Source organism: Prevotella sp. P2-180, from assembly GCF_002251435.1.
Taxonomy (GTDB): Bacteria; Bacteroidota; Bacteroidia; order Bacteroidales; family Bacteroidaceae; genus Prevotella.
Genome location: NZ_NPJI01000037.1, coordinates 1 through 57,671, shown reverse-complemented (window position 1 = coordinate 57,671; position 57,671 = coordinate 1). Strand labels below are relative to the sequence as shown.

Sequence of the window (57,671 nt, the reverse complement as noted above, 5' to 3'; positions counted from 1 at the left end):
AATACCCATCTTATAAGTAATCCTTCAATGAAGTCAGGGGAGTGTCCTACAAGCAGCTTGTTTTTCATCATTTCCTTATGTATGAGACACCATCCTCTATCCTCCTTGCTCTCGTCTTTTTTGATAGCCTTTCGTTCTTGCTGTAGTATCGCATAGAGCTTCATTTTACTTTTGCCGACAATATACATCCTTTCAAGCAAAGATGTCTCCATACTCCATGCCGCAGTAATGGTGGCCTCGTAGAACATGTAGGCGCACTGCGACTTTACGTTGTCGTACATATACTTGAATTTTTTCTCTACTGCCTCTTGATTGTTAAAAGGTATGGCTCGCGGGAATGCACCCTTGAGCACTTGTCCCATACCATTAAGATCGTAGGCGAAATTCTCTTCAAGCACGCCCCATTCCAATAGCTTGGCCTTTAGGATAGAGGCGGTAGAATAAGGGTCTCGCCTACATACGAATACGTCAACTACATGCCAACCAATCCAAAACCACGTTACGCAGTTGTCGCCACCATCGCCGGCTACGTCACATGTAGCCCGTCTAACCTTATCTCCAAGCATCTGGGCGTTTTGGAAAATCTTATCAAAATGTTGGCTCTTGATAAGGTCGTCGCTAATTTTTATAACGTCCCAGTTTCCGTCAAACTCCCTCATCCTTACATCAAGAGGCTGGTTGAGAAGGTTTGCTATGTACGCAGGGTCTTCTCTAAGCAAAGCCCTGTTGTCATATAATGCGGCCTTGACAAATGTAACAGACTTTATGGCAAACGTTTTTTTGTCATATCCAAATTCTTCAAGAGAGTCGTCCCAAGCAGCGTCGATTGTTTCTCGGCACTGGTCGTAGACTTCCTCTGGGGTATCACCCCATACAATATCGTCTACCGATTCTGTCGGCATATAACAGTATCGTATCACACCATCTCTTTCGGGGATAATATATCCTTTTAGTTCGGGGTGTTTAAGTCCGTCAGAGTAAATGGTATCTTCTTTGCCTATCCACCAGTCCAAGAATTTGCGCAACCAGCTCAGCGGGTCTGGATTACAAGTACCAAGTATCTGCGAACGAACTCCGATAGTGTTTCGGCTACACGTCATGATAAACTTGAAAAACTCGAAAGGCATCTGCGGCAACTCGTCGATACCTATATAGGCAAATTGTTGGCCTCGGTACTTAACGTCGAAATCAGGATATGTCATATCGTAAGTACTGAGTTTTAATTTTGCCCCAGACTTAAAATTCCATGTCATATCATCTTTTGACTTGTTGTATTTTCCGAGTTTGTCAAACCACCTTATACTTTCATTTTCAATATTTGCGAAGTCATCCTTGTTTTTTCGAAAGATAATTCCATTAAAATGTTTTTTGTCAATATCATATATCGGCTTCATCAACATCGTAACGGTGTTGTGGTTAACAACGTAATCCTTAGTCATATATAGATGATCCCTCCCTGTAACCTCAATACATCTACAGTCATTAACGTTTAACGTCTTGGTGATATACAATAATTTCTTGGTGAGGATGTTGGCAGATTGGGGTGATTTGGGAATGATTGCGTTTTCGTTAGCTTTTTCCTTTATCTTTTCGTTGGCAAAGAATTTCCTGTCATCGGGCATTATTATAGCTAACTGCCACCACCCGATTTTTTCAGGGTCGTCAGTTACCTCGGTCATCTTTACCCAGCCTCCAAGTGAACGAAGCATCTCAGCAATTTGCTGGATATACTTCTTGTTTGGGAGGGCAATATAGGGGTGTCTGTTTTTCATCTTTCCAGACACTCTCCATACACCTTGAAGGTAGCACCATCGAGACTGTACGGACGAGTACATGTACATATCCGGAATAAAGGAATCTTGCTCTACACGTCTTAGGGTAATTTTCCTTCTGTTTTCACAAGTAAGGCCGCGAAGGTAGTAAAAACCATTATCCCTATTGTATTTTGCGCGATAACCCAAGGCACCAAGACATCCGATGTCCCATTTTGACCTTGTTAGCAGAAGCCCTTTGTTTGAAAACCACATTCGTCCCGAACCGCTTGCGAGGCCAAGAATGTAAGGGTGCAAGGGAAGTTCTATGGGATCTATTGCTTCGTTGAAAATTACTTCTCCACAAAGAGGAATTTCCACAAAACCTACTGCCTTTTTCCTCAGCGAAAAAGGAGGCTTGGCATCGATTTTGTAGTTTTGCATTATTTCCCTCGCATTCATAACTTGGAATTTCCCATAGTCTCCAATCCTTGCGAGGAATCTATGGTTATCCATGCACGATACAGACGTACCATCATCAAAATAAAACATGTACGTCCTGTTGTAACCTTGATCGTATATACCCGACACCTTTTGTATTCCATCATAGGGGGTACATACCTCATCACCTATTTCAAGATCGCCAAGTTTTTTAAATCCGTTAGGTACAGCCACCGGCGTATACTTTGGATTTGCCTTACCACCTCCACGGTTTCCTCCCGTAACGAGAATGTCAACATTTGTATGGAGGTCTGTTTCTTGTGCGCCTTTCTGAGCAATGAAGCAATTTGACTTTTTCTTCCCTTCATTTTCGGCACGTAGTTTCTCGACGTATTCCGCAGTCAGGATAGGTTGTCTTGCTTCAGTAAACAAACCTGAGAATTTTTCCATAAATTTTTAAATTAATTCGCACAAAAGTAGCCTTAAAATGCTTATAATAAGTTTTTTGCATATAAAACTTGCATTTTTTACATAGCAAATATTTTTCACTTTTCTCATTTTGATACTTTTGCGATAGTAAACATCGGTGGTAGAAGCCGAAAATTTATTAACGCTTAAATTTTTTCATAATGGACAAAGAAATTGTCATTCAAAAACTTCGCACAAAACTTGGAGACGACAAGTCAAGTGCAATCAGCGACCAAACTTTCAGTGCTTTTGTGGATATGTTTCTTCCGGCCTTTGCTGACGACAGCAAGATAACGGATGACACGTGGACGCAACCAGTCAACATCCTTTCAACGTTTGCTGGACAGAAACGTCACGATGACAAAATCTTCACAGAGAAGTATGCGGCAGAGTTTAATGCCAAGCACGAGGCTGAAGTACAGAAACAAATCGAGGAGGCTAAGAAGAAGGCTATCGAGGATTATCTGAAAACTAATCCGGCACCAAAGCCTGAGCCAAAGCCCGACGAGACAAAAACTGTCGACGAGAAAATCGCCAACGCTGTGGCTGAAGCTCTTGCGGGGCTTACAAAAGAAGATGGAGTCATAGGCAAGCTAACAGCATCCGTTAACTCGTTCATCGAGAAAAGCAAGCAAGACCAACGCGAGCAAGAACTCAAAAGCGTCAAGTCTATTCTGTCCGAATACCTCAAAGGCAAAGGAGCGTTTAGCGTACCGACTATCGAAGATGCCCTCAAGGACATTACCTATGGCGAAACGCTGGACGTAGAGTCGCTTAAAAAAGAAGCCGAAAGGGCTTACGAGGAACGCTACAAGCGTTATTTCGGTGATGGTGTCAAACCCCTTGCAGGTAAGCCAACTCCAGGTAACAACAATGAGGTTTCCGCTGAAATAGCGGCATACATCAAGCAGCAACAGGAGAACGCCAAACAGCAAGCTACCTACCAAGAAGACTTGATGAAATCATTCATGTAATTTTAAATTTGATTTGTTATGAGATCTGGAACAATGAACAATCAGACCAAATGGTCGAAAAGTTGGGGTGGAGTGGTTCGATGCTTCGAATCGAAGCCCACATTGCTTCCCGGCGGTTTCACTTTCAACCTCAAGGAACTTCCTTTGAGCGGAAATGTGCTCCCTGCCGGTACTCCAGTCTACTGCGATGAGTCTGCTGAAAAGCGCACCATCACTCCCCTCTACCTCTTTGAGGTTAAGGCAGTAGACAACGAGAACAGTAAGGTTTCAGTAGCCAAAGGTTTTGAAGGCACTCGCGCAAAGGTGGGCATGGAGCTGATTATCCTCGGCTCTGACCTTTCCGTAGCTGCTTCTGACTCAGCCAAGGTGACTGAAATCGATTCGAGTGCATCAGACGTTGATGTATTGAAACTTAGCACGATGCCTTCCGGCATATCGGTAGGCAAGGTTCTATCTGAGGCAACCGCAGAAAAGAAGGTTAAGGTCGTTCCTAATGCCCTTACTCCTTATGACACCTGCGTTGACGAAGATTCTTTTGCGTGCGATGGTGAAGGTGCATTTGCTGTTTACAGCACTCCAGTATTGGAACGTCGCATTCCTATTCTCCCTGATGTCATCAAGAAGGCTCTCCGTGAGAATGATTGCTTCTTCCGTTTCTCTAAACGTAAGTAAAAGAAGGAGGTAAACAATGGCAAGATCAAACACTCTTTATCAGATTGGTAGTCTCCGCAACTACCTTAACGCAGAAAGTTTCGGTGTCATTCTCGACACTGCCAACGAAAAGTACAACACTGCAATCTGGCGTCGTTACGCACAGTGGGGTCGCCCGACTGATGACCGCGAGTGGAAGCAGGGTAACAAGAAGATACCTATCCTTGTTCGTGCTTCTATACTTGGTACTCACTCGCCTAAGCCGATGCGTAATACCGTAGGTTGGAATGCATACGGAGGCTCTATCCCAAAGATAGGCCATGGTTTTACTATCGATCAAGACGATATGCTTGAACTCCGCAAGGTAGCTCGCCTCACTGGAGATGCGTTCGGCCTCAGTCTCGTTGACTGCTTCGTTCAGAATGCCTCTAACATGCTTGGTGGTATTCATAACCAGCTTTCTCACATGACCTTGCAGGCTCTTTCGACCGGAGGCATCAAGGAAGTATCTATCGATGGAACATCTTACGATTTCCGTTTCCCAATCGAGGATAGCCATTTCGTTTCCCCAGACGACGGCAAGGATTGGTTCGTTAAGAGCGGTTCCAAGATTGTTGCAAACGATACTGCTGACCCTATCAAAGACATAAAGGATTGGCAGGAGTATCTGACCGACACTCTTAATCTGACCGTTGACCACTGGAAGATGTCTAAGAAGCTTCTCGAAATGCTCTTGAGCCATCCAGTAGTAGTGGCTAACTTTGTGGCATCTAAGAACTACTACAACCCAGACAATGTGAAGGTGAACAAGCAGGACGTGCTCAACTGGATGCACAACGACATGTATATCTGGCCTTTCGATGTAATCGACTTCAAGTCTCAGCACGAAGAGGATGGTAAGGCAGTCAATGATGCACCGGCGTTCGACCAGCACAACATGGTGGCATGCTCAAGCCGTATTGTTCCTTTCGAGATGAAGTGTATGAACTCCATCTACAAGGATCGTATGGAGCAGGGCGGCATGAACGCAAGCAACCTCTACTCACTTGTTGAGCAGCGTATCGCTATCCTCAACACTTGGGAGGAACGTCCTATCCAGAATATCGTTGACTGCGAACTCTACGCAGCCCCAGTGTTCACTAACATTCGTGAAATCGGTATTGCTACTTGCTATACCGCAACTCTCTAAAGTAGCGTAGTGTCATGGAAGAGAACAAGGAAATAGAAGCAATTGAAGACGTAAAGGCGTACACAATAGAAGATTACGTGCAAAGCCAAGTGCCTAACTCGAAAATCTCCGATAAGGTTATGAGAGGTATTCTTGCAGATTCGAACGTCGAGGAGAGAACACCCCTTGCAGAGGTTGACGAGAGAGGCAAGGACTTGACCGTTGCGTATCTCTATAAGCGCATAGCCATGAATCCAATTTCATCTCAGAAGGTAACTGATAGAGATGCAGACTGGGAGCATTCCGAAGGAAATGAGATATGGTCTCGTCAGCAGTTGCAACAGTTCCTTGTTCTCGCCCGTAAACTCCTATCAAAATGGGGTATTTCCGACGAGGCTCTTGAATCAATAGCTCCAAAATGGGGTTTTGTTGGTCGAGGGCATAGGAACGTAAGAACATTCAAAAGACGATGAACCAAACAGATGTCATAAACCCAAGGTTTCCTCACACGTGCAAAATCGTTCGCGCCGTGAACTCAGCTCCTATGGAAGATGTTGGATTGAATAACGATCCAATGGCTGACAATATCGGTACTGAGGAAGGTAATGCGCAAAGCGAAAAAATCATTTACAAGGGAATATGCCGGTCTTATAACCGAGAAACTGTGTCGGGCAATGGAGATGTGATTACCTCTTACAGAGGTCTCGCATTGCCTATAAAACAGGACGAGTGGACGGAAGAGACCGCCCCTGCCGAAGGGGATATGATAACCGTGTGGCGCAAAGGCTATATTGAAACTGGCAATGTTCTTGACAAGACCCCAGGTAACTTTGGAACTCATATAGTCTGGAAGTATGTCAGAAATTAGGCAGCAAGCCAACGCTTTGACAAAAGCCTTAGAGAAGGAGATATTCAAGAGGACGGAAATCCTGCTGATGCAATGGTGTGATGCCATCATCAATACTGCCATTAATGAACGTATGAAAGCTAATGGCTCACACAACTTCACGGGAAACCTCCTTAACTCAATCGTCGTAGGCTTGTATATGTACGGACAACCAAGGCAGGTTTTTTACGCTGGTATGTCTCCGAACTCCGCGATAACGAGGGTAAGGGTAGCCAAATTCCGCAAGATGTCGTACAGAGCGAAGAGGCATTACGTTTTTCGCAATGACTATAGCGGAACACCAAGTGTTTACAAACCTGAAATTGAGACGAACAAAGGATGGGGTTTAGACGATGCCATCAATTTCTATGCGAGTTACAAACCCAAGAGTAGGTCTCTGTTTCACATAGTTATTTGTTATCCTGTAGAATATGCCAGTTTTGTTGAGAACGAGAGGCAGACGACGGGTATACTTGCAACAAGAAATTGGGTAGAACGGACAGCAGTTGAATTTATTAAAGTAAATTAGCTATGAGCGACAAACCGTTGATAAATCTGATATATGCAGACGCAGTGCAAGCGTTTAATGGAATAGCCGAGGCGGTATATTTAGGCCGCCCTAAGACTACTACCACTTCGCTTAACTCGTTTGTGTCTATTGAGTTTAAGAACGAGATATACGACCTCGCAGCTGGTAATTCGGATTTCTCGCTTACTACTTATGGGTATGTAGACCTTTACGTAAAGGCGAAACCCGATGGCACGATGAATATTAACTTGCAGACGAAACTTGCAGACGAAATTCGCAAGAAGCTACCCTATAAAGGCAAAGTGTCTGTATTCACAAGACCCGTTGTAAGCATGATGGGTAGCGATAATTACGGATTCAATGTGACACGTGTTACTTTTAATGTTCGAACGATAATCAACATCAATAACAATTAAATATCAACGCTATGACAATGAAAAAAAAGCAAGACTATCAGAGCGATGTTTTCAGCGGAATATCTTCCGTATTCATTGCAAAGGGTGGTATCAAAACTACCGGCGGAACTGGAACTATTTCCGAGGACAGCCTTCAGGAGTTCCCTGTTTCCGATGACGGTGGATTCAGTTGGGACACTGGTTCACCAAGTGTAAACCGCTTCAAGATCAAGGGTCTTAACGCTGCTTGGACTTGTACCTTCACTCCTGGAGATGGAGAGATTAAGCTCGAAATTCCTTGCCATGAGACAAGTATTCTTCAGACCGTGTACGGCACTGAGGGAGTTGACGTTAACCTCACGCTTCCTTCCGGCTTCACTGTTGGAGGTAAGAATGCCGTTAAGGGCAAGGCGTTCGCTTCAACTCAGAAGGCCGTTTACCTTGGAATGCTTGTTCTCAACGAGACCGAAGACAAGCTCCTTTATATCAAGAAGTGCAAGTTTATGGCACAGACCATGTTCGATGCAAGTCAGAAGCCTCTCTGTGTAGTTCTCACTGGTGACATGGTTGCTGGTGCAGACTCAGATGCATTCGGAATTTTGGAGCCTGCTGCTGAGTAACGGCGCTTCTTCATTCTAAAATATCCGTTTGGGGCGGTGGGAATAGAAGCCCACTGCCCTTTATTGTTTAACCTAAGAAATAATTTGTATGAAAAAGGATGAAGAGCAGATATTAGAACAACCCACTGATGACGAGCAGAGGGAGTATTTAAGCCTCATGGATAATGACGCTACCGTTGTAAAGGTTAGGAATCGTAAGTTCAAGATTCGTTGGCTTCATGGAGTTCAGATGGAGAAAGTCTCTCGTATATTGCTGAGCAAGAAGTATGTGGACGAGTCTCCTGATAACGACACCCTTGACGCTATATGCGAAGATTCTCGCCTTGCATGTAAGATAGCCGCGGTGTATGTCCTTAACAACTGGCTTAAGCTCAAGTTGTTTTATTGGTTCTTGTGGCGTTGGTTCTATTTTGTTAAGAATTACTCGTTTACGGAGTTGCAGCCGTTGTTGCTTTTGGGTAAAAAAAAAATACCGCAGATGCAGTTCTATCAAGCTACCACGTTGTTGATAGGGGCAAAGGCTACTCTGATGACAATGAGAGCGAAGGAAGTAGAAGCTTTCCTTCACGCACAAGATATGGCGCAGCGTTCGGAACAGCAGCAGAGCGATGGCCGTGGCTTGTAGCTCCAAGGTATTTTCTCTTTGGGCTTATAAGAATCCCGATGTTTGAATATCGTTGTGGGCATACGATTGCGCAAATAGAGCTGTTGGCATACGACCAGCCTTTCACTGCCTATAAGAAGAGGGACAAGAATGAAGGTAAGAAACCAGGAGATGAAGGCTACGAGCCTGACCCAGAAAAGTTGATAGCCACTGTGGAGAAATGGAAGAAGCGCAAGGCGGCTCGTGAGAAGCGAGGTTGGAGTCTTAGCAAATTCCTTTCCACTGGCGAGAAAGTTCCTCTCTCCGAGGATTTAAAATAAACAATATAGTGGAGGTGGATTTTCCGCTCTTCACTATTTTTTTTAGTTGTAACAGCTTAGTTTTGTGTACTATACGATATATCGTATCTTATTATTGCTATTTTTGCGAAACAATTAAATAATAAATAAAAGTACTTATGAGTAATTTTGATCCATTAAAATTCGCCGTCCAAATAAAGGACGAGGCTTCGGGAAGGCTCGATGAAATCAAGCGAAAGCTTTACGAGCTAAAAGACGTAAAGGTTAAGGTCACTCTTGACGGGTTTCCTGACATTCAAAGAATGCTGAAGTCGAGTTTTGAAGGCTTTAACCTTCAACTGCCCGATTTTGCAAAAATAATAGAAGGGGCTAAGCAGTCGGCAAGCCAAGTAAGGGATATGACAAATGAGTTAAAGGCAGTCAAGAATGCTGAAGATGCCCTTCTTAACACTACCAGGTTGCGCAAGGAAGCACAGGCAGAACTCAACAATCTTATAGCTCAACAGTCCAATTCTTCCATGGCGAATAAGGTGCTGGACTTTGTTTCCTTGCCCAAAGAAACCAAGGATCGTATTAATAAATTAAAAAGCATGCTTTCATCCCCTGAAGGTTCTCTTTCAGATACCGTCATTGGGAGTATAAAGAGCCGTCTTGAAGAAGAGAGAGGCTTCCTTAAAGAATTGGGCCAGATACCGGCGGCAGAAATTGAAAAATACCGCTCAAATTACCGTTCTTTCGCTGCAAAAATATTAGAAGAAAGGCAAAAGGAGTTGTCTGTCCTTGACAAAGGTGCATCTGACTATGCGGATAAGGTGTGGACGATAAAGCAGAAGTATCGCGCGGCTATGGAAAGTTTTGTGGAGGCTAACGTGCCGTTGTCTTCTCCGAGTTCTATTCCGTATAGTGCTATCGGTTCTATCTCTAAAACCATTGGGAAGTATGAGGCTGAATACAATGCAGCTATGGCTAAGCGTGTAGCCGCAGAGCAAGAACTACAGAGTCTTCAGTCGGGCGGTACTTCTGAGGCTATGAGTCGTGCTGCGGCAGAGAAAGCCGTGGCCGATGCCACCAATGCGCACGCAGAGGCGGTTAAGAGACTTAACTCTTTGATAGCAGAGCAGCAAAATCAGCAGCAGGTAAAGACTAATTATTTTAACCTTAGAAACGAAGAGGACAACCTTAATGCTTTCTTTGCTAAATATACTGATAAGTTCAAGAGAATGAACTATGAAGTGAAAAGTCAATTTATGCTTGGTAGCGGAGCCTCTGGGCATTCACCGTTGCTGGACTTATTCAAAGGTCAGGAGGTTCATCGTTCGTATGTTGATGGATTTGGCATATTCGACAAACAAATCATAGCTATTGGGAAAAGCGCAGAAGCCCTTGGTGATGTCTTTGGTAGAACAAGAGACCAGGCAAAGGAAATGTTCAGGACTACGAGTTCGTCTGAGTTTGAGCACATGCTCGAAATGGCTAAGGCATATCGTCGTGAATATGGCAGACAAAATATCACTGATGGTGATTCAGACAAGTACTGGAGATACATCGTCAACCTTCTTGAAAAAGCGGTTGAATTAAGGAAGCAGTTCGAGAAAGAAAATCCTAATTATGCGCTGCCATCGTTAAAGAAACCAGACGTATGGGCTGCTTACGATGCCGACAAAAGAATTGGAGAACTAAAAGAGTCCATATCAAAGGCTACAGAGGTTGAAGTTAACGCAGCCTCAGAACTTGCCGTAGCCAAAGAAAGACTTGCTAAGATACAGGCAAACGAAGCCGCCAGCGCAAAGGAAATCGAAGCTGCCCGCCTAAAGGTGAAGGAAAGCGAGGAAGCCGAAAAGAAAGCCACTGAGGAACTTACAAAGGCGAAGGAGGCTCTTGCTAAGGCAAATAAAGAAAATACGTCTGTAGGCTCTAATAAATGGTCCGACGTAGAATCTTTGAACAATCTCATTACCAGACTGAAGTACATGAAGCAACTGACCGAAGGATTGAGTAGCGAGCATCTTATTAATAACACAGGCAAAATGACTTCGTATTACAAGCAGGTAATGGAACTCGGCAATGCCTTTAATTCTGCGATGGCTGATTTACCTAAGGTCGGCGTAGAGAGTACTAAAGAGTATATATCACAGATTAAGACTCTTTGGGATCAATTCTCGCAGTCTATGAGTCAAAAAAAAGTTGGCAAAAATGATTTTGCAAAAAGCCTTTACGAGCAGTTGGATATAGTTCAGAACTCGTACAAATCCCTTGTTCATATGGGAGGTGAACAAAATTTCCTTACCGAAGTCCAGAATCAGATGAATATGGTATCTGCTGTTATCAGCAACAGCATACGAAACCTTATTGTTCAGATAGACAAGATGAAGGAGACTATCAGTGATGATAATTTCACTGCATACAAGAAGCGTATCGAAGATACCGCAGCTGCCATGAATAAGCTTTCTGAGGCTTTTGTCAAGTTTCAGGGTACTGTCGGCAAGGACGAGGGCATGAAGAATTTTATGACTGGACTTGGCGAGGTAATCAGCAAGATACGCTTCCAGCTCAATAGTATTAGTGAAGGGGCAAGTAATATGTCAGGCGACCAAATGCTTAAAAACTACCGTCGCAACCTTGACAAGGTGGAAGAGGCTATGTATCGTCTGCAAGAAGCCCGCGGTAGGATGATTGAAGCAATATCCATAGGCAAGAGCAGTGGCATGGACGTGTCGGGAATGGAGAATTTCTTGACATTCTTGCAGAAGTACGAGAACCGCTTGCTAAAGCTAAAAAATGACGAGGCTGCGTTGGCGGCTAATGACCTTGGTGGTGTGTTCGGGAGAAACTACAAAGCCCTTTTGTCTAACACGAGCGACTTTGTTAAGCAAGCCAATGACTATCAAGCCGCAGCTACAAAGGTTATGAACGCGTCAATCGACATGGAAAGTGCTATGTCACGTCTGACAGGTGCTATACAGAGCGGTAACGGAAGGTTAGACGTTAAGCCATTGCGTGACTTGTATTACGAGATTAATACTCTGTACAAGAAAGTCAACGCACAGCCTAACGCAACGCTTGCGGCAGGACTACTTGGCAGTGACTTTGCCCAAAAGATAGGCGAGGCTAACAGGCTCATAGCCGTGCAAGCCGATGCAGAGCGCAATCTCCGCAGATATACCGCGATGATGGAGGATATTATCAAGATGGAGGGAAGGATTGATATGGCAAAGGCTATATCAGTTGGGCTTAATCTTCCGACCGACCAACTTGACGCAGCCAAGAAGCGCATATCTGGCATGTTCGATGAGATAAACAAGATTGTTACTGACAAGACAAGGCTTGGAGATACCCAACTTTTTGGCGCAAAGCAATTCGAGTATAAGCGAATGACCGCAGACACAAAGGAATTGACCGTCGCCCAAGAGAAGTTGAACAAGGAGACTCAGAAAGCCATTGACAAAAGCAATGCCGAGGCGAATAAGAAAGCGGCTGCGGCGGCTAAGGAAGCGGCAGTCGAAACAAAAAGAGGGCAGAAAGCCAACGACAGGCTGCGATACAAGCCGATGCCTTAACTCGTAAGGTAGATAAGTGGTCACAAATTGCCGACAGAGGTGCAAAACTCGGAGTTGATACATCTGAACTGCAAAATGCTATTAAAATAATGAATATATATGTTCAGTTACTCAACCAAATGTCTAATGATGTACGGTGGTCAAAAACGACAAGCGAGATTGTGTCTACCCCAGGCTTTATCATAGGAAGCAGAGACGCAGAAGCCGCAGCCAAGGCAGTTACTCAGCAGAGCAATGAGCTGGAACGTAATGCTAATAGCAAGAACAAAGCGGCAAAAGCATCTAATGAGCTTACCCTACAAGAACAACGGCTTGCAGCGGAAATGGAGAAGGTTTCCCAAAGCGCAAAGGGGCAGTCGCAAGTGCTTTCAGATCTGAAGTCTATGGCGCAGCAGTACTTGTCGTTGTACGGAACGCAGCAATTCCTCAACAACATCATAGAGATTGGTGGTCAGTTGGAGAATCAGCGTATGTCAATCGCATCCATCCTTGGCGATGCCGCACAAGCCAACACGTTGTTCGAGCAGATACAGTCACTTGCAGTAAAATCTCCGTTCGGCGTAGTTGAACTCGATCAATACACCAAACAATTGTCTGCCTTTGGCTTCCAGTACAACGAGTTGTATGATATGACAAAGCGACTTGCAGATATTTCCGCTGGCGCAGGAACAGACGTCGGTCGTTTGGCTTTGGCTCTCGGTCATGTCCGTGCAGAAGGTGCACTGACAGGTTACACTCTCCGTCAGTTCGCAATGAACAACATACCTATGCTACAGAAGCTCTCGGACATGCTCAGTGCGAGAGAAGGTCGCCTTGTATCTACTCAGGACATCCGTAAGCGAGTATCGAACAAGCAGATAGGCTACGAGGACGTTATCTCCGTCATAAAAGGTTTGACGGACGAAGGCGGTATGTTCTACAATATGCAGGAGGCTATCTCTCAGTCAACCAAGTCAAAGTGGAAGAACTTGAAGGATGCAATGGATATTATGTACGGTAAGATGGCCGAGAGTGATCTTGTCGGTGGTGGATTGAAAGACCTTGCTTCCTTTTTGACCGATTTGACAAAAAAATGGGAGCGTATTGGCGCTGTCTTGATAACAACTGGCAGTGCTTGGGGGATAGCTAAAATTGCAGCCATAGCATATAACTCCGCATTGGGGACTAATGCGGTACAAACGTTAAAGGCGATGAAGGCGGCTCAAAGAATGGACGCAGCCACCTTGAATATTGCTAAGTCGTATAGAATTGCTACGGCCGCTGAGAATGCAAATACCACAGCAAGACATTCGGCAATCATCACGACTACTCAACTCGCAATCAGCAACAAGAAATTGTCTGCTGAAGAGTTGTCTCGTGCCGTTGCCTTGGGTAAGTTGACAAAACAACAAGCATTCTGTGCAATTGCCCAGTCCAACCTTACTATAACACAGAAACGTTACTACGCTGAAATGATAAGAGGCACGATGGTGCTCTCTGCATGGCAAGCAGGAATACTAAGGCTAAAAATAGCCATGGCAGGACTGAAAGCTTCTTTCCTCGCCTTAGCCGCTAACCCGATGACTTGGCTATTGACTTTTGTGTCGGCGGCTACATATCTTTGGTCTAAGCATAATGAACAAATGGAAAGGGCCAAAGAACTCCAGGAAAGCATTAACACAGTTGGTCGCGAGGGCGTGAAGAACATTAAAGGTTTTGTAAATTCAAACAACGGCACTCGTATTGTCGGAACTGTAGAAGATACAGACGATAAGGGTAAGAAAATAAAATACGAAGCAGACCTTACTGATAATTACGAGAAATATAAAAATACTCGCCTGTATTTGCCCGCATTTGATACCCTTGACGAAGCAAGTATAAAGTCTGTGATGGATAATGCCGAGCAATTCATCAAGGAATATTCAGCAACCCCTAACACAATGCTCAATGATGCTTTTGCCGATCATGGAGGTGTAGTTAATAATTTGAGGGCGCAATACGACTCCCTTGAAGAGAGTCTTAACACTCTTCATAAGGCTTATGCAATTATTAACAACGATATGAAAGAAGTCATGGATTACTCGCTTGAAAGCACGGGCGGGTGGTTTAATGATGACCTTATCGAGAATATCAATGATTATTCAAAGGCGTATAAGGAATACAAGGACAGCATCACTGATTTTATTTCAGACAACGAGAAAGCGGCTCAAGAGGGATTGAAAGCTGCCTTGTCGGTAAAATCGTTTGGCGACGCAGTAGCTGCCGCTAACAAAAAGTTGAAAGAAAAGGGAAGTCCGGCAATGACTAATATGCAAATGCTTCAAATGCTCCTTGATGATGCAAAAAAATTCCAAGACGCTCAAATTGCCATGAGGAATCAAATGGGTGTTGGCACGCAATTAGGATTAAATAAAGTCATGATGAAAGGCGGCTCAGCAAGACTTGCCTATAAGGACATGGAGCAAGATCTTGACAATGCCATAAAATCTATGAAGGACAAATTGTCAGGTCTTGGCTGGGACTTCAAAAAACTTACAGATGCCCAAAGACAAGCCGTTGCCATTGCTCTTGCTGAGATGGTGGGCAAGGCTACTGATTCTACCGACGAAGTACGTGACAGGATAGTCGCGCTCGCTAAAGAAAAGTTCGGTATTAAACTTGATGTTGAGCAAGCTGAAGCCGTAGCTAAAATCAACGAGGTAAAAAAGCAGTTGGAGGCGATCTGTAACAAGACGTGGATGATTGAAGTAGGTATCACAGGAGACATAGGAACTGATTTACCAAAGGTAGATCCTAAGTATAAGAAATCTCTCGAAGATATTGAAAGATACGGAAACGCGTTGAAAAGAGCTGGTATAATAGGTAAAGTAGGTGAGAGAGCACCAGAAATTGTCATTGACAAGGAGAATAATCTTCTTTCGACTAAATGGAATCCCCAGCACAAACCTATATCAAACACGAGTCCGTTCTCGCCAACTGATACCAATCTTATAAAGGCCTATAACAAAGCCCTTAATGACAAGGCTGATTCGCTGAAATGGTATGAAACTTATCACATGACTCCACCCGAAGATTCGAAGAGTAAAAAGAATGGAGGAGGTAGCAAGGCTTGGAAGGATGAGTTCGCTAAGCGTTGGGACGAGCGCATACGCATCATGAAAGAAGCCTATGACTGGTACGAGAAGTGGCGTAAGGAGTACGGCAAGGACACTGCATTTGACAAGGTGAATAGCCGTTACCAAGATATATTCAAGGAGTGGAAAACCGACAAACTGCTGCCAATGGACTTCGACGTAAAGCAAGTTGCCGACTATGCTAAGTACGTGCGACAGATAAAAGACGATGCCCTAAAGCGTTATCAAGCACAGAAGAACGACAAGTCCAAGAATAACGGACAGGAGGCTTTGCGAGTATTCCGTCAGGCAGTGTCATTGCTAACTGATTTCGATTGGGACGAGATGCAAAGGAAGAGCGAGGAATATGCTTCCTCTATGAAGCAAAACATCAGCGATATGTCTGAAAAGTGGGCTAATTTCAAATCCTTGCTTGAATCAACCGGAAATAGAGAGTTGTCGGCTCGTTTATCCGGTTTGACGATGCAGGACGCAAATAACAGATTCCAGGCCGAGCAACTTAAAAGACAAATACAGAGTGTAATGCCTAACATTGACTTTTCTAAGGTTTACGATATGGACAGTAAAGCTATTCAGAATTATCTTAGTGAAAAACTGTCCCCTAAACCTATAGATGGTGAGAGTGACGCGGCGTACATGCAAAGGCTTGCAGATTACAATACAAAGATAAAAGGCATAGTCGAAAGCCTTGAGGAACTGAAAAAGCTTAATAAAGATGTTGAAAGATCTGGTATAGAAGCATATAAATCCGTCATGGAGAAAGCTATGGATTATGCGTCTCAACTACAGAGAATAGTCAATAAACTTGAAGAAGTTAAGGCTAATATATTAAATAATCCCAAACTTTCTCTTGAGGAAAAGTACACGGCTATTGACCGCGCTACCGCCTCTGCTAATTTGGAAGCTCTAAAAGCATCTAGCGGATATAGTAGATTCTTCAACAACATGATGTCTGCTCCAATCTCTGAGATTAGAAGTATGGCTAATGAAATTAAGTATAGACTTAATGAAGCTATGAAAACAGGTGCAATTTCTGCATCTGATTATGCAAAACAGATAGCCGAAGTCAACAACATAATGTCAGACATGGAGACCAAAGACCCAACCAAGTGGTACAACAAAGGATTGCTTGGTGGTTCAATGGATGATCGTATGCAGCGAAAGATAAACCAAGGCAATGATATGATTAACCAAGGTGCTTATGATTACCAGAAAGCGAAGGCGGCAGGGGATTCAGAAGGCATGAAAGCTGCGACAGAAAAGATAGATAGCGGCAAGTCAATGGTAGCAAGTGCCAAGAATTTCAATATGACGATGACTATAATCGAAAAAGTCATTAATGCTGTTGATGATTCTATTCAAGGCACAGTCAAAGGCTTTGGTTATCTACAGGAAATGCTTGGTTCATTTGGTGTTGAAAGTGATACGATGTCAACAGTAGGAGATTACCTTGGCGCAATCGGTAACATGTCCTCTCACGTGAAATCATCGTTTGCAGCATATAAGAACGGAGATTTCATAACTGCGGGGGCGGAAGGTATAGGAGCGGTAACTTCATTGATAAGTGGCTTCAACCAAGCTCATGACAATAGGCTTGAAAGACAGATAGTCAAACTGCGTGAAGAGGTTACAAGGATTGCAGATAACACCGCTTTGATAGTTTCGCTCAGAGAAAGAGAACTTGGTTACGACAGCGGAGATATAAGACGTTCCATGGCTTCTTTGTATTCCCCGAAAGGAAGGGTACTTAAAGGTTTCCTTTCAGGTACATGGTTCGGGCAAGGTTTTAGCAGTAAGGCTCAGAAAGATATGTTTGAGTATTATACTCGGAACAATCAAGGAAGCGGTTACAGTCAAGAGCTTGCGAACCTCAAAGCTGAGAGGGATAACTATATGGAGCAGCTGAACAAGCAAGAAACTAAGAAGAAAAAGTCTCAGTCCGACATTGAGGAAACCAAGAAGAAGATTGCCGAACTTGACGAGCAGATATATTACTTCACGCAGGATCTCGCGAAAGAGCTATGGAGTATAGACATCAAGAGTTGGGCGCAACAGATAAGCGATGCGCTTGCCACCGCCTTTGAGAACGGCACATCTATGGCCGAAGCTTATCGAGATACCGTTAAGACGATACTTCAGCAGCTATCAAACAAAATGTTGCAGTTGAAGTTTATCGAACCGATGTTTACTGCCCTTGAGGAATCCTTGTTCGGGAAAAAGAACTCTGATGGCACTACTACTGGTGGAGTTATTGACCCTAACAATCCCGTCGTAAGTGCTCAGAGAGTTTCTGCGATAGTTGCTGATTTCTTTGGTACTGGAGGTGAGGGAGAAAAGACAATGATAGCTGCCAAGCAGTTTATGAACACCATGGAGAAAGTTTGGAACGATGCCGGCTTATCTATGTTCAATGACAATAACTCATCTACTCTCGGCAATGGTATACAGGGAACGGCTGAGGAAACAAGTAATTTGCTTGCAGGTTATGTGAACGCGTTAAGGCAAGACGTTTCTATAATGCGAATAATACAGGAGCAGTTTGTATCCGACTACTGGAACAACTACATTCAACAAGTCAGTGGCATACAAGGACACCTTAGTAGCATTGACAGAAATGTTGCCCTTATTTATTCACTGATAAACGAGAGCGGTGCTTTATATTCCCTGATAGAGGGTATGAATACCAGACTTGAACGATTCTCTAATGGCATGGAGAGTGTAAAGATAAGGTGATAAAAAAAAAGAGACCTATTCTCGCGAACAAGTCTCATAGAGGTAAAATATGATTGAAAATTCTTAGCATCTTAAATAATCTAATTCTTCAAGCTCGGTTACGAATCCATTTTTTTTCACTTCGCTTTTCACCCAATGATGTATAATTTTTATCGTTGCCGAATCGGAGGCTTTGCATTCGATATTCGTTTTTCCAAACGAGTGTACTATGACAAACGATCTGTTGTTGGCTAATATTTTAACGGAAACACCTTCCATCACATAAACTCTTCCGCTAACACGTCCATTATAACGAATAGTGCATTCAGAGTTACCTATTAATGCCGCGTAAACTGGATTTATCAACGACCATTTGTCATCCACTAATACGTTATTCTGTCTAAGTGTGTCCACGGAGAATTTCTCTTTGATAAACTTTGCGCTCGGCCATCTGTTAGAGATGCAGAAATCAATTCCTTCGAAGAACAAGTTGATGAGTTCCTGCTCTGAGAAGTTTTTATTCCACATATCCGTCCATTGTTTGCACAAGCCCAAGTTTATAGCTTCTTCTTTAAGGGTTTTGTTCAATTCGTTCATATCCGAAATTTTCTGCAAAGGTACATAAAAATAGGTAATAACAAAGCCCTTGAACGTAAAATACATCCCAAAACCTTTAAGTTTTATATCATGTAAAGTTATGCACAAAAGCAAATAGATATATTTGTCCCCAAAATAAAATATTATGAGTATCAAAGGGACGTATATACAGCAACTAAAATTTGACGGAAAAACGTATGAGAAAGGCAGCATGATAGAAACCGTAAGGGATTTTAATATCTTGTGCTACAATTTCCCATTCAAAATTCTGCCCGAAGCAAAGGAACTTCCGACACGGGATTGGCCTGGAAATGATGGGCGGGATGTATACATCCCTACAAAGATACCGATGGCTCATTACGAGATGGAGGTAGAGTTTATATACAAAGGCGAGGATGATAGCATGCGTGAGAAAATCAATAACTTTATAAAATTCCTCTATGGAAGAAATGAAGGGGCTATCGGTGCGAGACTCGCTATATTTGACGAATACACGGGTATTGGGCGCAAGGACGTGCATGTTCAATCCATCAACGATGAACTATTCTATGATGTTGACTATGATGACGAGAAATGTTTTAAGTTCAAAGTCAAGTTTGTCGTAGAAGATCCATCCACAGAAGTAACCCCATCTGTTGTCTCAGACGTAATTGTAGGACTTAATTTCGCCGAACCATGAGAGCAAGTACTTTAGTTATAAAATATCTCGAAAAAGACGTTGAGAAAGTGAGATGTGAAGTGTCTAAATGGCAGTTCATGTCAAAGCTGATGGGTGAGCAGTATATAACGTTCACTTGTCAGAGCGAAAACCCCATTCCTTTTAAGGTTGGGGACTTCTGCGTCTACAGAGGGCAAACATACACGCTAAATTACATACCCTCCGCAAAGCAAAAGGCAAGACCAGGTGAAATAGGAGATGCCTTCGTTTATGACTCTGTGAAAATGGACTCAGTACGAGATGAGCTTGGACGTGTCATAATGCTTGACATTACGCCAACGACAGGAGATTATGTGGCGGCACTCGGAACTAATTATACTGGCAGCGCAGTGTTTTCTCTTTACTGCGGAGAATCGACCGCTTTAGGTAAGACTCTTACGCCAGTCTGTGCGTTAGCGGCAAAAATGCAAGCCAATCTTGACAGAGCCTATCCGAAAAGCGGATGGAAGGTTCTTGTAGACACAGAAAGCAAGCACGAGGAAGGTGGCACTATGGTATTAAATACCCACACTGACGAGAAAGTGCTTAGTTTTGACAATACAACCGTAGCTTCGGCACTCTCAGAGGTAAAAAACACCTTTGACCTTAACTTTTGTGTAGTAGGTAGAACGATATATATCGGATATACTTTCGGGTCAATCAACGGAGATGCGGACGGCAACTATTTTTATTACGGTTACGGCAAGGGGCATCCATCTGACGAACAGCAAGGAACAGCACTGTTCCAGATAAAGCGCACCTCAAACGCAAACCAACAGATTGTAACCAGGTTGCGAGCGATGGGTTCGACTAAGAATATGCCATACAGGTATTACAACAAGAAGTACAACTTGTCTCAGTCGATGTTTCCGACCAACCTTCAATTACCTGATACGTTTGAGACACCCGCGGTGAAAGAGAAAAGAAATGCAGAACGAAAGGCCATATATCCGTTCTTGCGTTCAGTTCTTGGAGACACCAATGACGCTTTTATAGAAAAGAACGATGATTGCATGTCTACCGTAGAGGGTCTTAGGGAGGAAAGTGCTCGATGGGATGGTTCTAACTCCGAACTGGAAGAGATTTATCCGTCTATCTATGAGGCTACTTACGGCGAGCTTAGGGCGGCTAATTGCGAAGATATGGATGGCGCAACCGGGTCATCTGCTTTTCCAAACTATCTTGACGATGAACGTATAGACGAGATTCTCATCGTTGACGATAACGCCAATATCGGTGACGGAATTATCTCGGAAAGTAACATTAGCAACGAAACAAAAAACGTTACCGATGTAAGTGTTTCTTACACTGAAGAACAAAACTCTCTCTCGTACAAAGGCGATGGCTACAGCTCTTCCGAAAGAGTTATAATGAAGGTGAGCAGCCAATATGCAGGAAAGTATATACTTACCTATGCGAATCTGTGGTTTGGTGTGTCTTATTCGCTAGGTCGGCATCAGTCGGAGAATATAACAAAAACATGCAAAGTATCATATATAATAAAGGTATATGCAACCGACGTTGTTAGCGGTAACAAGACACTGGTTACTCAATACAAGTCAAAGGCATTGTCGGTTTCTAACAGAGATACCAAAAATAAGGAGGTTGAGTTTGTCGCATTACCAGATGTGAATGAAGATCCACAACAAGTTAGTGAGATAAGGCTCACCTCATTGTCTGACGTTGAGATAGTCGCGCAGATATTAGTCACAGAATTAGATTACACTTACGACCAATATAGCATCAATTGGTATCTTGACAAGTCGAAGTACGAGACAGCAGATACAACCGTTGATTTTGAGCCATCTCTTATCTGGGACAGAGAGGATAGTGCCGCTACTTTTATGAACTCGCCTTTCCATATCGTTGTAAAGGATATGGGCTTTGACTTTGTTGCGGCATTTGGAACAAGTGAAACGCCTCGATTGTCAATGAAGTCAGGTTATTGCGTGGCGCGAGAGTTTGAGATAATGGACAACCCCGAAAAAGTCTCAATCGAGAAAGACGGAAAGACGTATAAGGGTTGGAAACTCATGCTTAAACGATGCCCCGACAATTCTGTTGGCGTATATTACCCAAGTCTAAATACGCCAATAAAGCCCGGCGACAACTATGTGCTCTTAAATATCGAGATGCCTGACATGTATGTCAAGGCTGCCGAAGTCAAGTTGCTTGTAGAAGCAACTAAATATCTCGCGAAGAATTGTGAGACGAAGTATCAGTATGAACCGTCAATTGACGATATATATCTCCAAAGAGACTACGATTTATGTGAAAAGGAAGGTAGAGTTGAGGATAGCGTTTATTGGAAACTGTACGACGGAATGACATTCCCCTTTTACAGTATACCCGATAGTGCTGACGATGAACTACCGCTCGTCAATATGGTTATTGAAAGCGTAACCATAAAGGAAGGAGAAGGACTTACGCCGAAAGTAGAGATAAGGCTTAATGATGACTCAGAGCAATCTGTTTTACAGAAAATAACTCAAAGCATCTCTTCTTCGACATCGGGCAGTATCTTCAACGCGGCAAGTGGAACAGGCGGTGGAGGTTTAGATACATCTTCTGTACGCTCCCTTATCAATACCTACGGACGAAAGCTCTTCCTCTCAAAGACCTCCAACGACACTGCAGCCGGCATAATCACCTTTCTCAAAGGTCTCGTGTCTGAAGGCATCATATCGGCCAAGCAGGGTGTGGAGATTGGGGAGTTCGTGACGGGGTTGTATACTGGTACTGGAGCGGCGATAGACGAAAAGGGCAATGCGGAGGTTGAGTCTCTGAGGGTAAGGTCTTACCTCGAAGTCATGGAGCTTATCATCAACAGACTGTCTGCCATCGAAGGCGACCAGATACTGACGGAGGCGGACACCATCGAGGCGGTGGATGATTTGGGCGACGGGCTTTACAGGCTCAAACTCAAAGAAAAATGGGAGGGGTATTTCACGGCGCAGGTTGTCGGAAATGTTGTCAAGGGAATAATCAATACCCTTGCATCGGGCAGCGGTGTATATTACACGTCGTGGATGCTCGTCAAGGATGTAGACACGGCCACCAACCAGATTGTAGTCCAAATTTATCCCGACGAGGACACGCCAGCGGGACGGAACTTCCCACCGTGCGAGTTGATGAAGATTGCCCGATGGGGTAATGTGGCTGACGAGAAAAGGCAGTCGTGCCTGTACTTCTCATCGTCCGACAACAGGATATTGCGTCTTAGCCGTGTAACAAAGCCCATTATCGACATCGGCAACTACGGATTTATCCTTGGCGAGCTGCCCGAATGGTTCTATGACCCGGAGCAAAAACTGCCTATCAACAAGGACGGGGACGCTATCTATGTCAAGACGCTGGTTTACCAAAACGCGGTAAAGATGAACTACCAAGGGAAACCCGAAGCTACCATCGTTGACCGTGGCAACTGGATGGAGAACCCCGAAGAGCCTTACCATTTCGAGGCGATAAACGCACAGACTGGAGTTTACGAGACATCTGACGTGTGGTATCGTGGGTGTAAGTGGCGTTGCATCAAGGACTGCCCGACAGGGGCTCCCCGATACGACTCTATGGAATGGTTTATGATAGAGGGTAATCCCGACTTTACCATATCCATTGAAGTGGAAAACGGCGGCATGCTTGACTATGACTGGTTTGCGGCGCACGGCACCGACCTCGTTGTCACGGGGCAGATACACAACCAAGACGTGACCGCCGATATACTGGACACGGACGTGTCTTGGACTCGCAGGTCGAAGGATGCCGAGGGTAACTGGCGTGTGAGTGACGACGAGGCGTGGAACGCTCTATTGCGGAAGGGCAAGACGCTGCACCTTACGGTAGATGACATTAGCTACAACAGCAGCGGTCTGCCACAAATGCTTGAATTTACGGCCACTGCCCTTCTGAGGGACGGAGTGACGGCCGAGGACACGATAACTGTAATATAATCAATATGAAAAGGAAGAGAATAGACTTTAACCACAAGCCATTGAGGATTATGTCGAGTCTTGTGACCGATGTACCTACAAGGCAGTTGTACGACCCTGTAACAGGATTGTACAAAATCAGTTACGAAGACAAGGACACCCCTCTTGTAGTGAGGCTTAACGCAAAAGTGCAAGACCCTGACATGATTATCCAAAACGGCAGCCTTAACGACGGACTGTCGGATATTTGCTATTACCTCAATGTCGAGGGTACTCGTAAGCTGCTTATTAACGGCAGTGACGGCGTGACTATCGTCACCAATACCGAGTCAGCCAAAACAAAGGAAGCGGGCAAGATTACGATTACCAAGAACATCGTGCCTGTCGGTAAGGCTACGAAGCTGGAACTTGAGGCCAAGTATCTTGACGTCAGGACAAACCAGATTTACCCCATAAAGGCAGAGCTGAAACTGTTTTGTGCTCGAATGGTCGGACATCAGTCCATGCAGCTTGACGGCGGCGGCAGTGGCAAGTATGACCCATTCAAGTATGACTCGACAACCAACAACCAGCCCGACAAGCTCGTAATTAAGGCTACGCATAAGATAGGCAGCGTGACAACGGAGGCTAATGCCGCTAAACTGAAATTCGTGTGGAAGAAAAGACGGGAAGACGGGGCGTATACGGATGTCGGCACAAGTTTACTTGACTATGACTGCGAGGTGTCTGGAGTGTCAAATGAAACCCTTACGCTCGACCGCACAATGATGGGCGACGGATGCTCCATCTATTGCTATGCACTCTATGACGAGGGAGGTAACGTGGCATCTAAGAGCATTACTGCGACTACCCCATACGCCATAATCAGCCAGACCCGCATACTGCCAGCCTACGACACCAAGCTAATCGGCGTGCCGCCCAATATACCTTCCAGCGTTGCATATATCAACCCCGCGATAGAGGTTACGACAACAAACGGCACAGTGAGCAATCCTGAAGAGATATTCATCTTCAAGTGGTACGCTTGCACCAACAGACATTCGAGTGAGGAAAACCTACAGGAGATAGCCCACGGCAAGACCGCCGAAATACCGACAAAGTACATCACGGACGGCAACGGCATGCTCATCGGATGGGACGAACTCGACCAAGGCGGGGTGAAAGCCGTCGTTGACTCGGACGGGGCTATAATAGTCGACTCGGACGGAAAGATTGTAGTATTTTAACGTTAAAAGAAAGGATAAATCTATGAACTACTTTAAAGTGAACAAGAAGGTGGCCGAACACCTTGGTCTTACACAAGACCGCAACAAGACGGCAGACGGAGCGTATATCATTTGGGTAGCTGACCTCAGCCGACTCGGCAATATCGGCAACAAAAACGCCATACTCGCCGATATAGGCGGTATAGAGCTTACTCCCAAGGAAACGCTGGACGAGATAAAGGGCATTACCAATACCCCGCTGCCACAGCCACAAGACGAACGTTTCGTGGTAGTCAGGATTACAAGTGACACTGACACGCAGGGTACGCAAGGAACAGAAACCAACATAACGGAAGGGGAGGAATAAGCCATGTCAATAGCAGTAGGCTCTACAGTTATCAAGTATAATGTGAAGTCGGGCGTTTATGTCCCGAAAATCGAATCTCCGATGGGCGACATCGTTCAGTACTACACTGGTACGGAGTCAAATCTCGGAAAAATATACATCGACATTGAGAGGATAGCGGAGGAAACCAACAGGCCGCTGTTGTACCTTGATGTTGTTTCGTCAAGGTCGTCAGAGGCACAGGTGAAGTTCGCATCTGACGTGGAGGTATACATCAACGGAACTAAGCTGGCGTTTGACAGCAACGGTTTGAGTACAACCATGTTCAACGGACAGAACGAACACTTCAAAGCCGTCAAGAACTCCACAGGTACAGGTGCCGTTGTCTATGGTATTCGCCTTATGCGAAACCTTATCAAGGACTTTGACTTCACCTCCGTTAACATTAAGATGGTCGGTAAGATACAATATGGCACTCAGTTGGATTCCGTACAGGCGACATACACCATACCAGTGCAGAAATATTCAGGCAACGGCTATGCCGTGACCATCAAGGCAGGCGACTCCAAGGGCTTCACCATTCGTGAGCGCGGCACTAATGGAGCTGTATCGCTTGTAGCGTCAGTTTGGGATATTGAAGCTGGTACAGAGATGATTGACAAAAGCCTTACGTATGTATGGGAAAAGGCTGTGCCGACTGAGAGCGGATGGGATACCATAGAAGGACAAAAAACCAAAACCTTAAAGGTGGACGACACCATGATTGCGGCATACGGAGAGTTCCGTTGTACGGTTTCCCAAGGTTCTACCCTACTCGGCAGCGATATGCGCTCGGTTAACGACGCTACTGACGAGTATGTTGTAAACCTGCATCCGACTCCACCAGACGAAACCATCAACGAGGGTAGCGGAGAGGGCGTGAAATACGAGCCTAAACTCGCCGTCAGAACCGCCACAGGCACAACTGAGATACAGGAAGGTTATAAGTTCTGCTTCTCGGTCAAGGATGGTTCAGGCGTGCCGCTCAACAAGTACCAGGACGGCAACGGTCAAACCGAAACGTCCGTAGAGATGGCTACAACGCCACAAACCTCATATACCGTGACAGAAGCCCAATGTATACAGGCGGGCGGTGATGTGTCACTTACGGTATTCGCCGTGAAGGCATCTTAATTATCAATCAAAAACGGAAATGGACGCAGTATCAATTAAAACAACTACCATACGGTATAACAAAAAACCAGAGGCGGCGGTGCAATACGAGATTGTGCTGCTCGCCGGCTCGGTTTACGTTGAGAACAACAAGCTCCACGGCAGTGCGAGGTGGCAGGTTGTCAAAGCCACTGGTGCTGCAAGGGAGAAGGTCAAGAACAATCTCAGCGACTACGTTTGCCGATGTGGGTTTACCGACGAGCCAACCAATGCCGCTGGCAAGTCGGGCACTATAGAGTGGAACGACAACAGGCTCATCGAAGGCAAGGAGTGGGGCATGGCGGGCATTGGCTTCCCCGACCGATTCACCATTGTTTTTGGAGAGCTGAAAGGCTCGGTGTTCACACAGCTCGCACGTGCCGACGTGTATGTAAACAAGGAAAAGGTGAACATACGGGAGAATCTTCTCTATTGCTCGCTATTCAACGAGCAGCGAATGTCATGGTGGCAGGCTTCAAGAGCATGGAATAAGGAAAGCTCCTACATAGGCAACGACAAGCCTATTGGTGGCGTATATGCTATGGATGGATATAATCTTTTCGAGCTATATGCAAAACCAGGGCAGATGGAGGACTTGCGGCAGCAGCTATACACGTTCGACAGCGGCGGCCGTCGGCAGTCAAAGTTGAAGTCAAACACATGGTACACTTTGTCGTTTAAGGTGCGAGGTGTGCTCAGGGACACTCATGGTGACGGCACATTTACCGATGTTGGCGAGTGCCCTGTAGTCTTGTATGTGACAAACAATGTGTCGGGCATATCCACAGGTGTCATAGACACGAGCGCAGGTGTGATTATCGACGGAACTCCGACAAAGCCATATCCGTATGGCGACATGAGCGTACTCCTCAAGTGCGGATGGGCTATAACCACTCATACGATTACATTCAAGACTCGTGCGCTTGTCAGCAATAGCGAGAGTGCTCATGCGCCAACGCTTTATATCCGCAGCTTTGGCAAGGGGTATTCGGGTTTGTTTGCCGAGGAATTTGTCAATGGCGGTGCGTATTTCCGTGTGGCAGCATTAAAGCTGGAGGAAGGGCAGGAGGCTACTGCTTTTACACCCCATGTCACCGAAACGCTATCTCCTATATATTCCACCGCCTTTATACGCAGTGTGGAAACACCTTCTGCCCCGTCGGGCGGTTCTTACTCCAGTCCGAACCCGACAACGAGCGGATGGTCTGACGGCATACCCTCCACTGGCGATGGCCGACTGTGGGCATCGTCGGCAATATTCTATCCTGAGGTGGATGGCGCAACATGGTCTGCTCCTGCCCCAATGACCGACACGAGTACATCGGACGTGGAGTTTTGTCCTTATGACGGCATCCCTAATGCGCCAAGTGAAACGGTAGGAGATGCAGATTGGAATCTTGCGCCAGCAAAGACAACGCCCAGTGCGACAATGAAGCGGTGGTTTGATGTGAGCCGAAACAGCGACCTCACCAAGCAGCAATGGGCTGACATGAAATGGCGTGCGGAATGTCAGATACTGAACGGCAAGCGAGGAGCATGGATGATTAGCAAGGTGAAAGGAGAAGACGGAACATCGTTTACTCCTAAAGGCAGTGCAGAAGCCCATTTTGACAGCGAAACTGTCTTTGCCAACGCTACTCGTGTTGCGGGCAAATATTACCTCGTTGACAGCACCCCGAATGCAAAGCTTTATCTCTGGGATGGCTCTAAGGCGGTTGCACAGACAGTAGAGGACAACTGGGCTTACACTACCGCCGACTTTACCCTGTGGGTCAAGAGCGGACCAAAATGGGTGTCTTTCGGCAAAATCCAAGGACCTCAAGGACCTCAAGGCCCTCAAGGCGACTCGGCATGGTCTTACGCTGTGGTGGCTGACATAAACGCCATACCTGTAAACTCGCAAGGACTTCCGCTTATCACGTCGTTTCAAATCTCGAAGAAGATAACGCACGGCAGTGAGATAGTTGCGGGGGGCGGGTATAAGCTTAGCTACTTGATTGTAGCAAATGTCGATGGGAAAGATTTACCGAGGGGAAGTGGCTTGACAAGCGCGGATTCACTGACGGTTGACCTTTCCGTCGTAAGCTCGTTAGTCATTTCGAGAGTAATCTGCAATCTTTTGGACTCGTCTGGAACCACAGTCCACTCTATCAACATTTATCCGCTGAAGAACGGCTCAAACGGCGAGGATTCTATACGCCTTGACCTCAGTAATGAGATGGACGCTGTGGCAGCAGACGAGAATGGTAATATAAAGCCAAGAACTTGCTCTACGGTAGTTTCGTTGTTTAAGGGTGCGGAAAGGGTCACGCTTACAAAAGAAAAGGTGAGTTCAACTAATAACTTAAGCGACTATAGTAGCAATAGTTTCGTGAATATATCTGACCCGAACTCCGATGGGGCTGTTACGGTGAGTTATGGTGTTTATAGTCTAGGAGCTTACGGGGCGTTAACGGAAACCATCACTGTGGAATATAACGGAAGGCAGTATAAAGCCGACTTTACCATCGTAGCGCAGAAGCAAGGTATAAAAGGTAACCCTGGAGCCCCTGGTAATGATGCCGTGCTATACCAGCTCAATCCGTCCGACACCGCCTTGGTGTTTGCACGTGGCAGTAGCGGTAATTTTACTGAGACATCCAAAACCATAACGTGCGGACTGCTTAGTATTGTGGGCAACGAAACTAAAATCGTCACGGAGGAAAAACCCTCTTACGAGAACCTGTATCTCTATTACAGCTTGAACGGAGGGAAAAATTACACCAATGTCTGGTTTAACGCGAGCATCATTGTGTCAAATACCGCTAACAGCGTTAAACTTGTATTGTCGAGTTACTACTATGGCAGCTCTGTGACTGGCTCTAATATGAATAAGGAATATACACTTGATACAGAAACCGTCCCTGTCATAAAGGAAGGCCGAAAGGGCGATGCGGGCGACTCTACTATTGTCGAGGGCGCAAGGGGCGTGGGTGTGTTCCGTAGGTTTATGAACGGCGAGCAACTATACTACAAGAGAGGTGAGATGGTTTGGACATATGGCAAGAGTCTGATTTTTGACAATATCGACCCTACCAACAAAGCTGTGCTCGTCGAGGGTCTTATAAGGCCAAGCAGCAGCTCCTCGAAAGTCCAAGTGTTAGCCTACTGCGGAAGGTATATACACATTATGTTCGGCAACACCCTTGACCCGGACATGGGCAAGGTTACTGACATGGGTGACTTGGCTTTCGAAAACGGCGTTGCGAAATACTATCTCGTATGGCGCATAAGCAGTTCTACTAACATCGAATACGACCCATCTAAATACAATCACCGAGCAATCAATAGCATATCGGGCTTTATAGATTCCGCTGTCGGCACAAACCGCTATATACATATCAGGTTCGGAAAGTCTGTCAGCGAGCTTTCAAAAACCATAACCACTTATGCGTCCGATGCGGGCAGTGGTTACAAGATTTATGTCAGACCATCAGCTTCCATGGTTGCGCCGACAGACTGGAGCGAAAGTGACGGGTATCTGATAAACAATCAGGTTTCGCATGCCCCAATATCCGTAAAGTGTGAATTAGAAGGAATAACGCTCAGTAATTCTTCGTTCACCTCGACTACCGCCAGCAATGAGGCGATAAGCGGCTTGATTGTGGAGTTACCAGCGGGGAAAAACCTCAACCGCATAGACATATACACGCCTTACACGTGTTATCTTACCGACCTTCGCGTCTCTCTTCTTGACCTCGGCTCGTTTAACGAGGTGGATGGGCAGTACCTTGGCGTATACAGCAGCAATGTGGAAACCGCACCTGGGGCTAAGGATTGGAAGTTGTATTCATGGTGTCGTTTCCGTGACCCGAACAACATTCAGCGAGTGCCTGTGCCCGCAGGAAACTACGCCTCGAACGTAGTCTACGAAGCAACTGATGTCGTGTCACCCATGGTAAAGTACGGCGACTACTACTATATGATGTGCCGCAGCGGTATCACGCAAGGACTCGACCCCGCAAAAGACGCTGCCCTTGACAACCCTACGACATGGATGAAGGTCGAGAAGTATAATGCCGTCTATACCGAAATACTCATGGCGAGCCTTGGACTTATCGGCAAGGCGGTATTTAACGGCGACTTTATGTACTCACAGCAGGGTTACACCATCGACTCTAAAGGAAATAAGGTTGCGCAGAACTACGGCAATTTCGGTACGCCCAGCTTCGACAACAACAATGATTTCCACCCGAACGTACTGATAGATTTCGTGAAGGGTATTCTTCGTTGCCGCAAAGCTGTCGTGGAGGAGTCTACGTTTGATGAGTGTTCAGTCATGGGGTCATGTAGAATAGGGGCGATAAAGATGATTGCTGACAGAGTAGACGATGATGGAGTTGTTAACTGCGGATATATAACAAGGGGATGCCCTTTGGGTGAAGAACACGCCGTTAACCTTCCCGAGATAAAAGAAGGTGAATTTCTAAGAATAACATTTTACAACCCACTTGTCACCAGGACTTTTAATAGTATTCGTTTTAGAGGCAAAGGCGGTAATGCTAAATTTATCGTCAATAGCAGTTTTACTAAACGTTATTCCAAAGTGGAAATGGGCCATGTAATGTTCGCAGAGCTCCATGGATATTACGATGCGAATTACGGCCAAATATGGAACATAATAGAAAACGGGCCTTCCGACCCTAGCAATGTGCAAGATGCCTCAGACAAATAAAAACATAACATATTAACATTTTAAAATCATAAAATTATGTCAGAACAAACAAGAAAATTCAAGGATTTCACATCCGTAACATCTGTACAGTCGTCAGACTACATCGTTCTCATGAACTCGTCAGGCAAGGCAGAGAAAGTCAGTCTCGCAACCCTCAAGTCGGCACTCGGCGTAGTCACCTACGACACCGTGATAGACGGAGTATTCATCGCTACTCACCGAACAGCGGACAACTACCCCGTGCTCTATCGCCCTGTAGACTGGCCTGCACAACAGTCGGCTGGACAGGTCGCCACTGGCGTGCTTGTGTGCGACGGCGACAAACAACTGCTCATAGCCCCCACCGAGTCCGCAAGCAAGCTCTATTGGGGTAGCGTAAGCGGCGAGGGTGGCGGCTTTAAGACAGGCGACTATCTCACCGCCAAGACCGACTATGCGGGCAAGACAAACACCGCCAAGATACTCGCCTCCAATAGCTACAAAAACGACGGCGACACCTACGCCCCAGGTTTCTGTAACGCCTATAGCCGAATGAACGCAAACAACCAAGGACTGCCCGCAGGAAGCTGGTGGCTGCCCTCTCTTGGTGAGATGTGGCTTATGTTGGCCAACTTCAACAAAATCAACTATGCGCTCGGTAAAATTACAGGTGCTACATTGCTTCAACGTGACTCATACTGGTCTTCAACCGAGAGCTCGGCGGGCATCGCGTGGGTTCTGCTCCTGAACGACGGCTTTCAGGGCAACCTTTCCAAGACGAGCTATCAGCGTCGGGTTAGGCCAGTTTCAGCATTTCAAAAAGCTTTAACTCTTTAACCCTTTAACTCTTTGTCAGCCGTCTTAAAAACGGCTGACATTTCGCCGTAAGGCGATAAGAGATAATAAACATAAAACATTAACAAAAGACAGAATTAGTCAATGATAGCCAATAAACTCAAAGTATACAGAGACACATACGACCTCGTTAAGTATTTGATTCCGCTCGTGAACAAGATGCCGAGGATATACAAGTTCACGCTTGGCGAACGTATCATAACGCATGCACTCGACCAGCTGAATCATATCCAGTTGGCGAACATGCAGCGGGAGAAAAGACAGATACATCTCGAAAACTTCGTTGTATCGTTCGAGATGTTGAAGGCGATGATACGTATCTCCTTTGAGGCAAGGGCTATGCAAGGACTTGGACAACAAGCAGAGATAACAAGGCGAATGGAACTGATTGGCAAGCAAATAACAGCGTGGAAGAACACCGACTCCAAGCGACACCGTGGCGTTAATGACGGTTCGGAGAAGGCGTAAAATCAAGAGTGTACGAGCGTCTACGGACGCTTGCATGGAATCTTCCTCCGATAATGGGTCGTCTACTCTCATTCAGAGTTAAAAACAAGCCAATGACGACATAGACCGAGAACTCGGCGGGCAACGCGTGGAATCTGAACCTGAACAACGGCAATCAGAACAACAATTCCAAGACGAGCAATCAGAATCGGGTTAGGCCAGTTTCAGCATAGTCGGGGACGATTTTTAGAATTTTCCAGTATTATCAAAACGTAAAAATATATTTGCTTATGGTAGGTTACGAAGGAATGTTTGAAGCATATTACGACTGCATAACGCGTAAGCGTGGCAGTAATAACGCAATGAAGTTTGTGTTGGACTTCGAGCGGAGCCTCGTCGTACTCGCCGACGAGATAAACAACCGTACCTATCAGCCATCAGTCTCCATCGCCTTTGTTGTCTCACGTCCGAAGTATCGGGAGGTATTCGCGGCAGACTTCCGTGACCGCATTGTGCATCATTGGATATGCCTGCGCCTCGAACCGCTCATGGAGCAGGTATTTTCTCCCCGCACATTCAATTGCCGAAAGGGTAAGGGTGTTGACTACGGAGTGAGGATGCTCGCTGCGGACATCAAGGAATGTAGCGAAAACTACACCAAAGGCTGTTATGTGGCGACCGCCGACATGAAGGGATTTTTCATGTCGATACCAAAGCTGCTGCTTGCCGACACGATAGACAGGTTTATTGTCGAAAACTACTTCGGCGATGACAAGGACGACCTGCGGTGGGTTACACGCAAGCTCATACTCCACCGACCCGAACTTAACTGCGAGCTGCGCTCATCGGAATGGAAATGGAGTAAGCTGCCGAAAAACAAGACACTGCGTTATGGTAACGGAACGAGAGGCATGCCCATCGGCAATCTTATCAGCCAGATATTCGCCAACTTCTTCCTGACCGAACTTGACTGGCTTTTCGAGCGTAAGCTCAAAATCAATTATCATGGCCGCTACGTAGACGATTTCTACATCGTGTCACGCAACAAGAGAAAAATCCTGCGGGCAATGCCAGTGATACGTGACTATCTCTCGATGATAGGCATAACGCTCCACCCGCACAAATTCTACTTGCAGGAATATCGCCACGGAGTTCGATTCACAGGCACTGTCATAAAGTCAGGCCGCCTGTATATCGCAAACCGAACCATCGAGGGACTAAAACGTGCCGTGCATCTCACTGCGAAATCCGCAACCGTGGCAGAACTTGAACACAACGTGACATCGCTCAATAGCTATCTGGGCTTTCTCTGCCACCGTGACACCTATAACATCAGGCGTCGCATCTTCGGCGGGCTGCCTATAGAGTTTCATGAAAAGTGCTCGATACGTCCCGACCTCAACGCAGTCACAATCCGCAAACGCTACTCGCGTGACGAATACCGCAAACAGATGCTTTGGTCCAAGTCCTACGACGATATTCTGCCGTTAAGACTCGCATCATTTGACGACGATGAAGAAAACGGAATATACTACAACCGGCAAGTCATTGGTAATATCCGAAGAAAGCGGCGTACTAACGGCTCAATGGCACAACCCGCCACAATTCTACAATAATCAGTAATCAAAAATCAATAATCAGTAAAATTATGAAACAACAAAACTCAATCAAGAAAGGAGGCCAGCGATGACAACCACCCATCTCTTCCTCCAAGCCCCTTCGGCCGGCACAGGCGCACGAGGATTCTCTTTCCTACTGTTCGGTTCGGAGATCCTTACTCTCATTATCGACGCAAAGTGGTTCATCGCCACGCTGCTCATCCTCATCGTGGCAGACTTCCGCTTCGGCTGGGGTGAGTCCCACAAACGCTACGAGGCAGCCGTAAAAGCCAAGGACAAAAAATCCCAAGAGCTATACAAGTGGCACTCGTCACGGGCACTCCGTCGTACCTCCAACAAGTTCGTCGACTACATCGTGCTCATGCTCGTCTCCACCTTCATCGGCGTGGCCTTCCTCGACCCGCTCGGCTACTCTCATGTCTGGGGAACGTATGCAGGCTGCGCCCTCGCCGCCGTGTGCGAGATAATGTCCATCTGCGGCCACTTCTTCTTCCTGCGGGGCGTGAAGGTCGAGAAAAAGTCCATATTTGGCTTCTTAAAGGCCTTCATCGTAGCCTTAACCAAGAAAAAGAGCGAAGACGTTGGCGATGCGCTCGACACGGCACTAAACGACAAATAAACAAGTATAACCATTAAAACAAAGAATAAAGAATATGATAATCCTGATTGACAACGGCCACGGCATTGAAACCATCTGCAATGGTTCCCCCGATGGAAGGCTTAAAGAATATAAGTATGCACGCGAGATAGCCGCAGAGGTAGTCAAGCGGCTCAAAACAATGGACTACAACGCCCAGCAGCTCGTCACAGAGGAAAAAGACATCAGCCTTGGAACAAGATGCAAGCGGGTAAACGACATTTGCAAGCATTTCGGCAAGACCAACGTACTTGTGGTCTCCATCCATTGCAACGCTGCAGGTTCGGATGGTAAATGGCGCGACGCAAGAGGTTGGCAAGCATGTGTGTCACTCAATGCGAGTGCAAGGTCCAAGCAGCTCGCTTCGTACCTCTTCGATTCCGCACAAGCGCAAGGCCTAAAGATGCGTTCACCGAAGCCCGGTCAGAAATGGTGGCCGCAGAACTTGGCCATCTGCCGTGACACCGACTGCGCTGCCGTACTCACCGAAAGTGGCTTCATGGACAACAAGCAAGACGTGGAGTTTTTGCTCTCCGACAAAGGACGTGAGGCAATCATCAATCTCCACGTCGAAGGAATTATAGACTATATCAAATCGGTATCAAAATGAAAAAGCAAGGAACAAACAAAGGGTGGGCATACATACTGCTCTGCATGATGCTCATAGGCTTTACTCTCACCCTCGTGGGCTGCAAGAGCCAAGAAAGCATAACAGACAGCGTGCGCACCGAAACTCTCATCAAAGAAGTGCACGACACCTTATGGCTCGATCGCCTTGTCTACATCGTAGACTCTACCGCACAAGCCACAACCAAAGAAGTGCGCGACTGCACGGTAGTCCGACAAGATGCCAACGGCAAGGCCATAAGCACCGAAAGGTGGCATTTCCTGGACACAAACAAGGAAATGTCAAAGACAAAACAGACCATCGACTCCGTAGCTTACTACCGCAGTGTTGTTGACTCTTTAAGAAGGTTAAAGAACGACTCTGTTTATGTAAAAAAGGAGGTCGAGAAGGAACTATCCGTATGGGACAAGGCGAAGCTTCAGTTCGGAGGCTGGGCGTTCCTTTTTGTACTCGCCACCATTATATATACAATATGGTGCTTCGATCGCAAGGACAAGCTAAATGTATAGTTAGTAATTTGTATAGTGTTTTTTTTAGTTATTTTGCTGTCCCCTGCTTGTCCGTGAGGATAGGCAGGGGTTTGTTAATTTCCTAATACAAAAAAGCGGCGGAAATAAATCCCGCCGCCAATGGGCAAGTCACTTTCTTTTCTTGCCACCACCTTTGCATTTTGGCATAATAACCTCCTTTTTTAAAGTTCAACAAAACGCTGCAAATATACAATTATTTCATGTCGCTACCAAACAAATATCTTATAACTTTAGAGTTTAATTGATTAATTTGTCTAAAATCCTTTTTAATATAGAGATCATCAACGGCATATTCATTTGAAACATGATTGAGGGCATCGTGAATTATACTTTTATCTGCTCCAAGGTTATTACGAGCAATACTTGCCCAAGAATGCCGAAATTGGTAAAATTGATATTTCTCTCCGCCGTACTTTTTTTGCAAATCTCTTAATCCAATGTTGATAGCTCGGTTGAATTGTGTTTCGTCTGCATATCTCTCGGAGAAATTAAACACGTGCGAATGATCTCCTGCCCTATATTTGTCAAACAATGGTTTTATCCTATCGTCCACAATTATCTCTATATATGCCTTGTCAATTCGCCTTTCCCTCGTCTTGGTGCGTTCGTAGGCAAAAATCTCACCTTTGTAGTACTTGGCATTATATAGGTCTACAGAGTTTGTTCCCATAAGGCAAAAAGAAAGGAGACAGCAATCAATGGCAAGTTCTGCGCGGCCTGAATTTGGTATCAGGGCAAAGAATTTCTTAAGCTCGTCTGCTTCTATCGCCCTTTGTCCGACCTTCTTTTGCTTAGGTGTCTTGAATCTTTCAAATAAATTTGGAGACAGTACTATGTGATCATCCGTGTTGTATAATAGAGCCGCCTGCTTATACAAGTGTCTTAGGCCTCCAAGATAAAGACTCTGCGCACGCGGCTTATCCTTTAAGTAATTGCTAAATCCATTTAAGAGTTGGTAGGTAATCGAACTGAAAGGCAAATGCCTCGTGCCAAGATATGACGATAGCGAATTTAGCATAGTTATGTAGTTCTTTTTGCCTTTAATATCTACCTGGGATAGCCATCTATCGGCAAACACAAAAAAGTCATACGTTGCTACCTCTTTTGCGCTTGGTTTTGTAAGCCTGTCGTAAAGGTCATTTGCACTAATTTCTATACCAATAGAGTCTCGAAGTATCTCGTTTGCCTTTCTTTGAAAGTCTGAATAACTATCTTGTATAAGGAAGTATTTCTCGTCGTTGGTTATCTTTATCCTACCATCTGGGTATACTCGGTAGTCTGACTTATCAAGTATAATGTTTAGCGGAATCCGTTTTTCTGTCTTTCCGCTGCGTATTCTTAGCATAACAGCACGCCCGCCGTTTGCTCTTTGTTTTCCGTATTCAATGCTTATAGTTGCCATATTTGCCGATTTTAATTCGTAATTAATATTAAAAGTGTTAAAGTTCAAACCTTAAAATTGCGCTGATTTTGCGCTGATTTTGCGGTTAAAATGTGGTTTTCAGGTGCAAAAGTAAAAATACTGTTTGCTGATAATAGTTGGATAATATTACCATATATACATATATGGTGGTGGTCTTATATTATATGTAAGTATCTGATTATGAACAATATATAAACAAAAAACTTCTTCATACGTTCTATTATATGACGTATAAAGAAGTAAATTTTTTCTTGGGTGCCCGGTGGGACTCGAACCCACGACATTCAGAACCACAATCTGACGCTCTAACCAACTGAACTACGGGCACCGTGTTCTCGCTATGTTTTCTTTAGCGGGTGCAAAGGTACGCAAATTATTTGAACTAACCAAATAAATTGCGTACTTTTTCACATTTTTTTAGTTTTTAGGCTGTTCTGCAGGCTTTGCGGGAGCAGCAGCAGGAGCTTGTTCCTTTGCTGGAGCAGCCTGCTGGGTTGCAGGAGCGGCAGCATCTTTAGTCTGACTTGCGCCGAAGCCAGGGAGGTTGTTAGGATTGGTGGTAGGGTTCTCCACGTTTTCCATTACAGAGTTGTCGCCGGCAGCCTGTGGAGCCACGTAGGCACATGCTACGCTGAAAACCACCATGGCTACTGCAAGTCCCCATGTAGCCTTCTCGATGAAGTCGGTAGTCTTTCTTACGCCACCGATTTGGTTGTAGGATGCGAAGTTCGAAGAGAGGCCTCCTCCCTTTGATTCTTGGATGAGCACGATGCCAATCATGAGCAGTGCTGCGATGAGAATGAAAATTACAAATAATGTGTACATTTTTATTTTATTTTTTATTGTTGTTTAATATTAATTTCTGTAAGAAACGTATTTGATCTGCAAAGTAAGCATTTTTTTTTGGATAAATCAAACTTAATCGCTGAATTATTTCCAATGCTTTGGAATATCTGCCTTGTTTTATGTAAATTCGGGCTAAAGTTTCGGTAAAAAAGCCTTCTTCGCCCTGTTTTCCGTTATTTTCCACCTCGATGGTGTCTAATTGGGGTGTGAACTCCACGGTGTCGCTAAGTACTATTTTCCCTCGGTCATTTTCTATGAAATTATCTATCAAATTTTGACCTTTCATAATGGGTTTTCCTTCTTCTTCTTCCGTATTGCCGTCTTCGCTTTCGTCTACTTCCATAAGGTAGGCCACGTAGTCTACGGTAGCGTCGGCTGGTGTGGGTTGTCGACGTCGCTTTTCCTTTGGTGCCGGTTCTACGGGTATGGTGTCGAGGAAGTTGTCGATGAGTGTAACTGTACGGTTCTCCTCACTCCTCGCTTCTGTCTGCTCACTTTTCACTCCTGTCTGCTCTCTTTTCACTCCTCTTTTAATAGAATAGTGTGCAGCTTCCACAAGTTTGAATAGCACTTTTCTGTCGGCTATGTATATGGCAGCCTTTCTCAGTTCTTCGTCGAACGAGGGGTCGTGTAGTATGAAGAGGTTTTGCAGCATTAGTAGTCGTGCTGTCTGAAAGTATGGGTACAAAGCCAATGTCGACCGCAACTCGTAGAGAGTGTCGCGGTCCATCATTTCGGGATGGTTTATCAGCTCTGTAATGTTCATTGTTGTTTTACCAGTTTGCGACGGTGGCGTTGAATATTTGGTCTGTTATTTCCTTTACCATCTGAGTGACGAGTTCTTCCTGCACGGAGTTGAGTGTCTGGGTGTTCTCGTATGTAGAGGTAGCAGTGAATTGCTGCTCGAAGTCCTCGGCGTGGTTGGTGTTGTTTGTAAACCTGACGTTTACGGTCATTGAGAGTTCTGTTTGGGAAGAGTATCCCTCGCTCGACACCGATTTGTTTCTTTGGTCGTATCGTGTTATCTCTCCTTCTATTTTCAGGTCGCCGTTACGTTTTACCTGTATCAGTTTGGTATGATTGGCAAACTGGTCTTTCAGTTGGTTGTTGAAGATGCTTGCCATAGGTCCCCAGACATAGCTTGCCCGTATGGGGAAGTCAGCTATCTGAATTGTCTTTGTCTTTGTATAGTCGATGCTTGCTCCATTGAACTTGTATGAAACCTGGCATGCGGTGAATGAAGTGATCATGACAATCATGGCAACGATGGCTATACCGAATTGTCTTAGCCATCGGTATAGTGTACGGTCAGAGATGCCGAGTTCGTCGGCAGCTTTTTTTCTGTTTCCGTTGTTGCGTTCCAATGCGCGTTCCAGATATTCCTTGCTCATTTTTTCTATGTTGAGACTTTGTTTTGTATTGCTGTCAGTCTTTGATGTGACATATTGTGGCTCGAAATATTCCTCAGCTTCTGCGTCTTCAGCCGGCATTGTAGGCAGTTCCTTGTTTATGTTTGCCGGCATGTCGGTGTTGATATTCAGTTTTTTCTTTACGACGTCGAGTTCCTGTTTTAGTTCATTGACATTATTTCTGAGGTCGAAAAGAATTTTGTAGAGTATTTCCCTTTCGCTTTCGAAGCTATGGTCGCTTTCCTTTTGTGATCCTATGGTGGTGAGTTGTGTGCTTTCGATATTCTCAGGTATGAACTGTCGCATGATTTCGGCAGTGATATCCCTTTTGGGGCTGAGTATTGAGATTTGCTCTGTAATATTTTTCAGTTGTCTCACGTTGCCGGGCCATTTGTATTTCATGAGTACGTTTTTGGCCTCGTCGTCGAGCACTACCCGTTCCATTTTATATTTCTCTGCCATTTGCATGGCGAAGAGTCTGAAGAGCAACACAATGTCGTTGCCTCTTTCTCGCAGTGGCGGCACGTGAATGGGTATTGAGTTGAGACGGTAGTAAAGGTCTTCTCGGAAGCGTCCTTCGCTTATTGCCCTTGCCATGTTTACGTTGGTGGCGGCCACGATGCGCACATCGGTTTTTTTTACCTCGGTGGCTCCTACTGAGATATATTCTCCAGTTTCGAGCACTCGTAGCAGGCGAGCTTGTGTAGACAGAGGAAGTTCTCCCACCTCGTCGAGGAAGAGTGTGCCTTTGTTTGCGGCACCGAAATATCCTGGGCTGTCATTGATTGCTCCTGTAAACGAGCCTTTGATATGTCCGAAGAGTTCGCTGTCGATGGTACCTTCCGGAATAGAGCCACAGTTGATGGCAAAATATTTTTCGCGTCGTCGTGGCGACTGGTCGTGAATGAGTCTTGGTATGATTTCCTTTCCCACTCCGCTTTCTCCCACAATGAGCACGCTGAGGTCAGTCGGCGCCACTTGTAGTGCAACGTCGAGAGCATGGTTTAAAGCGTCGCAGTTGCCTACGATGTTATATCGCTTTTTTATGGCTTGCAATTCCGAATCCTTCATAAGCGCACAAAGTTACACATATTTTTTTAATTTACCTGCTTTTTTGTTTGGAAAAGTCTATTTAAGGCTGTTTTTTTTGCCAAAGAGCCTTATTTCTTGCCAATTTTGATGAGTAGCATTCCTATTGCGGTCCATATCAGTTCGCGTATGCGTACAAGCAGTGCGACGAAGATGCCGGCGCTCACTGTCATGGTAAGTCCCTTTGCCGACATCAGGAATCCGCCTTCCCGTCCGCCGAGTTGCAGTGGCATGAAGAACAGCATGTTGGCGAAGAGTGATGTGAAGGCGAGTATGAGTATCGAGTCGATGTAGCTGGCGTCGGGCATGATGACCAGCAGGATGAACCATATCTCCATGGCTGACACTATGCGGCAGGTGAGTTCAAGCGCGACAGCACCGAAGAATGCTTTCGGGTTCTGGCGGTGGAGTGCGGCTATCTGGCTGTCGATGGTGGCCAACTGTTCCTTGTGAGTCTCGAAAAAGCCCTGTGCCCAGCGCTTTACCATGGGGAAATGGCTTAGCAGATTCATGCATCGTGTGGCTATGCCTTTTTTGTATCCTTTAAGGAAAAACCATATCGCCAGCGAGCAGAAGGCGGTGATGGCTGTGAGCATGATGGCCATTACTGTTGTGACGTGCTGTGTGACTATGTACAGCACAACGGACAACAGCCAGAACCAAAAGTGGGAGAAGATATGTGTCATGGCATAAAGTATGACCGACGACGAAGCCTTCTCTGTGCCTATGCGTGGCGCGAGCGACATGATGCGGTAAGGCTCTCCTCCCATCAGGCCTCCTGGTGTGGCATAGTTCAGTGCAAAGCCGCTAACGGTGATTTTGTATAGCCACCAAAATCCCACTTTCCCACTGTTGTCGCCATTGTTACGTATGATGACATACCAGGCTGCAGTGTTGAAGATGTACAGGAAGAACCATAGTATGATGACAGCCACAAACCAGTACCCTGCCCTTTGTAGTCCTTCGGTCACCTGCTTGAAGTCGAGTTGTGTGACCATAAGTACGAGCAGTGCAATGCCGAAGATGAAGAAGGCGTTCTGATATTTCTTCTTCATGGCTTATGCCTCTTCTTGTGGAGCTTGTGCCTGTTGTGCCTGTTGAGCCTGTTGAGCCTGTTGAGCCGGTTGTGCCTGACCAGGAATTGCAGGAGCCTTTAGTGCCGGTTTCGGACGAGGTTGTGCAAAGCGGGCCTTTTCGCCCTCGTCGCGTTTTTCGTGGAATAGTTTTGGCAGTGGGTTTTGGAAGGGCTCGTCATAGTTCTCCCTATTGCGGAAGATGTCGATGGCGGTGAAAATGGCATGTCGGAACGACATTGGGTCGGCAATGCCAGCTCCGGCAATGTCGTATGCAGTGCCGTGGTCGGGCGATGTGCGTACGATGGGTAGTCCTGCGGTATAGTTTACTCCTTCTTCCGATGCGAGAGCTTTGAATGGGGCGAGGCCTTGGTCGTGGTACATGGCGAGCACGGCATCGAATCCAGAATAAGCGCCGCTGCCGAAGAATCCGTCGGCAGGGTATGGTCCGAAGGCCTGTATTCCCTTTTCTTCAAGTTCCTCAATTGCAGGAATGATTATGTCGTTTTCTTCTGTTCCTATTACACCATTGTCGCCTGCGTGTGGGTTGAGAGCCAGTACGGCAATGCGTGGGCATGAGATGCGGAAGTCGCGTCGGAGGCTTTCGTGTAGTATGGTGGCCTTGTTTACGATAGCTTCCTTGGTTATGGCCTGTGCCACATTTTTTATAGGCAGGTGAGTGGTGACAAGAGCCACGCGCAGCGGTCCGTTCATAAGAATCATGAGTGCTTCCTTTCCTTCGCCCACGCAGTGCTCAATATACTCAGTGTGGCCGGGGAAGTGGAAGAGGTCGCTCTGGATGTTGTTCTTGTTGATGGGTGCTGTCACGAGCACGTCGTAGAGTTCAGACCTGTAGTCGGTCATGGCTTTGTCGAGAGCTTTTAGTGCAGCCTCGCCAGCGTCTTTCGACGATGTTCCCATTTCAATCTTCACCTCGTCGTCGAAGGTTGCAAGAAGGTTTAGGCGCCCGGGTTTTGCCTCTTCTGCCTTGTCGATGATGCTGAAGTTGGTGGGCAGTCCGAGAAGTTTCTTGTGGTAGGCGGCAGCCTTTGGTGAACCGTAAACAATAGGGATGCACAGTTCAAACATCTCAGGGTCGGCAAAGGTCTTGAGTATTATCTCGTATCCTATGCCGTTGGTATCTCCGTGCGTTATTGCAACGCGAATCAGTTTATCTTCCATTCTATATATCGTTTGTTATGTTCATTGTTTCTTTTTAAGTCAGTCGACCCTTAGCGTGTTGAGTATGGCTTCGAGTCGTTTCATTGCCTTCGCCTTTGGTTCAGATGGAGCATATATAAAGGCTTCGGCGGTTATGGTGCGCTGGCGTATGCTGTCGGTTTTTGTGACGCTTATGAATGGTCCGCCCATAGCGTCGCCAGTCATCTGCCAGAGTCCTCGTATGGTTGTTGCGTGGCCGTTGTTGTTGGTGGAGATGTCTGCCTTTCGTTCGGTGGTCATGACCATTCCGTCTTTTTCCCCTTTTATGTTTTCGGCCATCACGCTGTCTCTTATTCTTATTATGTTTTCAGTGGAGTTGTATATGCCGTCCACGGTATAGACACAGATGTTGCACATTGTTTTTGTCCCGTTGTCCGACACCCACACGAATTTTTTGCCAGTTTTCGATGCCTTGAAGTCATTGGGTATGTCGATATGGCATCCCGTTGTTTTTTCTATCTCCTTTGCCAGCGCAAGGTTGCTGTTATTATGAGCTTGTCGTGCGGCATTTTTCATTTCAAACAGCTCTATGGTGTTCTGCAGTGTGTGTGCCACGTTGAGGCTGTCTTCTTTAAGTCTTTTGCTTGACTCCACGTCTATCAGAATCATCAGTTGTTGCCGCGAGTAAGGGTCGTATTCATATCTTACCCTTGTTTCTGTTATGTTTTTCCTCACCACGACGAGTATTCTCATGAATTTTGTCACGTCGTTGATTGATTTCATTGTCCTTACGTTGTATAGACATTCCGGTTGCGGCATAGGTTCACGGGTGTCTGTAAGCATTCTTTTTGTTAGTGCCGCAAGGTTGTTGTCTTCTGCAATTACCGTCACCTCGTAAGGTTCACCCACGCTCATGGGCTTGCCAGCCTTGGTGTTCCCGCATGCGGTCATTATGGTTGCCGCAATAAGAAATATCAGAATCCTGCCCATCTTTTTCCTGAAACGTTTTTATGCTATGCCATTCTTCTTGGCGGTGGACAACAGTCCGCATGCAGCGAAAATGTCTTGTCCGCGGCTTGCCCTTATGGTGGTGAAGACTCCGTGAGCCGTAAGATAGTCCCGGAACGACTCCATACGTTTCATGTCAGACCCAGGCAGGTCGACGTTGGGAATGGTATGAAACCTGATGAGGTTGACCCTGCATTCTAGTCCGCTTGTCAGTTTTACTATCTCCCTTGCGTGCATCATCGAGTCGTTGACACCATTAAACATGATGTATTCGAAAGACGCCCGCCTTTGGTGTGTAAAGTCATACTGTTTGAGCAGTGTCACGATGTCGGTTATTGACATTTGTCTTTCAGCCGGCATGATTTTCTGTCTTTGTTCAGGCAGTGGTGAGTGCATGCTGATAGCGATATGGCATTCGCTTTCGTCGAGAAATCTCTTCAGTTTGTTTTTTATTCCCACGCTACTTACCGTGATGCGTTTGGGGCTCCATTGGAATCCGTAGTCAGCTGTAAGGATATTTGTAGCCTTTAGTACGTTGTCGAGATTGTCCATTGGCTCACCTTGTCCCATGAACACGATGTTTGTCAGCTTGTCTCGTTCCGGCAGTGCGCATATTTGGTTGAGTATGTCGGCAGCAGTGAGATTGCCTTCGAATCCCTGTTTCCCAGTCTGGCAGAAAAGGCAGTTCATCTTGCATCCCACCTGTGACGACACGCATAGAGTGGCACGTTCGTTGTCTGGTATGTAAACCGTTTCCACGAATTTGCCGTTTTCGGTAGGGAAGAGATATTTTATTGTACCGTCCACCGACCGTTGGCAGTCAATGGGCGGCATTGTTCCGACACAGTACCGCTCACTCAAACGGGCGCGACCAGCCTTGGAGATGTTTGTCATCTCGTCAATGCTTGTCGCGCCTGCCTGGTATAGCCATTTGGCTATCTGTGAAGCTGTGAATTTTGGCAATCCCATTTCTTCCGCCACCTCTTTCAGTTGTTGTGAGGTCAAGCCTATGAGTCGCCTTTTTATGTCGTTATTCTCCATCTTGCATGTGTTTTAAGTTGCAAAGATAGCATATAATGCTGATTTTACAAAAGAAAACGCCATTATTTTATGTTTTTTTTTCTTGCAAGAGGCATTTTGTCACTCTTTTTTATTCTCTATGCTATCGTTTTGTGTGTCAAAGAGGTTGTTGGAGGTCTGCTTCTTTGAGTAGTCTCCCCACTCGTATACTTTCACCAAGTCGAAGCTGGCGAGTTGCTCTCCAGTGTCGTAATCCTCAAACACACCTTTGAATCTCAATGTGCCGCCGCGGGAGTAGAGGTCGTAGCGGTCGATGATGATGCGATAGCCGTCGTCGTAGTCAAGATAGATGCGTCCGTTTCTTACGCTCCAGTTAAACTGGTTTGTGTAGCATCTTCCGCGGTAGTCCCAGTCGCGCTCTTCTCCCCATCCGCCTCTTGAGAAGTCGCCGTTCTGTACAAACTTTATCTCGGTGTCCCAGTCTTCAGAGTAGCCGTACCGGTCGTTGTAGTAGTTGCCATAGATGGTGCCTTGCCATATTCCGTCGAGATCGTATGCCATTTCAGTGTCTTCGTCACAGCTTGTCAGTGTGATGGCCGTGAAGATTATCATCATCATCGTGCCGATATTTCCAAATAATCTTTTCATAATTATATTTTTTTATGTTTAATAATTTGGTTGCAAAATTAGTGAAAAAGTATTATTGTTTGTAGAGAAATATCCTATATGGGAATAGGGATTTTCCTATTTTGCCGTTTTCTTGCCAAATTCAGGGTCTATTTTCAGTAGGGCTGCCACAACATAGGTCATTGCGCAGCAAACCATGACGATGATGAAGAAGGCGCGGTAGCCCACGGCATCTTGCAGGGCTCCCGCCACGAGTCCTGGAAGCATCATCGACAGAGCCATGAACGCCGTGCATATAGCATAGTGGCTTGTCTTGTGTTCCCCTTGACTATAATATATAAGGTATAGCATGTATGCGGTGAATCCAAATCCGTAGCCAAACTGCTCGATGAATATGCCAGTGCTTATGACAAACAGGTTGGTTGGCATGGCGTAGCTGAGATAGACATACACTATGTCGGGCAGTGTTATAGCCATCACCATGGGCCAGAGCCATCGTTTCAGTCCGTGGCGGCTGGCTGCTATACCGCCGAGAATTCCACCGAGTGTCAGTCCGATGATGCCCACGGTGCCTTGTGCCAGTCCGTATTCGGAGTCAGACAGTCCGAGTCCGCCGTTGTGCTGATGGTCTACGAGGAATAGAGCCGACACTTTGGCGAGCAGTCCTTCGGGCATGCGGTAGAAGAGCATGAAGCAGATGCCTACCAATACCTGTGGTTTGCAGAAGAAGGTGCGTATAGTAATGAGGAGTTCGTATACGAGTTTTTTTGCTCCCATCTTTCCTCGGTCGCTGTCCTCCTTAGGTTTTGGCAACACCCAGCTGTGATAGAGCCATAGGGCGAGAAACAGTCCTGCCACGAAGTAGAACATAAGGCTCCATGAGTATCTGATGTTGCGTGTCATCACTGCCAAGTTGCCAGCCAATGCCACAAGCATGCCTTGTCCGAAGATGGTGGCAATGCGATAGAACGTCGACCTGATGCCCACAAACCAAGCCTGCTGGTGGCTGTTGAGTCCGAGCATGTAGAAGCCGTCAGCTGCAATGTCGTGGGTGGCGCTGGAGAAAGCCATGAGCCAGAAGAAGCAAAGCGAGCCTTGTAGCCACCATGTCGTGGGAATGGTGAAGGCCACACCACCGAGAGCTGCTCCGATGAGCAGTTGCATGGTGGTCACCCACCATCGTTTACTCTTTATGATATCTACAAACGGGCTCCAGAATGGTTTGATCACCCAGGGCAAGTAAAGCCATGAGGTGTAGAGCGTGATTTCGGTGTTTGACAGTCCCATTCGTTTATACATTATCAGTGAAACAGTCATTACCGTAACATAGGGGATGCCTTCGGCAAAGTATATGCTGGGCACCCATGCCCATGGGTTTCTTTTTTTCATAATATCTTTTTTTCGTTAATCTTTAACATCCTTAACTCCTTAATCATACAACCGCTTTATGTTTGCTCCCCGGTAGTAGTGTAGGAGAATGGAGTCGTAGTCGTATCCGTTTTCGCTCATCATGGCAGCACCTATCTGGCATAGTCCCACACCATGTCCCCAACCAGCTCCGAAGATGGTGAAGTGTTGCGGTATGCCGTTGGCGTCAAGGTCTGATTGTTCTACCACGAATGCGCTGCTATAGAGATGTGTCTTGCTCAGGGCGCGTCTTATTTCGAGCTCCTTGCCGATGATGAGAGTTTTTTCTGTTCCTACGATTTTCAGTCGGCAGATGCGTCCGCTTTTTCCGCGTTCCACAGGCACGAGGTCTATTATGTCGCCGAAGTTGTCTTTTGTTTTCTCGTTGATGATGTTGCGGAGTTCTTCTTGAGTGTATTCCACTTTCCACCGGTAGAAGTCAGGTGTTTCCTGGTCGTAGTCGTTCAGTACCTGTGCCAGTATTTGTCGGTCGGTGGTGTTGCAGAAGGAGTCGGGCGAAGACTTTATCCACTCAGTGGCAGCAGTCTCACTTCTGAGGTCGGGTAGTGTGCCGTGTCCGTCGCGAATGGCCAGCAGATAAGGCTTTGGCATGTTCTCCCAGCAATACTGGAACTCTTCGGTGGCTCCACCGCAGCATTTGCTGAACCGTGCGTCGCAAATATCGTCGCCGTAGACGAGCACTTGTCCTCGTGTAGCCCTTATGGCGTTTATCACATCCCGTCGTCCTTCCTCAGTGATGCCTTGGTAGCGTTGGCAGTGGTCGTCGGCACAGACGTCGAATATGGTATGGTCTTCCCTGTCGTACCATCTTATTATCTCATCGTCTTTTTTCACGAACGAGAAGAAGTTGTTTTGTCCGTCTTTCAGGTTGTGGCGTTTTTCTATCTGTGCCAGCAGCCAGCTTCTTGAAATCACGGCGTGAGCCTTGAGCAGTTCAGCCGCCGAAGTAGACTTCATCTCGCTTGATATTACACTGGCGAGATATTGTTCTACGGGTAGTTGGTTGATAGCTGTTATCTTGTCGGCCTCCACCACGAGTCTCAGTGTGCCGTTGAAGGTTTGAGTCTGTTGTCTTTGCCAGTGGAAGTCCACTCCGATGGTTACGTTGTCGAGTGAGAAGGAGGCCTCTTCTTCCTGCGGCACGAAGGTGAGTTCACGATATAAGTTGTCGCGCCAAAGTATTCCGCCTTCAGAGAATTTCACTGCCTGTTGACCCACGATGCTTTCTCCTTTTGCGGTGTAAGGTGCGTTGAGCATGAAACTTATTTCCTGTGCGCTGAGTATACCCACGCTCACTTCTGGTTCTTTTTCATAAGTCTTGTGCTTTGTAGTCGAGAGCGACTGGCATGTGAGTCGTTTTCTTACGTTGTCGGCCTCAGTTTTATTCATAGCCACCTCTCTCAGTATCTCCACAGCCTGTTCGGCAGAGAGCTTGTTGTAGTCCTCTTCTCTTGGCGTGATGATAAGTCCTGCCATGTCGAGTGCTCCGGGACTAACGAGACATTGTTTTTCGCCCGTGGCGTAATAGCAGTCAGGGCGATGTTTTTCCCTTGGAATCACCACGGCTATGAAGTCATCGTCCTTTTTCCATGCTATGACATTCATCATCGGTTCTGAATCTCCTTCGTGTTTAGGCAGGACGTTATATGTCTTTTCGAAGAATTTCTCCATTTTCTTTGAGTCCTTGCTTCTCAATAGTATGGCGAAGCATAGGTAGTCGCTCACTTGCCAGATGCCTTCCCCGTCGTCGTCGGTGAGCAACGGCGTGAGGTTACGGCTCAGTCGCTGCCAGCTTTGTTGCAGAGGCAGCATTCCGGTAGTGCCGGCTTGGAAATGGGCGTGGTCAGGTGCCGAGGCACCGCATTTCGGTCCGTTGTAGAACACCATAAGGTTAGGGTATTCTGTAAGTACTGCCATCATCTCGTCGAAGTTGCCCATGATGCGTTGTGGCTCATGATGTTTAGATGATATGGTGAAGTGAGTGGGCAGTATTGGGAATGGGTTGACGAGCAGTTCGAATCGGTTGTCGAAGAATTTCTTGAACTGCTCCTTTGGACGGTTAGCTTCGCACAGGAAGCAAGCCCTTTCCTTCAGCGACTGTCGGTCAATCTTTGCCCCTGTCGACGTGATGCGTGCCGGGTTGAACTGCAGTGTGAGTGTATGTTCTTCATACTGAAGTTCCTTTGTCACCACCTTTTGCAAGTCTTTATATCTGTTGCGTGCCTCGTCCCATGTCTCTATCTGTCTGTTGAAGAATCTCAGCAGAGTGCTGTCGTCCATGATGTCCTCTTTTCCCTTAAGCATTTGTTGTCTGGCAGAAATTTCGAGAGTGCGCAGTCGGTCTTTGTATAGGTTGTTGGCGTTAATCTTCTCTATGCTCAGTGCAGCGTCGCTGTTTCCTCCCCAGCGTCGGCAGAGGTATAGTTCTTCATAGATGCGTCCTATGCGGTAGCGGCGGGAGAAGATGAGTCCGAGTGCATAGTCTTCGCCGTAGCTTGTATTTGGAAATTGGATTTGTCTGAGCAGTGGTGTGAAGAATGCGCGTGGAGCACCTAATCCATTGATGCGCAATGCGTTGTTCGGTCCGTTATGTTCTGTCCACTCATGGTGGTCGATGAGTCCTGGCGGCAGTGTGTTTAGTTCGAAGTCGCACATTCTGTACGATCCAATTATCATGGCCGCCTTTTCTTTCTTGAATGCGTCCACGATGCGTTGCAGCGTGTCGTTGCCGCTGTAGAGGTCGTCGCTGTCGAGTTGTACGGCAAAGCGTCCGCAACGGCTGTCGTTGATGGCCATGTTCCAGCATCCCCCGATGCCGAGGTCGTTTCGTTGCGGCACTATTCTTATCAGAGCGTCGTTTCTGCCTTGGCCGTTCATTTTTTCCACTATCTGTTCGAGTATGATTCCCGTGTTGTCGTTGGAGTGGTTGTCCACCACGATAACATTATATTTGAAATCCGTCTTTTGGCTTAGGGCGCTTTCCACTGCGTCGCGGATGGTTTTTTCGCGGTTTTTCACAGGTATCACCACAGTAGCCTCCACGTCGAAGTCTTGTTCGTTGAAGTCAGGGGTCTTGTAGTCTGAGGTGTCTATGAGAGCTCCGATGTCATCGAGATGTCTTGTTACGGTTTGTTCCATTTCGATCTGCACGTCTCTGTTTGCGGGGTTCACGTAGTCAAACTGTTTAGCTCCGCTGTTCCTCAAGTCTTTTTCCTCTTCTGTATAAAGATATTCGTTGAGGTGGAAAATTTCCCCCGACCGGCTCAGGAACAGTCGCAAGTCGTAGAGTCCGGCATATTTCATGTCGCAGTCTTCGTGTAGTCTTGCGTATTCGTGCAAGAGGTCGTTGTCTACAAGTATGAGCGACCCGAAGTCGAAGTCGTCTCTGACGCTGCCTTTCTGGTAGTCGATGGCAGGATGTTGTTTCAGTTCTTTTCCTTCAAGAGAGTAGTGGTCGCTGTAGACCATAGCGGCGTTAGCGTCGCTTGCCACTCTCAGCATTCTTTCGAGAGCTGAAGGCCCTATGTTGAGTTTAGTGGCCTTGGTCAGTATGAGTGAGTATTTGGCTGTTGCGAGCACAGCTATCTTTTTTATTGTAGCCGAGCTCGTAGGCCTGTCGACCTCCACGATGGTACATCCTTCAGGCGCCTCGTCGTTGTCGTTGTTGATATTATCTCCTGCCATTAGCAGGTATATGTTTTGTATGGTGCGGCTATTGCGCAGTTTGTTTATCTCGTCGTTTATGACGTTGGTGTCTTCGCAAGTTAGAAAACAGTCAATTTTTTGTCTCATCTTGTAAGTATATACTTTGTTTCTTCGTATTCCTTTTTCAGTCTTGCCATGATGTCGTCCACAGAGTCTATTGTCTTTATCTGCGATGCGATCTGCCCTATTTCAATTTCTCCCCCGTCGGTGTCTCCTTCGAATATCCCTCGTTTTGAAGCCGCCTTTCCGAGTATTTCTCTCAGTTCTTCAGCATCAGCCCCTTTCTCCTCAGCTTCAGCAATCCTTGTGTAAAGTTGGTTTTTCACGAGTCTTGTAGGTGATATTTTTTTCAGGCAAAGCATAGTGTCTCCTTCTTGAAGACTTGTACACATTGTCTTGAAGGCATCAGAGGCCGAACTTTCTTTAGCCAATGCGAAGAGAGTACCTATTTGCACACCTTCGGCTCCTAGTGCTTCCGCTGCAAGCATGGCAGCTCCTGAGCCAATGCCTCCGGCTGCTATCAGTGGCAGTGTTGTAGCCTGTCTCACCTGTGGTATAAGTGTCATGGTGGTGGTTTCCTCACGTCCGTTGTGCCCTCCGGCCTCAAAGCCTTCTGCCACTACGGCGTCCACTCCCGCTTCCTCGCATTTCTTTGCAAATTTGCTGCTTGACACTACATGTGCCACTTTTATTCCGGCTTCATGCAGCATATTTGTATATTTTTTGGGAGAACCCGCTGACGTGAAGACGATCTTAACGCCTTCACCGACGATGATGTCCATCAGTCGTCCTATTTCGGGATACATCAGCGGGATATTTATTCCCCATGGCTTGTCGGTGGCCAGGTTCATTTTTCTTATGTGTTCGATGAGTGTTTCCGGGTGCATCGATCCGGCTCCGAGGAGTCCGAGTCCTCCAGCGTTGCTCACTGCCGAAGCAAGTCTCCAGCCGCTACACCACACCATGCCTCCTTGTATTATTGGCGTCTCAATGCCAAACAATTCGCATATTCTGTTTTTCTTCATAGTCGTTGTTTTTTTACTTTTGGGAGCAAAGTTAGTAAAAAAGCGGCACATATCGTAAGTAGATGTGTTAAAACTCTCAAAAACTAAGAAATATCTTACTTTTTTAGGCGATGGATGGGTGAGACACCCACACTCCTGCTTCTGTTTTGAAAATATACCAAACTCGGTGAAATTATTGGCTATTTTGGCGTTTTGAGTAGACCCACACCGACTTTGGTATAGACTTACACCGACTTTGGTATAGAGTCACAGCGGAGGCAGAGTGGAGGCAGAGCCTACCTGAAGCCTATCCGAAGCCTTCCAAAATTGCATTCAAAAGTATATTTATGCAAGACTTGACGATTCCAATAACTTTACAATTTGTCTTGCTGCATTGTCGGGTGCCGACTCTTTGCCAAGTCTTCGCCACACCTCGGCATAGCCTTCCTTCATAGCGTTGCGCTGTGGACCGTCGGCAATTATTGCGTCAATTTCCCGGCGTACGTTTTCTTCGCTGTAGTCGGCGGCCACAAGCTCTTTCACCACTTCGCTGTCGGCTATGAGGTTGACAAGTGACACATATTTCACCTTTAGAAGGATACGTCGGAGGACAGAGATGAGCCGTGGAAGGGGTGTTGCGTAGCATACCACCTGAGGAACGTCGAATAGAGCGGTCTCAAGGGTTGCCGTTCCGCTTGTGACAAGGGCTGCATGAGCGTTCATGAGCAACGGATAGGTCTGGTCGTAGACTATTTCCACTTTGCGGTTTCCAAAAAACTGAAGGTAATAGTCGTGTGGCACGCTTGGCGCTCCAGCCACTACAAGCTGAAAGCGGTCGGCAAGATGGTCGGTGGCTCTCAGCATCACTGGGAGATTGTCTTTTATCTCATGAAGTCTTGAGCCGGCGAGAATGGCTATTACAGGCTTGGAGAACGTCGGAAACCGTCCGTCGTAAGAAGTCTTGAACCGTCTTACCTCGTCGGCGGTTGGGTTGCCTACATAATGTATGGGATAGTGATGTTTCACTTCGAAGAACGGCACTTCAAAGGGAAGTATGGAGAAGAGCTGGTCTACATCGCGCTTTATGTTTTTTATGCGATACTCTTTCCATGCCCATATCTTTGGCGAGATATAGTAAAAGACAGGAATGCTTGTCTTCTGTTTCAGGAATTTTGCTATCTTGAGGTTGAAGCCGGGGTAGTCAACCAGAATCACCACATCGGGTCTCCATTCCACAATGTCCCTCTTACACATCTTCATGTTTTTCAGTATAGTGGGCAAGTGTAGCAATACGGGTATAAAGCCCATGTATGCCAGTTCGCGGTAGTGTCTGACTATGGTGCCTCCTTCAGCCGCCATCAGGTCTCCTCCGAAGAAGCGGAATTCAGCTTCATGGTCTTTCTCCTTCAGACTGTGCATAAGACATGAGGCGTGAAGGTCGCCGCTGGCTTCTCCTACAATGAGATAGTATTTCATAGATTCCAGCTTTTCATTTGTTCAATCATTTCGTATGCCGTGACATCAATGGTGGTTGGCGTTATGGCCACGTAGTCGTGGGTCAGTGCCCAGTTGTCGGTATCTTCAGCTGTCGGCTCGTCGTTGGTATATTCGCCCACCATCCAGTAGTAGTTATACCCTCTTGGATGATTGCATTTTACGACCTCATTGCCCCATGTTCCGTATGCCATTCTGCATACCTTGATACCTTTGAACCCGTTTTCGGTCACAGGGAAGTTTACGTTAAGGCAAACGCCTTTTGGCAGTCCTTCTTCCAATACGCGTTTTGTTATCTTTTTTACTATGTCAGTCAGAGGCGTGAAGTCAGCATCGTCGCTATGGTCGCAAATGGAGAATGCAATAGAAGGAATATACTTCATACATCCTTCAAGTGTCACGCCCATCGTGCCCGAGTAGTGACTGTTGACCGACGCGTTGTCGCCATGGTTGATGCCGCCGATAACCAAGTCAGGCTTTCTCTCGGCACACAGTTGCGACAGTGCAATTTTCACGCAGTCTACCGGAGTACCGCTGCACGACCATATTTCCACTCCCTCCCGTTTTCTTCTCAGTTTCAGTCTGAGATGTTCCGTAGCGGAGAATGCGCAAGAGTATCCGCTTCTGGCCGATTCCGGTGCGCATACAAGTATTTCACCCAGGTCTCCAACCATATCGATGAGTGAAGCCAAACCCTTTGAATGATAGCCGTCATCATTCGAAATAAGTATTAAAGGTTTCTTATTTTCCATAAAAATCAAACTTTTCGGTTGCAAAAGTACTAAAAAAATGGCTCAAACAATCATTTTTTCATTAAAAATGTGTATCTTTGCACGGAAAATGCGTTCCCGCCCAAATAAGACGGGACAGTGAAACTATTTTAGAAGAGAAAAAATGGGAAAAATAATCGCATTAGCAAACCAGAAAGGAGGAGTGGGAAAAACCACTACCACAATTAACTTAGCAGCGTCGTTGGCAACACTTGAAAAAACTGTGCTCGTGGTTGACGCTGACCCTCAGGCTAACGCTTCGAGCGGATTAGGTGTTGACATCAAGCAGATTGACTGCTCGCTATATGAATGCATCATCGATCATGCCGATGTGCGTGATGCAGTATATACTACCGATATCGAAGGGCTCGATATCATACCCAGCCATATCGACCTTGTGGGAGCGGAGATAGAAATGCTCCATCTCGAAAACAGGGAGAAGGTGCTGAAAAACATGCTTCAGCCGATACGCAACGACTACGATTACATACTTATTGACTGCAGTCCTTCTCTCGGACTCATCACTGTCAATTCGCTTACGGCAGCCGACTCGGTTATCATCCCAGTACAGTGTGAGTATTTTGCACTTGAGGGTATCAGCAAACTGCTAAACACTATTAAAATCATAAAGTCAAAACTGAATCCGAAACTTGAGATTGAAGGCTTCTTGCTTACTATGTACGACTCACGCCTTCGCCTCGCCAATCAGATTTACGACGAGGTGAAACGCCATTTCCAAGAGCTCGTGTTCAAAACGGTGATACAGCGAAACGTGAAACTCAGCGAAAGCCCAAGTCACGGCCTGCCTGTCATACTTTACGACGCAGACTCTACAGGAAGCAAAAACCATCTCTCGTTGGCAAAGGAAATAATTAATAAGAATGAGGATTGAGGAGAATTTTATTACTCCCCACATTACTCCCCAAATAATTATTAAAGTTCGAAAAAATGGCAGTACATAAAAGATATGACAGAAACGTTCTCGGACGTGGACTTGACGACATCGGAAACGGTCGTGGACTCGACGCACTCATCGATACTGGTGAGGTGAGAACACAGGGCTCGTCAAACCTTTGCGAGATACCGTTGGAACAAATCCATCCCAACCCCAACCAACCGAGACGCGAGTTTGACGAAGATGCACTTCAGGAACTCGCAGCAAGCATACGTGAAGTGGGCATCATCCAACCAATCACTCTTCGACAGACAGAAGACGGACAATACCAGATAATTGCAGGTGAACGCCGTTGGCGTGCCTCGCAAATAGCAGGATTGGCGGCTGTGCCGGCATATATCCGTACCGTACAGGACGAGAATGTGATGGAAATGGCCCTCGTGGAAAACATACAGCGTGAAGATCTCAATGCCATTGAGATAGCTCTCGCTTATGAACACCTCGCAGAGACAACTGGCATGACACAGGAGAAAATTTCTGAACGTGTGGGAAAAAGCCGTGCGGCAGTGACCAACTACATGCGCCTGCTTAAACTACCGGCACAAGTGCAGATGGCTTTGAAAAACCATGAGATAGACATGGGACATGCCCGTGCATTGCTTTCTATCGACTCGCCAAGCGTACAGATAAAACTGTTTAAGGAAATACAGAAAAACCATTATTCAGTGCGCAAGGTGGAGGAAATGGTGAAAATGCTTAATAGCGGTGAAGATGTGCAGACCGCAAAGAAAAACATAGCCTCAAAGGTGCAGCTGCCCGAAGAGTTCAATATGCTGAAAGACAGACTGTCATCACTCTTCCAAACACAAGTGCAGATGACTTGTAACCCAAAGGGAAAAGGAAAAATCAGCATTCCATTCGCTAACGAAGAGGAGCTTGAACGCATCATGAATGCCATCGACAGTATTTACAATAAATAATGAAACTGATAATAAAACAACATAATCAGACTATCTTTCACCAGCGACTGCTGATGATACTCATTCTGGCTATCATAACTCTCGCTAAGGCACAGGCCCAAACAGACTCATCATACATTGAGCCTGCATTGGAAGCTACCGACAGCCTGAGAAGGCAGATGGGAATCAGCGACAAGGCTGTAGAGAAGCAATTGGATAAAATAAAAAAAATGCCACTGCTGCTCAACGATACCGTCGCTACACAAAAGAAACAGAAACGCGACTGGGCTACATGGTCGCCCGACCCGCAAAGGGCTCTATGGATGGCTTTGGTTATTCCTGGAGGCGGACAGATATATAACAGAAAATACTGGAAACTGCCTATCATTTACGGGGGATTCATGGGATGTCTCTATGCCATGAGCTGGAACAATACAATGTATAAGGACTACTCACAGGCTTATCTCGACATCATGGACTCCGACCCAAACACCCAGAGCTACAACCGCTTCCTCCACTTCGGTGCCACCATCGACAGTTCAAATGAGGAGCGATACAAGAAAATATTCAAAAGCCGAAAGGATAAGTACAGACGATGGCGCGACATGAGCTTCTTCTGTCTTATTGGCGTCTACGCTCTTTCAGTAATCGACGCGTATGTAGACGCCGAACTCTCGCAGTTCGACATCTCCAACGACCTCTCGCTGAAAGTGGAGCCGGCCATCATCAACAATGGCTCGTCAAACAACATCCTCAACGGCTCGTCAATAGGAGTGAATCTCGGACTGAAGTTTTGAGGAGAGTGAAGAATGAAGAGTGAAACTTCCTTAACTCCTTTATCATATAAACCGTAAACAAAAAAATAAAATATAAATGAAGAAAAAGACAATACTTATGGCCGTCGCCCTATTCCTCGCATCACAGGGGATAAAAGCCCAGGTGGTGGAAGACGAGGGCTATGACGACGAAAACGAAATTACAGTGACTGACAATCAGGGAGACGAAGAAGTGATAGAGTTTCCCGAAGCAATGGCATTCGAACTCGATAGCCTTCTCAACCACTATATGTCAAAGGCTTATCTTACAGAAGACAACGACTGCCGAATGAAGGATGTAAACCCCGTATTTGAAAAGGAAGTGTATATCGAAAGACTAAAACGCATACCTTCGGTCATAGAACTTCCATACAACGATGTGGTACAGAAATTTATCGACCGATACAGCGGACGACTGCGCCACTCCGTCAGCTATATGCTGGGGGCTTCAAACTTCTATATGCCCATATTCGAAGAAGCATTGGAGACTTACGGACTGCCCCTCGAACTGAAATACCTACCTGTCATCGAGTCGGCTCTCAATCCAAAGGCGGTGTCGAGAGTGGGTGCCACAGGACTATGGCAGTTTATGCTCACCACAGGCAAACAATATGGACTCAACGTCAACTCGCTCGTCGATGAACGTCGCGACCCCGTGAAGTCGTCTTATGCTGCAGCTCACTACCTCAGCGACCTCTACAAAATTTATGGCGACTGGAACTTGGTCATTGCTGCTTACAACTGCGGTCCTGACAATATCAACAAGGCAATACATCGCTCAAAGGGCGTGAGAGACTATTGGCAGATTTATCCCTACCTGCCAAAGGAAACACGTGGATATGTGCCAGCTTTCGTTGCGGCAAACTATATCATGACTTACTATTGTGAACACAATATTTGCCCTATGGTGACAAGACTGCCGGCTAAAACCGACACCATCATGGTAAGCAAAAACGTGCATCTCGAACAAGTGGCAAGTGTATGCAACATCGACTTGGAACAACTGCGCGCCCTAAACCCTTCTTACCGACGCGACATAGTGCCAGGACTGACCGCGCTCTCGCCACTCAGACTGCCTCAGACTGAAGTGGGAAAGTTTATCGACCGCGAAGACTCTGTATACAACTATCGTGCCGACGAACTCTTCAACAAGCGCGCACTCGTGGCGGTAAACGACGACCAACCTATGTACACATCCAAGAGCTCGTCGTCGAAGAAGAGCACAAGAAGATCTAAGTCGCGCAGTAAAAAAACAGTGACCATCAGACAGGGACAGACCTAGGCTGTCAAGTTTGTTACAGATGATGTACTAAAATCCAACAGCCATTGACATAGTCCTAGCTCTACTGAAACATGGATTTGCAAGGAGTGTCTCCCTTCTCCATTTTGTTATGTCATTGAGT

44 protein-coding genes, 1 tRNA gene and 1 pseudogene (1 of these 46 running past the window's edge) are annotated in these 57,671 nt (G+C 46.2%); 28 read left to right on the top strand and 18 right to left on the bottom strand.

Annotated elements, in window-relative coordinates:
- Positions 1 to 2,642, bottom strand: partial view of a terminase large subunit domain-containing protein gene (locus CIK98_RS18660; RefSeq protein WP_253249655.1) — the 5' portion only. 100 nt of this gene lie to the left of the window's left edge; the window shows 2,642 of its 2,742 coding nt (coding positions 1-2,642); it begins with the start codon at positions 2,640 to 2,642; its stop codon lies off the left edge, out of view.
- A 179-nt stretch (positions 2,643 to 2,821) separates the two neighbouring features.
- Here CIK98_RS18660 and CIK98_RS06095 point away from each other — a divergent pair, with 179 nt between their 5' ends.
- The 12 genes from CIK98_RS06095 (at position 2,822) to CIK98_RS06040 (ending at position 18,189) form a co-directional block, all read left to right on the top strand.
- On the top strand, positions 2,822 to 3,634 hold the full coding sequence (locus CIK98_RS06095) for a hypothetical protein (RefSeq protein WP_094383377.1): 813 nt from the start codon (positions 2,822 to 2,824) through the stop codon (positions 3,632 to 3,634).
- A gap of 33 nt (positions 3,635 to 3,667) precedes the next feature.
- Positions 3,668 to 4,306: a hypothetical protein gene (locus CIK98_RS06090; RefSeq protein ID WP_094383376.1), complete on the top strand. Its 639-nt coding sequence runs from the start codon at positions 3,668 to 3,670 to the stop codon at positions 4,304 to 4,306.
- Positions 4,307 to 4,322: 16 nt separating this feature from the next.
- Positions 4,323 to 5,474, top strand: a complete 1,152-nt coding sequence (locus CIK98_RS06085) for a major capsid protein (protein ID WP_094383375.1) — start codon at positions 4,323 to 4,325, stop codon at positions 5,472 to 5,474.
- Positions 5,475 to 5,488: 14 nt separating this feature from the next.
- On the top strand, positions 5,489 to 5,926 hold the full coding sequence (locus tag CIK98_RS06080) for a hypothetical protein (RefSeq protein WP_094383374.1): 438 nt from the start codon (positions 5,489 to 5,491) through the stop codon (positions 5,924 to 5,926).
- Positions 5,923 to 6,321, top strand: a complete 399-nt coding sequence (locus CIK98_RS06075; protein WP_094383373.1) for a hypothetical protein — start codon at positions 5,923 to 5,925, stop codon at positions 6,319 to 6,321. The genes CIK98_RS06080 and CIK98_RS06075 overlap by 4 nt, the downstream gene beginning before the upstream one ends.
- A complete protein-coding gene (locus CIK98_RS06070) occupies positions 6,308 to 6,868 on the top strand; it encodes a hypothetical protein (protein ID WP_094383372.1) in 561 nt (186 codons plus the stop codon). The genes CIK98_RS06075 and CIK98_RS06070 overlap by 14 nt, the downstream gene beginning before the upstream one ends.
- Positions 6,869 to 6,870: 2 nt before the next feature.
- Positions 6,871 to 7,284 (top strand): hypothetical protein, encoded by a 414-nt coding sequence (locus CIK98_RS06065; protein WP_094383371.1) that lies wholly within the window; start codon positions 6,871 to 6,873, stop codon positions 7,282 to 7,284.
- 17 nt (positions 7,285 to 7,301) lie between these two features.
- Positions 7,302 to 7,883: a hypothetical protein gene (locus tag CIK98_RS06060; RefSeq protein ID WP_094383370.1), complete on the top strand. Its 582-nt coding sequence runs from the start codon at positions 7,302 to 7,304 to the stop codon at positions 7,881 to 7,883.
- 88 nt (positions 7,884 to 7,971) lie between these two features.
- On the top strand, positions 7,972 to 8,508 hold the full coding sequence (locus CIK98_RS06055) for a hypothetical protein (protein ID WP_094383369.1): 537 nt from the start codon (positions 7,972 to 7,974) through the stop codon (positions 8,506 to 8,508).
- A 38-nt stretch (positions 8,509 to 8,546) separates the two neighbouring features.
- A complete protein-coding gene (locus CIK98_RS06050) occupies positions 8,547 to 8,807 on the top strand; it encodes a hypothetical protein (protein ID WP_094383368.1) in 261 nt (86 codons plus the stop codon).
- 137 nt (positions 8,808 to 8,944) lie between these two features.
- Positions 8,945 to 12,343 carry a hypothetical protein gene (locus CIK98_RS06045; protein ID WP_094383367.1) on the top strand — a complete coding sequence of 1,133 codons (3,399 nt, stop codon included), beginning with the start codon at positions 8,945 to 8,947 and terminating at the stop codon, positions 12,341 to 12,343.
- An 89-nt stretch (positions 12,344 to 12,432) separates the two neighbouring features.
- Positions 12,433 to 18,189, top strand: coding sequence for a tape measure protein (locus CIK98_RS06040; RefSeq protein WP_094383366.1), 5,757 nt, complete (start codon positions 12,433 to 12,435; stop codon positions 18,187 to 18,189).
- 63 nt (positions 18,190 to 18,252) lie between these two features.
- Here the strand turns inward: CIK98_RS06040 and CIK98_RS06035 are convergent, their stop codons facing one another.
- Entirely contained in the window at positions 18,253 to 18,765 is a 513-nt protein-coding gene (locus tag CIK98_RS06035) for a hypothetical protein (protein WP_141210426.1), read from the bottom strand.
- A gap of 145 nt (positions 18,766 to 18,910) precedes the next feature.
- On the opposite strand from CIK98_RS06035, the gene CIK98_RS06030 reads away from it, so the two are divergent.
- From CIK98_RS06030 to CIK98_RS05975, 12 genes are all read left to right on the top strand, one after another.
- A complete protein-coding gene (locus tag CIK98_RS06030; protein WP_094383364.1) occupies positions 18,911 to 19,444 on the top strand; it encodes a hypothetical protein in 534 nt (177 codons plus the stop codon).
- Positions 19,441 to 23,412, top strand: coding sequence for a hypothetical protein (locus CIK98_RS06025; protein WP_094383363.1), 3,972 nt, complete (start codon positions 19,441 to 19,443; stop codon positions 23,410 to 23,412). The genes CIK98_RS06030 and CIK98_RS06025 overlap by 4 nt, the downstream gene beginning before the upstream one ends.
- Positions 23,413 to 23,417: 5 nt before the next feature.
- Positions 23,418 to 24,617 (top strand): hypothetical protein, encoded by a 1,200-nt coding sequence (locus tag CIK98_RS06020; RefSeq protein ID WP_141210425.1) that lies wholly within the window; start codon positions 23,418 to 23,420, stop codon positions 24,615 to 24,617.
- A 22-nt stretch (positions 24,618 to 24,639) separates the two neighbouring features.
- On the top strand, positions 24,640 to 24,963 hold the full coding sequence (locus tag CIK98_RS06015) for a hypothetical protein (protein WP_094383361.1): 324 nt from the start codon (positions 24,640 to 24,642) through the stop codon (positions 24,961 to 24,963).
- A 3-nt stretch (positions 24,964 to 24,966) separates the two neighbouring features.
- On the top strand, positions 24,967 to 26,115 hold the full coding sequence (locus tag CIK98_RS06010; protein WP_141210424.1) for a hypothetical protein: 1,149 nt from the start codon (positions 24,967 to 24,969) through the stop codon (positions 26,113 to 26,115).
- 19 nt (positions 26,116 to 26,134) lie between these two features.
- Positions 26,135 to 30,847, top strand: coding sequence for a hypothetical protein (locus CIK98_RS06005; RefSeq protein ID WP_094383359.1), 4,713 nt, complete (start codon positions 26,135 to 26,137; stop codon positions 30,845 to 30,847).
- Positions 30,848 to 30,883: 36 nt separating this feature from the next.
- Positions 30,884 to 31,663 (top strand): hypothetical protein, encoded by a 780-nt coding sequence (locus CIK98_RS06000; protein WP_094383358.1) that lies wholly within the window; start codon positions 30,884 to 30,886, stop codon positions 31,661 to 31,663.
- Between the two features lie 102 nt (positions 31,664 to 31,765).
- Entirely contained in the window at positions 31,766 to 32,149 is a 384-nt protein-coding gene (locus tag CIK98_RS05995) for a four helix bundle protein (protein WP_094383357.1), read from the top strand.
- A 269-nt stretch (positions 32,150 to 32,418) separates the two neighbouring features.
- Positions 32,419 to 33,744, top strand: a complete 1,326-nt coding sequence (locus CIK98_RS05990) for a reverse transcriptase domain-containing protein (RefSeq protein ID WP_094383356.1) — start codon at positions 32,419 to 32,421, stop codon at positions 33,742 to 33,744.
- 70 nt (positions 33,745 to 33,814) lie between these two features.
- Positions 33,815 to 34,366 (top strand): hypothetical protein, encoded by a 552-nt coding sequence (locus tag CIK98_RS05985; protein ID WP_094383355.1) that lies wholly within the window; start codon positions 33,815 to 33,817, stop codon positions 34,364 to 34,366.
- Between the two features lie 34 nt (positions 34,367 to 34,400).
- Positions 34,401 to 34,994 carry an N-acetylmuramoyl-L-alanine amidase gene (locus CIK98_RS05980; RefSeq protein ID WP_094383354.1) on the top strand — a complete coding sequence of 198 codons (594 nt, stop codon included), beginning with the start codon at positions 34,401 to 34,403 and terminating at the stop codon, positions 34,992 to 34,994.
- The gene (locus CIK98_RS05975; RefSeq protein ID WP_094383353.1) at positions 34,991 to 35,521 is read left to right on the top strand and encodes a hypothetical protein; all 531 of its coding nucleotides are present in this window, start codon (positions 34,991 to 34,993) and stop codon (positions 35,519 to 35,521) included. Before CIK98_RS05980 ends, CIK98_RS05975 begins: the two co-directional genes overlap by 4 nt.
- 214 nt (positions 35,522 to 35,735) lie before the next feature.
- Here the strand turns inward: CIK98_RS05975 and CIK98_RS05970 are convergent, their stop codons facing one another.
- From CIK98_RS05970 to surE, 16 genes and pseudogenes are all read right to left on the bottom strand, one after another.
- Positions 35,736 to 36,944 carry a phage integrase SAM-like domain-containing protein gene (locus tag CIK98_RS05970; protein ID WP_094383352.1) on the bottom strand — a complete coding sequence of 403 codons (1,209 nt, stop codon included), beginning with the start codon at positions 36,942 to 36,944 and terminating at the stop codon, positions 35,736 to 35,738.
- 275 nt (positions 36,945 to 37,219) lie between these two features.
- Positions 37,220 to 37,293, bottom strand: a tRNA-His gene (locus tag CIK98_RS05965).
- Between the two features lie 89 nt (positions 37,294 to 37,382).
- Complete coding sequence (gene secG / locus CIK98_RS05960; RefSeq protein ID WP_094383351.1) at positions 37,383 to 37,790, bottom strand: preprotein translocase subunit SecG; 408 nt, start codon at positions 37,788 to 37,790, stop codon at positions 37,383 to 37,385.
- A 7-nt stretch (positions 37,791 to 37,797) separates the two neighbouring features.
- Complete coding sequence (locus CIK98_RS05955; protein ID WP_094383350.1) at positions 37,798 to 38,577, bottom strand: tetratricopeptide repeat protein; 780 nt, start codon at positions 38,575 to 38,577, stop codon at positions 37,798 to 37,800.
- A 7-nt stretch (positions 38,578 to 38,584) separates the two neighbouring features.
- Entirely contained in the window at positions 38,585 to 39,061 is a 477-nt protein-coding gene (lptE, locus tag CIK98_RS18655; RefSeq protein WP_256387760.1) for an LptE family protein, read from the bottom strand.
- A gap of 21 nt (positions 39,062 to 39,082) precedes the next feature.
- Positions 39,083 to 40,291, bottom strand: a pseudogene (locus tag CIK98_RS05950) (sigma-54 interaction domain-containing protein); the annotation flags it as partial.
- 89 nt (positions 40,292 to 40,380) lie between these two features.
- Positions 40,381 to 41,364, bottom strand: coding sequence for a lysylphosphatidylglycerol synthase transmembrane domain-containing protein (locus tag CIK98_RS05945; protein WP_094383348.1), 984 nt, complete (start codon positions 41,362 to 41,364; stop codon positions 40,381 to 40,383).
- A gap of 3 nt (positions 41,365 to 41,367) precedes the next feature.
- Positions 41,368 to 42,564 carry a 4-hydroxythreonine-4-phosphate dehydrogenase PdxA gene (gene pdxA, locus CIK98_RS05940; RefSeq protein ID WP_094383347.1) on the bottom strand — a complete coding sequence of 399 codons (1,197 nt, stop codon included), beginning with the start codon at positions 42,562 to 42,564 and terminating at the stop codon, positions 41,368 to 41,370.
- A 39-nt stretch (positions 42,565 to 42,603) separates the two neighbouring features.
- On the bottom strand, positions 42,604 to 43,533 hold the full coding sequence (locus tag CIK98_RS05935) for a DUF4837 family protein (protein WP_094383346.1): 930 nt from the start codon (positions 43,531 to 43,533) through the stop codon (positions 42,604 to 42,606).
- 18 nt (positions 43,534 to 43,551) lie between these two features.
- Positions 43,552 to 44,592, bottom strand: a complete 1,041-nt coding sequence (gene rlmN / locus CIK98_RS05930) for a 23S rRNA (adenine(2503)-C(2))-methyltransferase RlmN (protein ID WP_094383345.1) — start codon at positions 44,590 to 44,592, stop codon at positions 43,552 to 43,554.
- 99 nt (positions 44,593 to 44,691) lie between these two features.
- Positions 44,692 to 45,219 carry a hypothetical protein gene (locus tag CIK98_RS05925; protein WP_094383344.1) on the bottom strand — a complete coding sequence of 176 codons (528 nt, stop codon included), beginning with the start codon at positions 45,217 to 45,219 and terminating at the stop codon, positions 44,692 to 44,694.
- A 96-nt stretch (positions 45,220 to 45,315) separates the two neighbouring features.
- Positions 45,316 to 46,587 (bottom strand): MFS transporter, encoded by a 1,272-nt coding sequence (locus tag CIK98_RS05920; protein WP_094383343.1) that lies wholly within the window; start codon positions 46,585 to 46,587, stop codon positions 45,316 to 45,318.
- Positions 46,588 to 46,626: 39 nt separating this feature from the next.
- Positions 46,627 to 50,418, bottom strand: a complete 3,792-nt coding sequence (locus CIK98_RS05915; RefSeq protein WP_094383342.1) for a DUF4922 domain-containing protein — start codon at positions 50,416 to 50,418, stop codon at positions 46,627 to 46,629.
- Positions 50,415 to 51,356, bottom strand: coding sequence for a nitronate monooxygenase family protein (locus CIK98_RS05910; protein WP_094383341.1), 942 nt, complete (start codon positions 51,354 to 51,356; stop codon positions 50,415 to 50,417). The genes CIK98_RS05915 and CIK98_RS05910 overlap by 4 nt, the downstream gene beginning before the upstream one ends.
- Positions 51,357 to 51,680: 324 nt before the next feature.
- Positions 51,681 to 52,811, bottom strand: coding sequence for a lipid-A-disaccharide synthase (gene lpxB, locus CIK98_RS05905; protein WP_094383340.1), 1,131 nt, complete (start codon positions 52,809 to 52,811; stop codon positions 51,681 to 51,683).
- Positions 52,808 to 53,581 carry a 5'/3'-nucleotidase SurE gene (gene surE, locus CIK98_RS05900; RefSeq protein WP_094383339.1) on the bottom strand — a complete coding sequence of 258 codons (774 nt, stop codon included), beginning with the start codon at positions 53,579 to 53,581 and terminating at the stop codon, positions 52,808 to 52,810. The genes lpxB and surE overlap by 4 nt, the downstream gene beginning before the upstream one ends.
- Positions 53,582 to 53,723: 142 nt before the next feature.
- Between surE and CIK98_RS05895 the strand changes: the two genes are divergently transcribed.
- From CIK98_RS05895 to CIK98_RS05880, 4 genes are all read left to right on the top strand, one after another.
- The gene (locus tag CIK98_RS05895) at positions 53,724 to 54,491 is read left to right on the top strand and encodes a ParA family protein (RefSeq protein ID WP_094383338.1); all 768 of its coding nucleotides are present in this window, start codon (positions 53,724 to 53,726) and stop codon (positions 54,489 to 54,491) included.
- A gap of 56 nt (positions 54,492 to 54,547) precedes the next feature.
- Positions 54,548 to 55,474 (top strand): ParB/RepB/Spo0J family partition protein, encoded by a 927-nt coding sequence (locus CIK98_RS05890; protein ID WP_094383337.1) that lies wholly within the window; start codon positions 54,548 to 54,550, stop codon positions 55,472 to 55,474.
- A gap of 158 nt (positions 55,475 to 55,632) precedes the next feature.
- Positions 55,633 to 56,250, top strand: coding sequence for a DUF5683 domain-containing protein (locus tag CIK98_RS05885; protein WP_371683250.1), 618 nt, complete (start codon positions 55,633 to 55,635; stop codon positions 56,248 to 56,250).
- A 76-nt stretch (positions 56,251 to 56,326) separates the two neighbouring features.
- Positions 56,327 to 57,550, top strand: coding sequence for a lytic transglycosylase domain-containing protein (locus CIK98_RS05880; RefSeq protein ID WP_094383335.1), 1,224 nt, complete (start codon positions 56,327 to 56,329; stop codon positions 57,548 to 57,550).
- Positions 57,551 to 57,671: the final 121 nt, after the last annotated feature.

Bases quoted from the DNA above. Each gene is read 5' to 3' on its own strand.
- CIK98_RS06095 (WP_094383377.1), top strand. From the start codon at position 2,822: ATGGACAAAGAAATTGTCATTCAAAAACTTCGCACAAAACTTGGAGAC.
- CIK98_RS06090 (WP_094383376.1), top strand. From the start codon at position 3,668: ATGAACAATCAGACCAAATGGTCGAAAAGTTGGGGTGGAGTGGTTCGA.
- CIK98_RS06085 (WP_094383375.1), top strand. From the start codon at position 4,323: ATGGCAAGATCAAACACTCTTTATCAGATTGGTAGTCTCCGCAACTAC.
- CIK98_RS06080 (WP_094383374.1), top strand. From the start codon at position 5,489: ATGGAAGAGAACAAGGAAATAGAAGCAATTGAAGACGTAAAGGCGTAC.
- CIK98_RS06075 (WP_094383373.1), top strand. From the start codon at position 5,923: ATGAACCAAACAGATGTCATAAACCCAAGGTTTCCTCACACGTGCAAA.
- CIK98_RS06070 (WP_094383372.1), top strand. From the start codon at position 6,308: ATGTCAGAAATTAGGCAGCAAGCCAACGCTTTGACAAAAGCCTTAGAG.
- CIK98_RS06065 (WP_094383371.1), top strand. From the start codon at position 6,871: ATGAGCGACAAACCGTTGATAAATCTGATATATGCAGACGCAGTGCAA.
- CIK98_RS06060 (WP_094383370.1), top strand. From the start codon at position 7,302: ATGAAAAAAAAGCAAGACTATCAGAGCGATGTTTTCAGCGGAATATCT.
- CIK98_RS06055 (WP_094383369.1), top strand. From the start codon at position 7,972: ATGAAAAAGGATGAAGAGCAGATATTAGAACAACCCACTGATGACGAG.
- CIK98_RS06050 (WP_094383368.1), top strand. From the start codon at position 8,547: ATGTTTGAATATCGTTGTGGGCATACGATTGCGCAAATAGAGCTGTTG.
- CIK98_RS06045 (WP_094383367.1), top strand. From the start codon at position 8,945: ATGAGTAATTTTGATCCATTAAAATTCGCCGTCCAAATAAAGGACGAG.
- CIK98_RS06040 (WP_094383366.1), top strand. From the start codon at position 12,433: ATGAATATATATGTTCAGTTACTCAACCAAATGTCTAATGATGTACGG.
- CIK98_RS06035 (WP_141210426.1), bottom strand. From the start codon at position 18,765: ATGAACGAATTGAACAAAACCCTTAAAGAAGAAGCTATAAACTTGGGC.
- CIK98_RS06030 (WP_094383364.1), top strand. From the start codon at position 18,911: ATGAGTATCAAAGGGACGTATATACAGCAACTAAAATTTGACGGAAAA.
- CIK98_RS06025 (WP_094383363.1), top strand. From the start codon at position 19,441: ATGAGAGCAAGTACTTTAGTTATAAAATATCTCGAAAAAGACGTTGAG.
- CIK98_RS06020 (WP_141210425.1), top strand. From the start codon at position 23,418: ATGAAAAGGAAGAGAATAGACTTTAACCACAAGCCATTGAGGATTATG.
- CIK98_RS06015 (WP_094383361.1), top strand. From the start codon at position 24,640: ATGAACTACTTTAAAGTGAACAAGAAGGTGGCCGAACACCTTGGTCTT.
- CIK98_RS06010 (WP_141210424.1), top strand. From the start codon at position 24,967: ATGTCAATAGCAGTAGGCTCTACAGTTATCAAGTATAATGTGAAGTCG.
- CIK98_RS06005 (WP_094383359.1), top strand. From the start codon at position 26,135: ATGGACGCAGTATCAATTAAAACAACTACCATACGGTATAACAAAAAA.
- CIK98_RS06000 (WP_094383358.1), top strand. From the start codon at position 30,884: ATGTCAGAACAAACAAGAAAATTCAAGGATTTCACATCCGTAACATCT.
- CIK98_RS05995 (WP_094383357.1), top strand. From the start codon at position 31,766: ATGATAGCCAATAAACTCAAAGTATACAGAGACACATACGACCTCGTT.
- CIK98_RS05990 (WP_094383356.1), top strand. From the start codon at position 32,419: ATGGTAGGTTACGAAGGAATGTTTGAAGCATATTACGACTGCATAACG.
- CIK98_RS05985 (WP_094383355.1), top strand. From the start codon at position 33,815: ATGACAACCACCCATCTCTTCCTCCAAGCCCCTTCGGCCGGCACAGGC.
- CIK98_RS05980 (WP_094383354.1), top strand. From the start codon at position 34,401: ATGATAATCCTGATTGACAACGGCCACGGCATTGAAACCATCTGCAAT.
- CIK98_RS05975 (WP_094383353.1), top strand. From the start codon at position 34,991: ATGAAAAAGCAAGGAACAAACAAAGGGTGGGCATACATACTGCTCTGC.
- CIK98_RS05970 (WP_094383352.1), bottom strand. From the start codon at position 36,944: ATGGCAACTATAAGCATTGAATACGGAAAACAAAGAGCAAACGGCGGG.
- secG (WP_094383351.1), bottom strand. From the start codon at position 37,790: ATGTACACATTATTTGTAATTTTCATTCTCATCGCAGCACTGCTCATG.
- CIK98_RS05955 (WP_094383350.1), bottom strand. From the start codon at position 38,577: ATGAACATTACAGAGCTGATAAACCATCCCGAAATGATGGACCGCGAC.
- lptE (WP_256387760.1), bottom strand. From the start codon at position 39,061: ATGATCACTTCATTCACCGCATGCCAGGTTTCATACAAGTTCAATGGA.
- CIK98_RS05945 (WP_094383348.1), bottom strand. From the start codon at position 41,364: ATGAAGAAGAAATATCAGAACGCCTTCTTCATCTTCGGCATTGCACTG.
- pdxA (WP_094383347.1), bottom strand. From the start codon at position 42,564: ATGGAAGATAAACTGATTCGCGTTGCAATAACGCACGGAGATACCAAC.
- CIK98_RS05935 (WP_094383346.1), bottom strand. From the start codon at position 43,533: ATGGGCAGGATTCTGATATTTCTTATTGCGGCAACCATAATGACCGCA.
- rlmN (WP_094383345.1), bottom strand. From the start codon at position 44,592: ATGGAGAATAACGACATAAAAAGGCGACTCATAGGCTTGACCTCACAA.
- CIK98_RS05925 (WP_094383344.1), bottom strand. From the start codon at position 45,219: ATGAAAAGATTATTTGGAAATATCGGCACGATGATGATGATAATCTTC.
- CIK98_RS05920 (WP_094383343.1), bottom strand. From the start codon at position 46,587: ATGAAAAAAAGAAACCCATGGGCATGGGTGCCCAGCATATACTTTGCC.
- CIK98_RS05915 (WP_094383342.1), bottom strand. From the start codon at position 50,418: ATGAGACAAAAAATTGACTGTTTTCTAACTTGCGAAGACACCAACGTC.
- CIK98_RS05910 (WP_094383341.1), bottom strand. From the start codon at position 51,356: ATGAAGAAAAACAGAATATGCGAATTGTTTGGCATTGAGACGCCAATA.
- lpxB (WP_094383340.1), bottom strand. From the start codon at position 52,811: ATGAAATACTATCTCATTGTAGGAGAAGCCAGCGGCGACCTTCACGCC.
- surE (WP_094383339.1), bottom strand. From the start codon at position 53,581: ATGGAAAATAAGAAACCTTTAATACTTATTTCGAATGATGACGGCTAT.
- CIK98_RS05895 (WP_094383338.1), top strand. From the start codon at position 53,724: ATGGGAAAAATAATCGCATTAGCAAACCAGAAAGGAGGAGTGGGAAAA.
- CIK98_RS05890 (WP_094383337.1), top strand. From the start codon at position 54,548: ATGGCAGTACATAAAAGATATGACAGAAACGTTCTCGGACGTGGACTT.
- CIK98_RS05885 (WP_371683250.1), top strand. From the start codon at position 55,633: ATGGGAATCAGCGACAAGGCTGTAGAGAAGCAATTGGATAAAATAAAA.
- CIK98_RS05880 (WP_094383335.1), top strand. From the start codon at position 56,327: ATGAAGAAAAAGACAATACTTATGGCCGTCGCCCTATTCCTCGCATCA.